The 57,671-nt window shown below is 61.6% G+C and carries 47 protein-coding genes and 8 tRNA genes (1 of these 55 only partly in view); 48 read left to right on the top strand and 7 right to left on the bottom strand.

The features are described from left to right. The 18 genes from FB481_RS04035 to FB481_RS04120 form a co-directional block, all read left to right on the top strand. Nucleotides 1–415, top strand: the 3' portion of a protein-coding gene (locus FB481_RS04035; RefSeq protein ID WP_147175154.1) for a dTDP-4-dehydrorhamnose 3,5-epimerase family protein. The gene continues 146 nt to the left of window position 1, outside the view; the window shows 415 of its 561 coding nt (coding positions 147–561); its start codon lies beyond the left edge, outside the window; the stop codon is at nt 413–415. Next, the gene (locus tag FB481_RS04040; RefSeq protein ID WP_147175155.1) at nt 412–1,635 is read left to right on the top strand and encodes a class I SAM-dependent methyltransferase; all 1,224 of its coding nucleotides are present in this window, start codon (nt 412–414) and stop codon (nt 1,633–1,635) included. Before FB481_RS04035 ends, FB481_RS04040 begins: the two co-directional genes overlap by 4 nt. Next, the gene (locus FB481_RS04045; protein ID WP_147175156.1) at nt 1,632–2,759 is read left to right on the top strand and encodes a DegT/DnrJ/EryC1/StrS aminotransferase family protein; all 1,128 of its coding nucleotides are present in this window, start codon (nt 1,632–1,634) and stop codon (nt 2,757–2,759) included. The genes FB481_RS04040 and FB481_RS04045 overlap by 4 nt, the downstream gene beginning before the upstream one ends. Further along, complete coding sequence (locus FB481_RS04050) at nt 2,759–3,613, top strand: phytanoyl-CoA dioxygenase family protein (RefSeq protein WP_147175157.1); 855 nt, start codon at nt 2,759–2,761, stop codon at nt 3,611–3,613. The genes FB481_RS04045 and FB481_RS04050 overlap by 1 nt, the downstream gene beginning before the upstream one ends. Beyond that, nucleotides 3,610–4,773 carry a class I SAM-dependent methyltransferase gene (locus FB481_RS04055; protein ID WP_147175158.1) on the top strand — a complete coding sequence of 388 codons (1,164 nt, stop codon included), beginning with the start codon at nt 3,610–3,612 and terminating at the stop codon, nt 4,771–4,773. The genes FB481_RS04050 and FB481_RS04055 overlap by 4 nt, the downstream gene beginning before the upstream one ends. A 7-nt stretch (nt 4,774–4,780) precedes the next feature. Continuing rightward, nucleotides 4,781–5,293, top strand: coding sequence for a GNAT family N-acetyltransferase (locus FB481_RS04060; protein ID WP_178109831.1), 513 nt, complete (start codon nt 4,781–4,783; stop codon nt 5,291–5,293). After that, the gene (locus FB481_RS04065) at nt 5,290–6,009 is read left to right on the top strand and encodes a WbqC family protein (protein ID WP_147175160.1); all 720 of its coding nucleotides are present in this window, start codon (nt 5,290–5,292) and stop codon (nt 6,007–6,009) included. The genes FB481_RS04060 and FB481_RS04065 overlap by 4 nt, the downstream gene beginning before the upstream one ends. Continuing rightward, nucleotides 6,002–6,739 carry a cephalosporin hydroxylase family protein gene (locus FB481_RS04070; RefSeq protein WP_147175161.1) on the top strand — a complete coding sequence of 246 codons (738 nt, stop codon included), beginning with the start codon at nt 6,002–6,004 and terminating at the stop codon, nt 6,737–6,739. The genes FB481_RS04065 and FB481_RS04070 overlap by 8 nt, the downstream gene beginning before the upstream one ends. Before the next feature lie 91 nt (nt 6,740–6,830). Then, entirely contained in the window at nt 6,831–11,999 is a 5,169-nt protein-coding gene (locus FB481_RS04075) for a glycosyltransferase (protein WP_147175162.1), read from the top strand. Between the two features lie 254 nt (nt 12,000–12,253). Further along, complete coding sequence (locus FB481_RS04080) at nt 12,254–13,414, top strand: flagellin (RefSeq protein WP_147175163.1); 1,161 nt, start codon at nt 12,254–12,256, stop codon at nt 13,412–13,414. A gap of 79 nt (nt 13,415–13,493) precedes the next feature. Then, on the top strand, nt 13,494–13,874 hold the full coding sequence (locus FB481_RS04085) for a flagellar protein FlaG (RefSeq protein ID WP_147175164.1): 381 nt from the start codon (nt 13,494–13,496) through the stop codon (nt 13,872–13,874). Nucleotides 13,875–13,953: 79 nt separating this feature from the next. After that, nucleotides 13,954–15,366 (top strand): flagellar filament capping protein FliD, encoded by a 1,413-nt coding sequence (gene fliD, locus FB481_RS04090; RefSeq protein ID WP_178109832.1) that lies wholly within the window; start codon nt 13,954–13,956, stop codon nt 15,364–15,366. Then, the gene (gene fliS, locus FB481_RS04095; RefSeq protein ID WP_147175165.1) at nt 15,363–15,755 is read left to right on the top strand and encodes a flagellar export chaperone FliS; all 393 of its coding nucleotides are present in this window, start codon (nt 15,363–15,365) and stop codon (nt 15,753–15,755) included. The genes fliD and fliS (FB481_RS04095) overlap by 4 nt, the downstream gene beginning before the upstream one ends. 129 nt (nt 15,756–15,884) lie before the next feature. Continuing rightward, complete coding sequence (gene fliS / locus FB481_RS04100) at nt 15,885–16,262, top strand: flagellar export chaperone FliS (RefSeq protein WP_147175284.1); 378 nt, start codon at nt 15,885–15,887, stop codon at nt 16,260–16,262. Nucleotides 16,263–16,290: 28 nt separating this feature from the next. Then, nucleotides 16,291–16,587, top strand: a complete 297-nt coding sequence (locus FB481_RS04105; protein ID WP_075931053.1) for a flagellar protein FliT — start codon at nt 16,291–16,293, stop codon at nt 16,585–16,587. 211 nt (nt 16,588–16,798) lie between these two features. Then, nucleotides 16,799–18,271 (top strand): sigma-54 dependent transcriptional regulator, encoded by a 1,473-nt coding sequence (locus FB481_RS04110; protein ID WP_147175166.1) that lies wholly within the window; start codon nt 16,799–16,801, stop codon nt 18,269–18,271. 213 nt (nt 18,272–18,484) lie between these two features. Beyond that, complete coding sequence (locus FB481_RS04115; protein WP_147175167.1) at nt 18,485–19,690, top strand: PAS domain-containing sensor histidine kinase; 1,206 nt, start codon at nt 18,485–18,487, stop codon at nt 19,688–19,690. Between the two features lie 3 nt (nt 19,691–19,693). Further along, nucleotides 19,694–21,097, top strand: a complete 1,404-nt coding sequence (locus FB481_RS04120) for a sigma-54 dependent transcriptional regulator (RefSeq protein WP_147175168.1) — start codon at nt 19,694–19,696, stop codon at nt 21,095–21,097. A gap of 346 nt (nt 21,098–21,443) precedes the next feature. Here FB481_RS04120 and FB481_RS04125 read toward each other — a convergent pair. Together FB481_RS04125 and FB481_RS04130 are read right to left on the bottom strand one after the other, a co-directional pair. Continuing rightward, a tRNA-Asn gene (locus tag FB481_RS04125) sits at nt 21,444–21,519 on the bottom strand. Between the two features lie 65 nt (nt 21,520–21,584). Next, complete coding sequence (locus tag FB481_RS04130; protein ID WP_147175169.1) at nt 21,585–22,781, bottom strand: amino acid aminotransferase; 1,197 nt, start codon at nt 22,779–22,781, stop codon at nt 21,585–21,587. A 166-nt stretch (nt 22,782–22,947) separates the two neighbouring features. On the opposite strand from FB481_RS04130, the gene uvrB reads away from it, so the two are divergent. From uvrB to FB481_RS04170, 8 genes are all read left to right on the top strand, one after another. Then, the gene (gene uvrB / locus FB481_RS04135) at nt 22,948–24,963 is read left to right on the top strand and encodes an excinuclease ABC subunit UvrB (RefSeq protein ID WP_147175170.1); all 2,016 of its coding nucleotides are present in this window, start codon (nt 22,948–22,950) and stop codon (nt 24,961–24,963) included. Then, the gene (locus tag FB481_RS04140; protein ID WP_147175171.1) at nt 24,960–25,475 is read left to right on the top strand and encodes a nucleoside 2-deoxyribosyltransferase; all 516 of its coding nucleotides are present in this window, start codon (nt 24,960–24,962) and stop codon (nt 25,473–25,475) included. Before uvrB ends, FB481_RS04140 begins: the two co-directional genes overlap by 4 nt. Before the next feature lie 173 nt (nt 25,476–25,648). After that, nucleotides 25,649–27,130 (top strand): glutamate--tRNA ligase, encoded by a 1,482-nt coding sequence (gene gltX / locus FB481_RS04145; protein WP_147175172.1) that lies wholly within the window; start codon nt 25,649–25,651, stop codon nt 27,128–27,130. 157 nt (nt 27,131–27,287) lie between these two features. Beyond that, nucleotides 27,288–27,363 (top strand) — tRNA-Ala (locus tag FB481_RS04150). A gap of 59 nt (nt 27,364–27,422) precedes the next feature. After that, nucleotides 27,423–27,498: transfer RNA gene (locus FB481_RS04155), tRNA-Glu, on the top strand. 49 nt (nt 27,499–27,547) lie between these two features. Then, nucleotides 27,548–27,623: transfer RNA gene (locus FB481_RS04160), tRNA-Ala, on the top strand. A gap of 48 nt (nt 27,624–27,671) precedes the next feature. Further along, nucleotides 27,672–27,747 (top strand) — tRNA-Glu (locus FB481_RS04165). 228 nt (nt 27,748–27,975) lie between these two features. Next, the gene (locus FB481_RS04170; protein WP_147175173.1) at nt 27,976–28,410 is read left to right on the top strand and encodes a thioesterase family protein; all 435 of its coding nucleotides are present in this window, start codon (nt 27,976–27,978) and stop codon (nt 28,408–28,410) included. Between the two features lie 3 nt (nt 28,411–28,413). Here the strand turns inward: FB481_RS04170 and FB481_RS04175 are convergent, their stop codons facing one another. Beyond that, the gene (locus FB481_RS04175; RefSeq protein ID WP_147175174.1) at nt 28,414–28,803 is read right to left on the bottom strand and encodes a hypothetical protein; all 390 of its coding nucleotides are present in this window, start codon (nt 28,801–28,803) and stop codon (nt 28,414–28,416) included. 153 nt (nt 28,804–28,956) lie between these two features. Here FB481_RS04175 and FB481_RS04180 point away from each other — a divergent pair, with 153 nt between their 5' ends. After that, the gene (locus FB481_RS04180) at nt 28,957–29,970 is read left to right on the top strand and encodes a tRNA-dihydrouridine synthase (RefSeq protein WP_147175175.1); all 1,014 of its coding nucleotides are present in this window, start codon (nt 28,957–28,959) and stop codon (nt 29,968–29,970) included. Here FB481_RS04180 and FB481_RS04185 read toward each other — a convergent pair. Next, nucleotides 29,954–30,700: an SDR family oxidoreductase gene (locus FB481_RS04185; RefSeq protein WP_147175176.1), complete on the bottom strand. Its 747-nt coding sequence runs from the start codon at nt 30,698–30,700 to the stop codon at nt 29,954–29,956. The two genes, FB481_RS04180 and FB481_RS04185, sit on opposite strands and share 17 nt — an antisense overlap. Nucleotides 30,701–30,820: 120 nt before the next feature. Between FB481_RS04185 and FB481_RS04190 the strand changes: the two genes are divergently transcribed. After that, nucleotides 30,821–31,273: an Hsp20 family protein gene (locus FB481_RS04190; RefSeq protein ID WP_147175177.1), complete on the top strand. Its 453-nt coding sequence runs from the start codon at nt 30,821–30,823 to the stop codon at nt 31,271–31,273. A gap of 51 nt (nt 31,274–31,324) precedes the next feature. On the opposite strand, the gene FB481_RS04195 is transcribed toward FB481_RS04190, so the two are convergent. Both FB481_RS04195 and FB481_RS04200 read right to left on the bottom strand, forming a co-directional pair. Beyond that, nucleotides 31,325–34,249 carry an EAL domain-containing protein gene (locus FB481_RS04195; protein ID WP_147175178.1) on the bottom strand — a complete coding sequence of 975 codons (2,925 nt, stop codon included), beginning with the start codon at nt 34,247–34,249 and terminating at the stop codon, nt 31,325–31,327. A gap of 90 nt (nt 34,250–34,339) precedes the next feature. Continuing rightward, entirely contained in the window at nt 34,340–35,245 is a 906-nt protein-coding gene (locus FB481_RS04200) for a LysR family transcriptional regulator (RefSeq protein WP_093502070.1), read from the bottom strand. Between the two features lie 231 nt (nt 35,246–35,476). Between FB481_RS04200 and leuC the strand changes: the two genes are divergently transcribed. From leuC to glpT, 19 genes are all read left to right on the top strand, one after another. After that, nucleotides 35,477–36,904, top strand: a complete 1,428-nt coding sequence (gene leuC, locus FB481_RS04205) for a 3-isopropylmalate dehydratase large subunit (protein ID WP_093502068.1) — start codon at nt 35,477–35,479, stop codon at nt 36,902–36,904. Between the two features lie 11 nt (nt 36,905–36,915). Continuing rightward, nucleotides 36,916–37,563 (top strand): 3-isopropylmalate dehydratase small subunit, encoded by a 648-nt coding sequence (leuD, locus tag FB481_RS04210; protein WP_147175179.1) that lies wholly within the window; start codon nt 36,916–36,918, stop codon nt 37,561–37,563. A gap of 341 nt (nt 37,564–37,904) precedes the next feature. Continuing rightward, complete coding sequence (leuB, locus tag FB481_RS04220) at nt 37,905–38,987, top strand: 3-isopropylmalate dehydrogenase (RefSeq protein ID WP_147175180.1); 1,083 nt, start codon at nt 37,905–37,907, stop codon at nt 38,985–38,987. 54 nt (nt 38,988–39,041) lie between these two features. Further along, nucleotides 39,042–40,154 (top strand): aspartate-semialdehyde dehydrogenase, encoded by a 1,113-nt coding sequence (gene asd, locus FB481_RS04225; protein WP_013792163.1) that lies wholly within the window; start codon nt 39,042–39,044, stop codon nt 40,152–40,154. A 135-nt stretch (nt 40,155–40,289) separates the two neighbouring features. Further along, nucleotides 40,290–41,297: an aspartate-semialdehyde dehydrogenase gene (locus FB481_RS04230; protein ID WP_093502064.1), complete on the top strand. Its 1,008-nt coding sequence runs from the start codon at nt 40,290–40,292 to the stop codon at nt 41,295–41,297. Nucleotides 41,298–41,443: 146 nt separating this feature from the next. Continuing rightward, nucleotides 41,444–44,254, top strand: a complete 2,811-nt coding sequence (locus FB481_RS04235; protein ID WP_147175181.1) for a FimV/HubP family polar landmark protein — start codon at nt 41,444–41,446, stop codon at nt 44,252–44,254. A gap of 172 nt (nt 44,255–44,426) precedes the next feature. Next, nucleotides 44,427–45,257: a tRNA pseudouridine(38-40) synthase TruA gene (gene truA, locus FB481_RS04240; protein WP_093502060.1), complete on the top strand. Its 831-nt coding sequence runs from the start codon at nt 44,427–44,429 to the stop codon at nt 45,255–45,257. An 81-nt stretch (nt 45,258–45,338) separates the two neighbouring features. Continuing rightward, complete coding sequence (locus tag FB481_RS04245) at nt 45,339–45,971, top strand: phosphoribosylanthranilate isomerase (RefSeq protein WP_147175182.1); 633 nt, start codon at nt 45,339–45,341, stop codon at nt 45,969–45,971. A gap of 171 nt (nt 45,972–46,142) precedes the next feature. Beyond that, nucleotides 46,143–47,027, top strand: a complete 885-nt coding sequence (accD, locus tag FB481_RS04250; RefSeq protein ID WP_093502056.1) for an acetyl-CoA carboxylase, carboxyltransferase subunit beta — start codon at nt 46,143–46,145, stop codon at nt 47,025–47,027. Then, nucleotides 47,024–48,331 (top strand): bifunctional tetrahydrofolate synthase/dihydrofolate synthase, encoded by a 1,308-nt coding sequence (gene folC / locus FB481_RS04255; protein WP_147175183.1) that lies wholly within the window; start codon nt 47,024–47,026, stop codon nt 48,329–48,331. The genes accD and folC overlap by 4 nt, the downstream gene beginning before the upstream one ends. Next, entirely contained in the window at nt 48,315–48,956 is a 642-nt protein-coding gene (locus FB481_RS04260) for an SPOR domain-containing protein (protein WP_147175184.1), read from the top strand. Before folC ends, FB481_RS04260 begins: the two co-directional genes overlap by 17 nt. Nucleotides 48,957–49,036: 80 nt before the next feature. Next, the gene (locus FB481_RS04265) at nt 49,037–49,603 is read left to right on the top strand and encodes a CvpA family protein (protein ID WP_147175185.1); all 567 of its coding nucleotides are present in this window, start codon (nt 49,037–49,039) and stop codon (nt 49,601–49,603) included. Nucleotides 49,604–49,631: 28 nt separating this feature from the next. Next, nucleotides 49,632–51,137, top strand: coding sequence for an amidophosphoribosyltransferase (gene purF / locus FB481_RS04270; protein WP_093502048.1), 1,506 nt, complete (start codon nt 49,632–49,634; stop codon nt 51,135–51,137). 67 nt (nt 51,138–51,204) lie between these two features. Beyond that, nucleotides 51,205–52,416, top strand: a complete 1,212-nt coding sequence (locus tag FB481_RS04275; protein WP_147175186.1) for an O-succinylhomoserine sulfhydrylase — start codon at nt 51,205–51,207, stop codon at nt 52,414–52,416. Beyond that, nucleotides 52,413–53,177, top strand: a complete 765-nt coding sequence (locus FB481_RS04280; RefSeq protein ID WP_147175187.1) for an SDR family oxidoreductase — start codon at nt 52,413–52,415, stop codon at nt 53,175–53,177. Before FB481_RS04275 ends, FB481_RS04280 begins: the two co-directional genes overlap by 4 nt. Before the next feature lie 99 nt (nt 53,178–53,276). Then, nucleotides 53,277–53,352: transfer RNA gene (locus FB481_RS04285), tRNA-Val, on the top strand. A gap of 37 nt (nt 53,353–53,389) precedes the next feature. After that, nucleotides 53,390–53,466, top strand: a tRNA-Asp gene (locus tag FB481_RS04290). A 97-nt stretch (nt 53,467–53,563) separates the two neighbouring features. Next, nucleotides 53,564–53,640, top strand: a tRNA-Asp gene (locus FB481_RS04295). A 327-nt stretch (nt 53,641–53,967) separates the two neighbouring features. Beyond that, nucleotides 53,968–55,314, top strand: coding sequence for a glycerol-3-phosphate transporter (gene glpT / locus FB481_RS04300; protein ID WP_093502042.1), 1,347 nt, complete (start codon nt 53,968–53,970; stop codon nt 55,312–55,314). A gap of 156 nt (nt 55,315–55,470) precedes the next feature. Here glpT and FB481_RS04305 read toward each other — a convergent pair whose 3' ends face one another. Continuing rightward, the gene (locus tag FB481_RS04305; protein WP_093502040.1) at nt 55,471–56,478 is read right to left on the bottom strand and encodes an AraC family transcriptional regulator; all 1,008 of its coding nucleotides are present in this window, start codon (nt 56,476–56,478) and stop codon (nt 55,471–55,473) included. Between the two features lie 393 nt (nt 56,479–56,871). On the opposite strand from FB481_RS04305, the gene FB481_RS04310 reads away from it, so the two are divergent. After that, nucleotides 56,872–57,657 carry an EAL domain-containing protein gene (locus tag FB481_RS04310; RefSeq protein ID WP_306109830.1) on the top strand — a complete coding sequence of 262 codons (786 nt, stop codon included), beginning with the start codon at nt 56,872–56,874 and terminating at the stop codon, nt 57,655–57,657. Nucleotides 57,658–57,671 lie beyond the last annotated feature (14 nt).

A 57,671-nucleotide genomic window follows, 5' to 3' on the forward strand; every position in this document is an offset into this window, starting at 1 on the left:
GATCAATCTTTCGCTGACTCGTGAGCGTGGCACCGTTCGCGGACTGCACTTCCAGTTCCCACCACATGCGGAAAGCAAGCTGATCAGTTGCCTGCGTGGCAGTGTCTGGGATGTCGTGGTGGATGTGCGCCGTGGCTCACCGACCTTCCTGCACTGGCATGCCGAGCGTCTTGAGGAAGGGTGCGCCAGTGCGCTGCTGATTCCACCGGGCTTCGCCCACGGATTTCAGGCGCTGACCGATGATGCTGAATTGCTCTATCTGCACAGTGCTGACTACACCCCCAATCACGAGGGGGGCATGTCGGCTCATGACGCCCGTCTGGCCATCCAGTGGCCGTTACCAGTTCGCAACCTGTCCGATCGCGACGCTGGACACGCGCCGCTCGATGAGCGCTTCGAAGGAGTCGAAGTATGAAATGCCGTGGTTGTGGCACGCCCTTAAACCTTTCTCTGGTCGACCTTGGTACGGCGCCGCCTTCCAATGCCTATCTCAGTGCTGAGCAGCTCGACCAGGCCGAGTCCTGGGTACCGCTGCGTGTACTGGTCTGTGAGACCTGCTGGCTGGTGCAGACCGAAGATTACCGGGCTGCGGATACCCTGTTTGATCCGACCTATGCCTATTTCAGCTCTTATTCGAGCAGTTGGCTCGAGCACACGCAGCGCTATGTCGAGGCAATGATCGAGCGGTTCGGGCTGGACGCCGATAGCCGAGTCATTGAGGTCGCTGCCAACGACGGTTACCTGTTGCAGTACGTCGCAGCCGCGGGTATTCCCTGTCTAGGGATTGAGCCGACTGCCAGTACCGCGGCTGCCGCACGAGCGCGAGGCTTGGACATCCGTGAGTGTTTCTTCGGCACAAGTGCAGCCGATCAGCTACGTGAGCAGGGATGGGCTGCTGACCTGATGGTGGCCAACAATGTCCTGGCTCATGTTCCCGACATCAACGATTTCCTGCAGGGATTTTCCCGCCTGCTCAAGGCGACTGGGGTGGTGACCTTCGAGTTCCCGCATCTGTTCAAGCTGATGGAAAACCATCAGTTCGACACGCTGTACCACGAGCATTATTCCTACCTTTCGCTGTCGGCTGTGCAGGTGCTCTGCCAGCGCAACGGTTTGGCCATCTTCGATGTGGAAGAGCTGTCCACACATGGTGGTTCGTTGCGTGTTTTCGCGCAGCTTGAGTCGGCCGTGCGTCCGGCCAGCGAGGAGGCCGCCCGGTTGTTGTCGCATGAGCGAGACGTGGGGGTGACCCGCTCGGATTACTATGCCAGCCTCGCTCCGGCGGCACATCGCATAAAACACGACCTGCTGGACTTCCTCGTACAGTGCCGCAAGAGCGGTAAGCGGGTAGCTGCCTATGGAGCAGCAGCGAAGGGCAACACGTTGCTCAATTACGCGGGCGTGCGTGAGGATCTGCTGTCCTGGGTGGCGGACATCAGCCCGCACAAGCAAGGTAAGTTCCTGCCGGGTAGCCGAATCCCCGTGGTGTCTCCTTCACGTATTTATGAAGAGCAGCCCGATTTTCTTCTGGTTCTGCCATGGAACCTGCTGGACGAAGTTACCCGGCAGCAGGCCGGCATTGCGGCCTGGGGCGGTCGGTTCGTCGTCGCGATACCGGAGCTGCGCATCCTATGAAGCGAATCCACTACACCAAACCCAGCGTCGGTGAGCTTGAACTCGATTACGTCACCGATGCGGTACGCAATGGCTGGGGCGGACGGTGTTACGACTACATCTATCGTCTGCAGCGCGATTTTGCCGGTTACCTGGGCGTTGCCCATGCGGTCGCCACGTCCAGTTGCACGGGGGCATTGCACTTGGGGCTGCGTGCATTGGATATCGGCCCAGGCGATGAGGTGATTCTGGCCGACACCAACTGGATCGCTTCTGCCGCGCCGATTTTCTATGTCGGTGCGACCCCCGTGGTCGTCGATGTGCTCGCCGATAGCTGGTGCCTGGATCCCAACGCCGTGCGTGCTGCTATCACGCCTCGAACGCGTGCCATCATTGCCGTGCATCTCTACGGCAACCTGGCGGCGCTGGAGGAGCTGCGCGTCACTGCCGATGCCCACGGGCTGGCGTTGATCGAAGATGCCGCCGAAGCATTGGGATCTGTTTACAAGGGACGCATGGCTGGCAGTCTCTCGACGTTTTCGGTGTTTTCCTTCCATGGCACCAAGGTCGTGACCACTGGCGAGGGTGGCATGCTCGCCAGTAACGATGCCGAGCTTATCCGCCGTGTGGAACAACTGAACAACCATGGGCGAGCTGCGGGCGATATGCGCCAGTTCTGGCCCTCGGAGCTGGGCCACAAGTACAAGATGTCCAACCTGCAGGCGGCATTGGGGTGCGCTCAGCTGGAGCGCATCGAGGAGCTGGTAGAGCGTAAGCGCGAGATTTTCGCGCGTTACCAAGAACTGATCCGCGAGCTGCCAGGTGCCCGCATGAATCCGCAACCCGAGGGTTGTCGCAACAGTTACTGGATGCCAACCCTGGTGCTGCCGCCAGACTGTCAGGTGAGCATGCCGGCGCTGCTCGAGTGCATGCGTCAGGCGGGTATCGATGCACGAATCTTCTTCCAACCACTCAGCGATACGCCGGTCTTCGCCGGGTTGGCCAATCGACCGACACCGATTGCCCACGACCTAGCCGGCCGTGCGTTAAACCTGCCCAGCTATCACGAGTTGAGCGTGGAGGATCAGCAGCATGTCATCGCCACGGTCGTAGCTGCCGTACGCGGTAAGACGGAGAGCGCCTGATGAGTCCGCCCTTGCTCAGCGAAAGTCAGCTTCGCGCCTTCGAGCGTGATGGTGTGCTGGTGATTCCGGGGTTTTACGATCTCGAGAAGGATATTGTCCCGATCCAGCGCAGTATCTACGACATCATCGGCCTGGTGCTGGACAAGTACCACGTGGCCGTCGAACGTGCCCCTTTTTCTGCTGAAACGTTCGACAGTGGCTACCAGGCCCTGATCGCGACCAATCGCGCCTATGGCGGCGAGGTCTATGACGCGGTCAAGCAGATCCCGGCGTTCGTTCGTCTGGTTGCGCATCCTGGACACGATCTGTTGCTCCGCGAACTGCGTGGCACCGAGTCGATCCCCGGGGTTGCCGCGGGTGGCTATGGCATTCGTATCGACAATCCGGGCGAGGATCGCTTTCGCGCGCACTGGCACCAGGAGTACCCGGCCCAGCTACGCAGCCTCGATGGACTGGTTTATTGGAGTCCGCTGCTCGCGGTGAGTGAGGAAATGGGGCCGGTGCGTTTCTGTCTGGGGTCGCATCACCTCGGCCCCATCCCTGTGACCAGTCAAAACGAAGGTGGGCGCAGCGCGGCTTACGCGCTGGTGCTGCACCAGGAGGCGGAACGCATCGGTCCCTTCGTCCAGATCGCCCCACTGACCAGGCCAGGAGATCTGGTCGTGGTGGATTTCCTTGTGCTGCATGCCTCTGGCTACAACCGCGCGCAACGCTCGCGCTGGTCGATGCAACTGCGTTATTTCAATTTCAGCGAACCCACCGGGCGGGCGCACGGCTGGAAGGGCTCCTATGCTGCGGGCGTGGATTTTCGCACGGTCCATCCCGAGCTTTTCATCGTGCAGGAGGCCGAATGACACTGACCCGTTGCCAGGTATGTGAGGGAAGCGATCTGCACCTGCTTTACGAAATGCAGTCCGGGTTGGCACTGACATCCCTCGGCGGAACCTATCCTTCATCGACGCGGGTTTGGGCGTGCCGCAATTGCTCGCACTTGCAGACCGATGAGATGGCTCAGGTCGAGCAGTACTACGCCGAGCAGTACAACATCCTTTCCAACAGCGAGGATGAGGATCAGGTCTATGAGGTGAAAGACGGCAAGCCGCTTTACCGCACCGAACATCAACTGCACGTACTCCTGAACATGCTGCCGCTGCCCCAGGCTGCGCGCGTGCTGGATTATGGCTGTGCCAAGAGTTCGACCATGCAGGCCTTGCTCAAGGCGCGTGGTGACTTGCAGATACACCTTTTTGACGTAAGCGAAAACTACCGCCGTTTCTGGGCGCGCTTTTTGCCCGAATCGCGTTGCGCTACCTTCGAACCGAATGCGCAGTGGCTCGACAGCTTCGATCTGGTGACGTCTTTCTTCGCATTGGAGCATATCGTCCGGCCACTCGAAGCCCTGCAGGCAATCTACCGCCTGGTGCGGCCGGGCGGGCATTTCTACTGCATCGTGCCGAACGTCGAGACCAACATCGCCGATTTCATCGTCGTGGATCACGTCAATCATTTCACTGAGCTATCGCTGACTCATGTCCTGCAGCGAGCAGGCTTCGAGGTGGATCTGATTGACAGTTCCAGCCACCGTGGGGCATTCGTCGTTTTGGCTCGGCGCCCGCTCACTGACGTGACTGAACGCAGGCCTGACGCGCAACGGGTGGCGCAACACGTGCAAGCGCTGCAGCGCATCGCCGAGTTCTGGCAAGGGGCTGCTGATCGCGTGCAGGCTTTCGTTGCAGAACAGCCTGAAGATCGCCCGTTGGCGGTCTATGGTGCCGGTTTCTATGGCTCGTTCATCACCGCCTGCCTCGGCAGTGCAGACAGGGTCGCGTGCTTCGTCGACCAGAATCCCTTCCTTCAGGGGCGAAGCTTTTTCGGCAAACTCGTGGTGGCTCCAATAGACCTTCCACTGGAGATCGATACCTTGCTGGTGGGGCTCAATCCCGCACATGCCGAGCGGATCATCGCCGAGGTTACGGCCTTCCAGTCACGCGCGCTGCGCTGTTTCTTCCTCTGAGGTGCCCATGCTTGAAGGACAAGGTATCGAGTTGCGCGCCTGGCGAGAGGCTGATCTGAATACGCTGTGCGAGCTGCGTAACGATCTGGCGTTGCAGGATCTGCTGCTGGCTCAGGCCCGACCCAGCTCGCTGGAGCGTGTACGGCGCTGGCTCATCGACAAGAGTGATCAGGAGCAGGCGCTTTTCTTCGTGATCGCCGAGCGGGATACCGGGCAGTGCCTGGGCTATGTTCAACTGGTGAACATGCGCGTACTGCATGGCACGGCCGAGCTGGGTATCTGTCTCGCGCCAGCAGCAAGAGGTAGAGGTGTCGGCCGCGCAGCGCTGCAGCTGCTGGAGGGTTATGCGCAGCGTGTGTTCGCACTGCGCAAGATCATCCTGCAGGTGTTGGCGGAGCAGGGTGCAGCCGAGTTCTATCGCCGCGTGGGCTACCGGGAGGTCGGACGCCTGCAGGCGCATGTCTTCCAGAACGGTAATTACCGGGACGTGCTCCTGATGGAAAGGTTGCTCGAACCATGAGGGTGGTGATTTCCCAGGCCATGTTCTTCCCCTGGCCAGGGTTCCTTGAGCAGGTGTGTCTGGCGGACGTGTTTGTTCACTACAACGACGTGCAATTTTCTAAGGGTAGTTTCACTAACCGTGTGCAGGTCAAGACCGCTACTGGTGTACGTTGGCTGACGGCTCCGCTGTCCGGGCTGGAGTTGGGGCAGCGCATCGAGGACGTGCGCCTAGATACGCGTAACGACTGGCGTGCCCGGCACCAGGAACTTATGCGTCGGGCCTACGCCGATGCCCCGTGTCGTGACGATATGCTTGCGCTGCTGGCCGATGTCTACGATACCCCCTGCGATACCATTGCCAGTCTAAGCGACCGATCGCTGCGGGCACTGTGCGATTATTTCAGCATCGGGCAGAAGACCCGCTTCATACACGTCGGTGAGCTGGGTGTCGGTGGTTCCGGTAGCCAGCGTGTCCTGAATATTGTCCAGGCCTTAGGCGGCGATACCTACGTCACAGGCCTGGGTGCCCGCAATTACCTGGATCATCGTGCGTTTGAGCGTGCGGGGATCGAGGTTCGCTACATGAATTACAGCAAGACTCCCTATGCGCAGTTGCATGGTGCCTTCACCCCCTTTGTGTCCAGCCTTGATCTGCTCGCCAACTGTGGGCGAGAGGGCCGCGGGCTGATTCAATCCAGTACAGTATCTTGGCGGGAGTTCCTGAAAGATGAATGAGCTAGAGCGTTTTGCGGCCGAGGTAGAGGCCAATATCGAAGGCTTGCACAACGATCATGATGTGCAGGCGCTTTCGCGTATCTGGCTGCGTGAGATCACCCGGCACAAGTACGCCTATAACTTCCGCTGGATGGGGCGACCGATCATCCAGTTTCCGCAGGACATGATGGCGATGCAGGAATTGATCTGGCAGATCAAACCGGATCTGATCATCGAGACCGGTATTGCCCATGGTGGCTCGGCGCTCTATTACGCCTCCCTGCTGGAGCTGGTCGGCGGCGACGGTTATGTCCTGGGAATCGACATCGACATCCGCGAGCACAACCGTGCGGAGATCGAAAGTCACCCGATGAGCAAGCGCCTGAAGATGCTCCAGGGGTCGTCCATTGACCCGGAAACGGTTCGCCAGGTTATCGAACATGCGCATGGTAAAGAGCGGGTGTTGGTCATTCTTGATTCCAACCATACTCATGCTCACGTGCTCGATGAGCTGCGCGCCTACTCCCCACTTGTGACCCCGGGAAGTTATTTGGTGGTATATGACACGCTGATCGAGGACATGCCCGAGGACCTGCAGACGTCAGATCGCCCCTGGGGAGTTGGTAATAACCCGAAAACGGCTGTCAGAGAGTTTCTCCAGGGCAATGATCGATTCGAGGTCGATCAACGCTTGGTCAACAAACTGCTCATCACAGTGGCGCCAGATGGATATCTGCGCTGTTTAGGTTGAGACGGTTGGCAAGATAACGCCATCAAGCATTCCGCCAGCAGGCCGACAGTGCTTTGCTGCGTACATCACCATTGTGGTCGCGGGGAAGCCCATGCCAAAGCTGGAACATAAAATCGTCGTCACGATACCGGTCTACAACGAGGGACCTTACATCCTCCAGACCCTTGAGTCCGTGGCTGCGCAAACCTATTCGGACTTTCAGGTTCTGATCGCCGATAACGCGTCCACGGATGAGACGGAGCGGGTTTGTCGTGATTTCTGTGCACGCGATGCGCGCTTTCACTACGCCCGTCATGAGAGCAACCTTGGGGCTACCGCGAACTTCAAGTACTGCTTTGACAACACCGAGTCTGAGCTCTTCATGTGGCTGGGTGGCCACGACATGCTGCATCCCGAGTTTCTGCAGGAAGCCTGTTCTCGGATGGAGGCCGATTCCGGCCTGAGTCTGGTCTACAGCCAGACCCAGTGGATTAACGAGCACAATCAGGTGCTTGGGCACACCAATGGCGGCAACTATGTGTTTCAGGAGCCGCTGACGCCTCCCGTGCGGTTCATCAAGATGCTCAATGCATTGGATCGTTGCGAGGCCATCAACCAGATCATCCGACGCAAGTTTGTCGACTTGCCGTTTCGCCCTATCGTCAGTGCGGACCTGGTTTTCCTCTGCCACCTTGCGGCGCATGGCCCTTTCGCTCGTATAGAACGGCCGTTGTACATTCGACGGGAGATCAGTAAGCGCACGTCGACCATGATGGAGCGCATCACCGGCAAGCGTATCGCACCTCAATACGAGGAATTGGCGGCTTTCTTTACCGAAAGTATCTGTTCTCATCGCGATATCGCTCCGGCAGCCAAGCCGCAGCTGATCAGCGATACCTTGACCTGGCTGAATAATCGTTTCTCCATCTTCACACCCGCGAAGGTCGAGCCGATCACAGCCGTTCAGACGGATACGCCCGCGCCGTTCTTCAGCGTGATCATGCCGGTCTACAACCGTGAGCGTTACGTGCGCGAAGCGATCGATTCGGTGCTGACGCAGGATGACGGCGATTTCGAGCTGATCGTGGTCGATGACGGTTCTACCGACCGTTCCGTCGAGGTCATCCGTACTATTCATGATCCGAGGATCCGCCTGCTGCATAACAAACACGGTGGTGGTGCATCGGCACGCAACCGTGGTCTTGCCGAGGCACGCGGGCAGTTCGTGGTGTGGATCGACAGTGACGACCGGCAAGCCAAGAGAGCCTTGAGCGAAATACGCCGCGGCATTATGGCGAACCCTGATTGCGACGTGTTCTATGGCGATCTGGAAATTTTCGATGACCTGCGCGGTCAGAGGCAGGCGCTGCGGACCAATTACCCCGATTACCAGGGGCAATCGTTGCTGCCGTTGTTGATCCAAGGTAATTGCCTGCCGAATCCTGGCACAGCTGTACGACGGTCTTTGTATGAGACCTATGGTGGTTACGACCTCGCTTTCACGCGCTGCCATGACTATCAGATATGGACTCGCCTAGCCGACACTGCAGGCTTCAAGAAGGTCGATGCGATTGTTTGTCACTGGCGACAGCACGATGAAAGCCTGTCCAGTGCCAAGACCAAGGCGTTCGAGGGCAAGGTCATCCTAGATGCCTTTGCCCGTTATCCGGTGAACCGGTTGTTCCCGGATCTAGATGCCGGATCGAGCGGCCAGGCACAAGCCTGCTGGCGAGTGTCGCAGACCTTACAGGCGCTGGGCGAACATGCGGCGGCGCTGCATGTTGCCTACCAAGCGAGTGCATTGGGGGAGGGTATTGCTCACAACCTTTCCGAGCTGGAGCGGTTGGCGGGACGCGCATACGAGCCGCTGTTCTCTATCATCCTCACCACCTACAACCGCCCCGATCTGCTCAAGGACGCCTTGTCCAGTGTTGGCAGCCAGACCCTGCGCGATTTTGAAGTAATTCTGATCAACGACAACGGTGAGCCGGTCGAGCATCTGCTGGCGGATTACGCCTTTCCCATCACCTATGTCCGTCAGGGCCGTAACCAGGGCCTGTCAGCGGCACGTAATGCCGGTCTCACTCTGGCGCGTGGGCGCTATGTGGTTTATCTCGACGACGACGACATCTATTTGCCCAATCACCTGGCGGTGCTGGCCAAGACCCTCGAACAGCATCCGGACAGTGTCGTCTATACCGGCGTGGAATACGTCAACGAAAAGGTGGAAAGCGGACAGCGCATCGAGCTGGGCCGTAGTCAACCATTCAAACATGAGGCATTTGACCGCGATCTTCTGTTCGTGCAGAACTACATCCCGGTCAATACCTGGGCGCATCCGCGCACCATGCTGGCCGCCGTGGGGAACTTCGATACCGGGCTTAGCGCATTCGAGGACTGGGACATGCTGTTGCGCCTGGCAGCACGTTATCAGTTCGTGCATGTTCCTCTAGTCAGTGCAGAGGTACATCTACGCGACGCGCCGAACACGGGCAGCGATCATATGCTTGGTCGTGAGCAGAAGAACTTTGGCCCCCTGTACCAAGAGATGTATCGGCGCCATGGCATTGGCGATAACAGTGCCGTCTGCGCCGAACGATCGGTAGTTTTGCAGCGTTTCGGCATCACGGTTGAGGAGGGGCGTTCTGCGCCGAGCATGGGAGCTTGGCTGGATAGACGCAGCCTCACCCCACCACAGAGAGAGCACGTTGCTGAGCGCCTTCAGGGTGCCACGGCCCCGCAGCTGGCGGTCGTGATACTCGATCTTCAGGGTGACCAGGCGGGGCTGACACTGACCCTTGGTTCCCTGGCACGCGCGCACCAGAACTATGAAAAGCTCTCTGCCTTCGTGCTCACAGCGCTGACGGATGTCGCGCAGAGCGCAATGTCTTGCCAGGCGATAACATTGGCGAACGATGATTATATCGCTCCGCTAAATGCGCTTCTGCGTGACGCCACCTTTGATTGGTGCTTGCTTGTGCAGGCAGGGGACGAGCTAACCCCGTCGGGTCTGATGATGGCGGGGCTGGAGCTGCTGACCGCGCCGGATTGCCGTGCGATCTACTGCGATGAGATGTTCCGCCAGGACGGGCAGTTGGCCGCGGCTTTGCGCCCGGCCTTCAATCTCGACTATCTGCTGAGTTTCCCGGCGGGAATGACCAGACACTGGCTGTTCCGCCGAGACGTGGTAGTGGCTACCGGCGGTTTCGACCCTGCCTTCGAGCAAGCGGCAGAGTTCGAGCTTATTCTCAGGTTGATCAATGAAGGCGGTCTCGATGGCCTCGGTCACGTGGCTGAACCCTTGGTGATCACGGAGGCTCCTGCACTTGCCGACAACGCTGCCGAGCAACGGGCGATTACTCAGCATCTGCAGCAGCGCGGGTATCAGAATGCCTTGGTCAGCTCCAGCAAGCCCGGTCGCTACCAGATCGACTATGGGCATGGACAAACTCCGCTGGTTTCCTTTCTGATTGTTCCCGGGGAGCGCCTTGAGTATCTGCAGCGTTGTGTGGAAAGCATTCTCGAAAATACCCGATACGCAAATTACGAGTTGCTGCTGATTCAGAGCTCTCTGCAGGCTGATGAGGTCGGTGCCTGGCTCAGTGCGCTGGCCTCGCTTGGCGAGGCGCGTATTCGGGTACTGCCTGCTGGGCAGGAGGTGCTGGCGCCTCAGGCGCTGCTCAATCAGGCCGCTGAGCAGGCGCATGGGGATTACCTGCTGTTGCTGTCGGCCGATACGGCTGCGATCAGCGAGGACTGGTTGGACGAGCTGGTCAATCACGCACAACGTCCGGAGGTGGCCTGCGTCGGCGCCAAGCTGCTGTCAGCAGACGGGAAAATCGCTCGGGCCAGCCTGATCCTTGGGCTTGAGGGTCCGGTGGGGCGGCCCTATGTCGGTGAGCCCCTGGATGCGCCTGGTTATATGCAGCGCCTGCAGGTGGTGCAGAACAGCAGCGCCGTTGGGCATGAGTGCCTGCTGGTTGCCAAGGCCGTGTTTCTGCAGTTGGGTGGGCTGAGCGAGGAGGGCATGCCGTGGCGCTATGCAGGTGTCGACCTCTGCCTGAAGGCGCGCCAGGCAGGTTATCTGACCGTGTGGACACCGTTCTCCCAAGTGATGTTTGACCCGGTAGATATCACCCGGGGCACTACCGCCGAGCATGACGCTCTGTATGCAAAATGGCTGCCGGTGCTGGCACGCGATCCCGCCTACAACCCGAACTTCTCACTCTCGCAGCCGGGGGGCTTCAAGCTGGCCGACACGGCGTTGTCATGGCGCCCCCTGTCGTCATGGAAGCCGGTACCCACTGTGCTGGCCCATCCGTCTGACAACTACGGCTCTGGGCACTATCGAGTGATTCAGCCATTTAGCGCCTTGCAACAGGCCGGGTTGATCGATGGCGGGCTATCCCCGGGGCTCATGCATGTGACGGATCTGGAGCGCTACGACCCGGATGTGATCATTTTGCAGAAGCAGATCGGCGATGATCGCTTCGATGCGATGCGTCGTATGCAGGCTTTTTCGCGTGCGTTCAAGGTCTACGAACTCGATGACTACCTGCCTAATCTGCCGGTAAAAAGCGTCCACCGTGCGCAGATGCCCAAGGACATCCTGAAGTCTATGCGTCGCGGCTTGGGGTACGTGGACCGTTTTGTCGTGTCGACGCAGGCCCTGGCCGATGCTTGCAGCGGCTTGCACGATGATATCCGGGTGATCGAGAACTGTTTGCCGCCTGCCTGGTGGAAAGGGCTCGCCGCCAAACGAAACCGTTCGCAGAAACCCAGGGTTGGCTGGGCAGGGGGCATTGGGCACACCGGCGATCTGGAAATGATTGCTGATGTCGTGCTGGCCCTGGCCGATGAAGTCGACTGGGTGTTCATGGGCATGTGCCCCGACAAGCTGCGGCCTGCTGTCAAGGAGGTTCACGAGGGTGTCGATATCAGTGTCTATCCGCGGGCATTGGCAGCGTTGAACCTAGACCTGGCGGTGGCGCCACTGGAGGAAAACCTGTTCAACGAGTGCAAGAGCAATCTGCGCCTGCTGGAGTACGGAGCCTGTGGGTTTGCCGTGGTGTGCAGTGACGTGCGCAGTTACCAGGGAGATCTGCCGGTGACGCGGGTGAAGAACCGTTATCGGGACTGGATAGATGCAATAAGAATGCATGTAGCCGATCTGGACGCGACGGCTCGCGCCGGTGAAGCATTGCACCAGCAGGTGATGCGCGACTGGATGCTCGAGGGTGACAACCTGGTGGCCTGGCAGCGCGCCTGGCTGCCCGACTGAGACGAGGCTTTGGCGCGGTTTTACTGACGGGCTCAAGGATTCGCGGCAGGTGCCGATAAGCTGTTCAGGAAGAGGTTGAAGAATCATGGCTCCTGGGTTGTCAAGGGAGTCGCAAAAAAATTCAACTTCGCTCCTAAAGCTTCGCAGAGTCAGGTCGATAAAGAGTATGAAAGCGAACTCAATGTTGCCTGAGCATTGCAGGCCAGAGTCGCAAGCCCAGGCAAACAGTTAGTGTCCGATGGAGGACAAACATCATGGCTTTGACCGTAAACACCAACATTGCGTCGTTGAACACTCAGCGTAACCTGAACACCTCGTCCAACGCGCTCAATACCTCCCTGCAGCGTCTGTCGACCGGTTCGCGCATCAACAGTGCCAAGGACGATGCGGCTGGCCTGCAAATCGCCAACCGTCTGACCAGCCAGGTCAACGGCCTGAACGTTGCGGTGAAGAACTCCAACGACGGCATCTCCATGGCGCAGACCGCTGAAGGTGCCCTGCAGCAGTCGACCACCATCCTGCAGCGTATGCGTGACCTGTCTCTGCAGTCGGCCAACGGCTCGAACAGCGAAGGCGAGCGTAAGGCACTGAACTCGGAAGTGACCGAGCTCAAGAAGGAACTTAACCGTATCTCCAACACCACCACCTTCGGTGGCAAGAAACTGCTCGATGGTAACTTCGGTACCACCACCTTCCAGGTCGGTAGCGCCGCCAACGAAACCATCAGCGTGAAGATCGACGAAATGAGCACTTCGTCTCTGAAAGGCAAGTACTACGAAGGCTCTGTGGCTGCAGCTACCGGCACCGCCAGCGCTTCGGGCTCGGTCACCGTTTCCGGCACTGTTAACGGTACTGCTTTCTCGGTCAACGTATCGGTTGCCAGTGGCGCCACGGCGAAAGAGTTCAGTCAGTCCGTTGCCACCGCCATCAACGATGCCAACATCGGTGTAGGTGCGTTCGTCGACGATACAGGTAAAACTACCCTGATTTCTGGTCAGAATACTGCCGGCACTGCGAACGCGTTGTCTGCGCTGAGCGTCAGCGGTACTGTGGCAGGCATCACCAACGGTGCATACACCGCTGCAGCGGCTGTAACCGAAACGGAGATGACCAACATCGACGTCAGCACCGTGCAAGGTGCCCAGGAGTCGGTCATCGTTATCGACCAGGCGATCTCGTCGATCGACAAGCAACGTGCCGACCTCGGTGCTGTGCAGAACCGCTTCGAGAACACCATTGGTAACCTGCAGAACATCGCAGAGAACGTTTCGGCAGCACGTGGTCGGATTCAGGATACGGACTTCGCAGCGGAAACTGCGAACCTGACCAAGAACCAGATCCTGCAACAGGCCGGTACTGCGATTCTGTCCCAGGCCAACCAGCTGCCACAGGCAGTACTCAGCCTCCTGCGGTAAGCCAATTGGCTAGGCTGTTCTAAACTCCGGGGGGAAGTGCATAGCGCTTCTCCCCGTTTTGCCTTGCGAGGTAAAAGAAATGGATATCGCAGTAAACAGTTTGTCGCCGGTTCTGACCAAGCCTAATGGTTCGCCTGTGTCAGGTGTCTACGCGGCAGCGGGTGCCTCTTCTGAGGCCGTAAATGACAAGCTTGCTCAACGCCAGGGCAAGGTGTCGACGGAAGATTCTGAGCAGACTCACGAGCAGGTGGACAGCGCGATCACGTCCATCCAGAGTTTCGTCCAGAACATCCAGCGCGACCTGAACTTCAGTGTCGATGATTCAAGTGGCAGGGTTGTGGTCAAAGTGACTGATCGCGCCTCCGGCGATGTGATTCGTCAGTTGCCTTCCGAAGAGGCCTTGCGCTTGGCGGAAAGTCTAGAGGAGGCGCGAAGTCTGCTATTCAAGGCCGAAGCCTGAGATGGCGCGATTTTTGAATTAGGGAGCAGGACTGCATAAGTTTGCAAATAAACGTCAATATCGTGACGGAGTATAAAATATGGCTATTGGTGGAGTTCAGACGGGCATCAACTCAGGGTTGCCGATCGGTGATCTGGTCAAGGCAATGGTCGATGCTGAAAGGGCGCCCAAGGAAGCGCAATTGGCGCGCTTGTCTAGCTCGACTACCGTCAAACTAACTGGTCTGGGCAAACTGAATACTGCGCTTGGCGAGTTTCAGACCGCGCTGAAGGATCTCAATAGCCCGGCTCTGTTCGAGAAGCGCACGGCCACGTCCTCCAACACCAGTGCGCTAACAGCCACCGCCGGAAAAACAGCATCTGCTGGCAGCTACCAGGTTGAGGTGAAGAGCCTCGCTTCGTCCAGCAAGGTCGCAACTAAGGCGCTCGACGGTACTTTCACGAGTGGCGGCAGTGACGAGGTATTGAGCGTCAAAATTGGTGAGAGTGGCACCGCTGTCGATGTGAGGATCACTGCAGGTTCTGACCTGGCCAGCATTCGTGACCAGCTCAATACCGCGCTCAAGGATAAGGGCGTAAGCGTCAGCACCATCAATGATCCTGCCACTGGCAAGTCTAGACTGGTATTCAGCGGCAACGAGACGGGGAACGGCAAGGACGTCATCGTTTCCGGCAGTGGTGACCTTGCTGCTCTGAGCGTCGATGGTCGTACCGCGCTCGCAGCGACGGATGCTTCCGCTTCCGGTTATATCGTTCAGGCCGCTAACGCCAAGTTCTCCATTGATGGTCTGGCGCTCAGCAGTCCAACCAATTCGGTCAAGGGAGCCATCGCCGATGTCGATTTTGATTTGCTTGCCACAACCGAGGATGGCAAACCTCTGACCCTCAAGGTTGGTGAGGATAACGCTGGTGTCAAAGCGGGTATCAAGAAATTCGTCGATGCTTATAACAAGCTGATCAATACCACCAACGATCTGACCCGGGTTACCAAAGTCGGCGAGGACGGCACTCCGCTGGTGGGAGGGTTGGTGGGTGATTCGACGGTGCGCAATCTGGTCGGCGGTGTTCGTAATGAATTGGTGAACCCCGTTGGAGGCGATGGTGTAAGGGTGCTGGCCGATCTCGGCATCACTACGCAGAAAGACGGCACCCTGAAAATTGAAGACACCAAACTCGACGCAGCGCTAAAAGACAACTTCGATGCAGTCGGTTCGTTTTTCCTGGGCGATACCGGTTTGATGAAGCGTCTGGACGGGCAGGTGGCAGCATACAGCCAGACGGGCGGGATTCTTTCTCAGCGTATGTCTGCGCTGCAGTCTACCGATGCCGACATAAAAAAACAGACCGAGGCTCTGAAGCTGCGTGTCGAAAGTATGCAAAAACGCCTGCTTGCCCAGTTTAATGCAATGGACTCTCTGGTCGGTCAGTTGAATGGGACCAGCAGTCAGCTGCAAAATACTCTTTCCAAATTACCCGGCGTAGTAAAAACATAGCCAATGGACAGCCCCTCGATATCTACAAAAGCGTCAAGACCAGTCAGGTGGTTACACCTTATCAAGCGGTTAATCTCCTTCTGGACGGCGCCATCGAGCGAATCTCCCTGGCAATCTTGGGGCAGCAACAGGGCAATCCCGGTTTACGTGGTGAAGCGGTAAGCGGCACGATTTCCATCATCGCAGTGTTGCAGTCGAGCCTAGATAAGGAGCTCGGCGGTGAGCTGGCGCAGAACCTCGACAACCTCTACGACTACATCAACCGGCGTTTGGTTGGCGTAGCGCTCGACAAGACGCCTCGTCAATTGGAGGAGGTGCAGCAGCTTCTGACGCAGATCCGTGATGCCTGGAAAGCTATTGGCCCTGAGGTTGAGTCTGGTAGCGAATGAACGGCGTTTCTCTCGTCTGTATGGCTGTTACGCTTCTCCATAGCGCAGTCAATTATTAATCTTCGTTAAAGCTCAGGCCGCTTGTGCCGATATATGAAGTATTCCCGCTTTACACTGGAGTACATCAGCATGAACGCCATGGCCGCTATGCGTCAGTATCAAAACGTCAACACTCAGGCGCAGGCTGTAGATGCCAGCCCGCACCGTCTGATTCAGATGCTGATGGAGGGTGGTCTGACTCGTCTGGCCCAGGCACGTGGTGCCATGGAGCGTGGGCAGTTCGCGATGAAGGGTGAGCTGATCGGCAAGGCCATTGGCATCATTGGTGGTCTGCGGGCTGGTTTGAACCTCGAAGAAGGTGGCGAGCTGGCTGTGAATCTGGATAACCTTTACGACTACATGAGCCGCCGCTTGCTGGAGGCTAACCTGAAGAACAGCGTCGAGCCGCTCGATGAAGTCGCCGATTTGCTTCGCAACGTCAAATCCGGCTGGGATGCAATTGCCTAGTGATTGGCGGGCTGGAAAGGAGTTTTCAATGAATACATCTGTTCAGCGTCTGCAGAATACGGGCACGGCTATGCGTCAGGCATTGTCCACCCAGGATTGGGCGGCTATCGGTGAGCTGGATCTGCAGTGCCGCCAGGCTGTGGAAGATGCCATGGTCGATGCCGCCGAGGATGATGGTGCGCTGCGGGCGCGAATGGAAGAGCTGCTGGACCTCTATAAGGATCTGGTAACTGCGTGTCAGGCCGAGCGCCAGCGCTTGGCCAACGAGCTCGTTCAGTTCAATCAGTCGCAGCAGGGTGCGAAAGTTTATCAGCTGTTTGGCTGAGTCATTCGATAGCCGATATTGTTCTCTGTAGCGTCGCCCTCTATCTCTACGCCTTTTAAGCCAAGTTGCCGAACGCCCTTTGGGGCCTCATTGCAAGTTCCTTTAAATAATCACGCCATAAAATTGACTAAGCGCCAATAATTTACTTTACTGCTGGCTATATGCCGGCGCTCTGGCTGCTGGTGGCTTTTTATCTTTGGGCCGAACAACTATGTGGCGTGAAACCAAGCTTCTGCTAATCGACGACAACCTCGAACGTCGTCGTGACCTGTCGGTGATTCTCAATTTTCTCGGTGAAGACCACCTTGCTTGCGGCAGCAGCGAATGGCGTGACGTTGTGGAGCAAATCGACTCCAGCAGAAGCATTCTTGGCGTCCTGCTCGGTGAGGTGCAGCTTAAGGGGGGGGCGCTTGATCTGCTCAAGCAATTCGCCGCCTGGGACGAGTTCTTGCCGGTGCTGATGCTTCATGAGCATGCCACTACTGACTGGCCAGAGGAGTTTCGCCGCCGGGTATTGGCGACTCTGGAAATGCCGCCCAGCTATAACAAACTCCTCGATTCCCTCCATCGTGCCCAGGTCTATCGCGAGATGTATGACCAGGCGCGGGAGCGCGGTCGGCAGCGCGAACCTAATTTGTTTCGTAGCCTGGTAGGCACCAGTCGTGCCATTCAGCATGTTAGGCAGATGATGCAGCAGGTGGCCGACACCGAGGCCAGCGTGCTGATTCTCGGGGAGTCGGGCACCGGCAAGGAAGTCGTCGCGCGCAATCTGCATTACCACTCCAAGCGCCGCGAAGCGCCGTTCGTACCGGTCAACTGCGGCGCCATTCCCGCCGAGCTGCTGGAAAGCGAACTGTTCGGGCATGAGAAGGGCGCGTTCACGGGCGCCATCACCAGCCGCGCTGGGCGTTTCGAGCTGGCCAATGGCGGAACGCTGTTTCTGGACGAGATCGGCGACATGCCGCTGCCGATGCAGGTCAAGTTGCTTCGAGTTCTGCAGGAGCGCACCTTCGAGCGCGTGGGCAGCAACAAGACCCAGAACGCCGACGTGCGCATCATCGCGGCCACCCACAAGAACCTCGAGAGCATGATTGAGAGCGGCAGCTTCCGTGAGGATTTGTACTACCGCCTCAACGTGTTCCCTATCGAAATGGCGCCGCTGCGTGAGCGCATTGAAGACATTCCGCTGCTGATGAACGAGCTGATCTCGCGCATGGAGCACGAGAAGCGTGGCTCCATCCGCTTCAACTCCGCCGCCATCATGTCGCTCTGCCGTCATGACTGGGCGGGCAACGTGCGTGAGCTGGCCAACCTGGTCGAGCGCATGGCGATCATGCATCCCTACGGCGTGATCGGTGTGGGTGAGCTGCCAAAGAAATTCCGCCACGTCGATGATGAGGACGAGCAACTGGCGGCCAGCCTGCGTGATGAGCTGGACGAGCGTGCGGTGCTGACTTCTTCTGCGCCATCCGTGCTGTCGGCGGCGATGCTGCCTGCCGAAGGTCTGGACCTCAAGGATTACCTTGGCAACCTCGAGCAGGGGCTTATCCAGCAGGCGCTCGATGATGCCGGCGGTGTCGTGGCCCGCGCTGCTGAGCGGCTGCGCATCCGCCGCACCACGCTGGTCGAGAAGATGCGCAAGTACGGCATGAGCCGTCGCGAAGACGAGATGGGCGACGACTGAATCGTCTGGCCTAAATCTCTTAAGGTGGGCCATAGCCCACCTGTCCCCCCCCCCCCCCCGAGCCTTAACGCTCTTGCAGTCAGTCAATTGACGACTTGCTACTCATTAAAATCCTATGTGATTGAAAATAAATGGTTTTATTTTAAGGCATGAGTATTGCTATCTCTCTGGCAAATGACCGCCTTCTGACGGCCCGCCATGTAAGAGAGTGCAATGAAACCAAGCCCGCAGCGTCATGTTTCCCTGGATACCTCATCGCCGATAGGCGCGGAGCGTGGGGATTTGGAGCAGTCGCTGGCCTTGTTCGAGCAGATGTCGAGCCGGCTGGGTAGCTCCTACAGTCTCCTGGAAAATCGCGTCAATGAACTGACTGGACAGCTGGCCCAAGTCAGCGAGCAGCGCGTGCAGGAGCTGAACGAAAAGGAGCGGTTGGCCCACCGCCTGCAAAGCCTGTTGGATCTGCTGCCCGGTGGCGTCGTCGTCATCGATGGCCATGGCGTGGTGCGTGAAGCCAATCCTGTGGCGCGGGACATGCTTGGGGAAGCGCTTCTGGGATGTCTTTGGCGTGACGTGATCGCGCAGCGCTTCGCACCGCGGCGCGACGACGGTCATGAAATTTCTTTGGCCGATGGCCGGCGACTGTCGATATCCACGCGCTCGCTGCAAGGCGAACCCGGCCAGCTGGTGTTGCTGACCGACCTGACGGAAACCCGTCGCCTGCAGGATCAGCTGTCGCGACACGAGCGCCTGAGTGCCATGGGGCGCATGGTCGCGTCACTGGCTCACCAGGTGCGTACGCCGCTATCGGCGGCGTTGCTGTATGCCAGTCACCTGACTGAACAGGTACTGCCGGCCGAGCAGCAACAGCGCTTCGCCGGGCGCCTCAAAGAGCGGCTGCACGAACTCGAGCATCAGGTACGCGACATGCTGGTGTTCGCCCGCGGCGAGCTACCACTGCCGAATCGACTCGGTCCTGCTCAGCTGTTCGAGGCGCTCAGGCAGTCCGGTGAGTCGGTGCTGCAAGGTATCGACGTTCGCTGGCAATGCGATGTTCGGGGCGGCGAGCTGCTCTGTAATCGCGACACGTTGGTTGGTGCGCTGCTGAACCTGGTCGAGAACGCGATCCAGGCGACAGGGCAGGGTGTGCGCCTCAAGGTGCATGCCTACAGGCGCGAATCCACCTTGCGTCTGTGCATCAGCGATGACGGCCCCGGTATCGATGCCCTCACACTGGCGCGCCTGGGCGAGCCGTTCTTCACCACCAAGACTACCGGCACCGGCCTCGGGCTGGCCGTGGTCAAGGCGGTCGCTCGCGCTCACCAGGGCGAGTTGCACCTGCGTTCACGGCCGGGTCGCGGTACCTGTGCCTTGTTGATTCTGCCGCTGATTACCCCAGCGCACCCCACGATTCAGGAGTGACCCATGGCTGCCAAAGTCCTGCTGGTTGAAGACGATCGCGCATTGCGCGAAGCCCTGGCCGACACCCTCGAGCTCGGTGGCCATGATTACCGGGCCGTCGACTGCGCCGAAGCGGCGCTGATCGCCATCGCCCAGGAACCGTTCGGGCTGGTGATCAGTGACGTGAACATGCCGGGCATGGATGGTCATCAACTACTAGGCGCAATCCGCGAACGCCAGCCGCAGTTGCCGGTGCTGCTGATGACGGCTTTCGGTGCCGTCGAGCGTGCCGTCGACGCCATACGCCGTGGTGCAGTCGACTATCTGGTCAAGCCCTTCGAACCCAAGACCCTGTTGTCGCTGGTGGCGCGCCATGCGCTCGGGCGGGCCAGCGAACTGGATCAGGACGGTCCGGTAGCTTGCGAGCCGGCCAGCCTGCAGCTGCTTGAGTTGGCGGCGCGGGTGGCCCGTAGCGACTCCACCGTGCTGATCACCGGCGAGTCGGGGACCGGCAAGGAGGTTCTGGCGCGTTATCTTCATCAGCAGTCTCCGCGTGCCAAGGAGCCTTTCATCGCCATCAACTGCGCGGCAATTCCGGACAACATGCTGGAAGCCACCCTGTTCGGTCACGAAAAGGGCGCATTCACGGGCGCCGTTGCCAGCGCGCCGGGCAAGTTCGAGCTGGCCGAGGGCGGAACCATCCTGCTCGATGAAATCTCCGAGATGCCGCTGGCCTTGCAGGCCAAGCTGTTGCGTGTGTTGCAGGAGCGTGAGGTCGAGCGAGTCGGCGCCCGTAAGCCGATCAGCCTGGATATCCGCGTGCTGGCGACCAGCAACCGTGACTTGGCGGCAGAGGTAGCGGCAGGCCGCTTCCGGGAGGATCTGTTCTATCGCCTTTCGGTGTTCCCGCTGGCCTGGCGACCGTTACGTGAGCGCCCGGCGGATATCCTACCCCTGGCCGAGCGTCTGCTGGCCAAGTACGTGAAGAAGATGAACCTGGCGCCGTTACGGCTCTCGGTCCAGGCGGTCGCCTGCTTGACGGGGCATGCTTGGCCGGGCAACGTTCGTGAGCTGGACAATGCCATTCAGCGCGCGGTCATCCTTCAACAAAACGGCGTCATCGAGCCCCATGATCTGTGCCTGAACGCGCCTATCGGGTTCGCACAGGCAGTTCCTGCGCCGCAATTGGCGGTGGTACAGAGCGCACCGCTGCCGGTCATGCCGGACGCAAGCGTGACGGATGGCGCCTTGGGCGAGGATCTACGGCGCAGGGAATATCAGGTGATCATCGATATCCTACGTGCCGAGCGTGGGCGTCGCAAAGAGGCCGCCGAGCGACTGGGCATCAGCCCGCGTACTTTGCGCTACAAGCTGGCGCAGATGCGTGATGCCGGGATGGATGTCGAGGCTTATCTGTACGCCAGCTAAACCTGGGGTAGCCCGGGTTGAGCGAAGCGATACCCGGTAAGTTTTATAGGCCTTGTGATCGCGCGGTGGGTTACGCACCGCTCCGAGTAAGTAGCGTTCGCCAGGCTTCTGGCCAGCGGCGCTAACCCACCCTACGAACCGCACACTTTCCGACAGCCAATAAAAAACCCGGCCTAATGACCGGGTTTCTTGAATTTGGCTCCGCGACCTGGACTCGACAGCGCAGCTGAACGCGCTTCAGCGCGGCCCCGTAGGAGGGAGCGAAGCGAATAACCTGGGACGCAGTCCCTGGTGAGAGTCCGGCAGGCAATAAAAAACCCGGCATAAAGGCCGGGTTTCTCGAATTTGGCTCCGCGACCTGGACTCGAACCAGGGACCCAATGATTAACAGTCATTTGCTCTACCGACTGAGCTATCGCGGAACAACGACGCGTATCCTACTGATTACGAAGGGGAAGTCAAGCATCTGCCGACTTCCCCTCGCAACTTACAGAATGGCGGCGATGGCCTTGGTTACGACCGGCAGGTTGCGCGTGTTCAGGGCGGCCACGCAGATGCGGCCGGTGCCCACGGCGTAGATGCCGAATTCGCTGCGCAGGCGCTCGACCTGTTCGGTGGTCAGGCCCGAGTAGGAGAACATCCCGCGCTGTTCGGCGACGAAGCCGAAGTCGCGCTTGGCGTTCAGTGCTGCCAGCTGCTCGACCATGGCCAGGCGCATGGTGCGGATACGATCGCGCATCTCGCCCAGCTCGGTTTCCCACATCACGCGCAGTTCTGGGTTGTTGAGCACGGCTGCAACCACGCTGGCGCCATGGGTCGGCGGGTTGGAGTAGTTGGTGCGGATCACGCGCTTGACCTGGGACAGCACGCGGCTGCCTTCTTCCTGGTCTCCGACCACGATGGTCAGGGCGCCGACGCGCTCGCCGTACAGCGAGAACGACTTGGAGAACGAGCTGGAGACGAAGAAGGTCAGGCCAGATTGGGCGAACAAACGTACCGCCGCGGCGTCTTCTTCAATACCGTCGCCAAAACCCTGGTAGGCGATGTCGAGGAAGGGCACATGCTCGCGTTCGCGCACGATTTCCAGCACCGCCTGCCAGTCTTCTGGAGTCAGGTCGACGCCGGTCGGGTTGTGGCAGCAGGCGTGCAACACGACGATGGAGCGCGCCGGCAGGTTCTTCAGGTCTTCGAGCAGGCCGCCACGGTTCACGCCGTTGCTGAAGGCGTCGTAGTAGCGGTAGTTGCGCACCGGGAAACCGGCGGCTTCGAACAGTGCGCGATGGTTCTCCCAGCTCGGGTCGCTGATCGCCACGGTGGCGTCGGGCAGCAGGCGCTTGAGGAAATCCGCGCCGGTCTTCAGCGCGCCAGTGCCGCCGATGGCCTGGGTGGTGATCACGCGGCCTTGCTGGATCAGCGGCGAGTCGTTGCCCAGCAGCAGCTTCTGCACGGCCTGATCGTAAGCGGCGATGCCTTCGATCGGCAGGTAGCCACGTGGCGCGCGAGCGGCGGTCAAGGCCGCTTCGGCTTCGACCACGGCGCGCAGCAGCGGGATGCGACCTTCTTCGTTGGTGTAGACACCCACGCCAAGGTTGACCTTGTCAGGGCGTTTATCGGCGTTGAATGCTTCGTTGAGGCCCAGGATGGGATCGCGCGGAGCCATTTCGACGGCGGAGAACAGACTCATGGGGGCGGCAGCTCTGTGGTGGGGTGAGTATCGAGCAACCCGGCAACTGGATTAGGGGTTGCGCAAGCGGGCCGTTAGTATAGCGGCCCATATTCGGTGTCGCGACAGCGTACATCAGGTATGACGCACGTGTTGTCGTGGCGTCACAGCCTTTGCAGAGGTAATTATGTCCGAGTTTCAACTGGTCACCCGTTTCGAGCCCGCTGGCGACCAGCCCGAGGCGATTCGGCAGATGGTCGAAGGCCTCGAAGCCGGGCTTTCGCACCAGACGCTGCTCGGTGTGACGGGCTCCGGCAAGACCTTCAGTGTGGCCAACGTCATCGCCCAGGTGCAGCGCCCGACGCTGGTGCTGGCGCCGAACAAGACCCTGGCGGCGCAGTTGTATGGCGAGTTCAAGTCGTTCTTCCCGAACAACGCGGTGGAGTACTTCGTTTCCTATTACGACTATTACCAGCCCGAAGCCTACGTGCCGTCGTCGGACACCTTCATCGAGAAGGACGCCTCGATCAACGATCACATCGAGCAGATGCGCCTGTCGGCGACCAAGGCGCTGATCGAGCGCAAGGACGTCATCGTGGTCTGCACGGTGTCGTCGATCTACGGCCTGGGCAGCCCCGAGGAGTACCTGAAAATGGTGCTGCACCTCGACCGTGGCGACAAGATGGACCAGCGCGCGCTGCTGCGCCGCCTGGCCGAGCTGCAGTACACCCGCAACGACATGGATTTCGCCCGGGCGACCTTCCGGGTGCGTGGGGATGTGATCGACATCTTCCCGGCTGAATCGGATCTGGAAGCGATCCGCATCGAGCTGTTCGATGATGAAGTCGAGAACATCAGCGCCTTCGATCCGCTGACCGGTGAGGTGCTGCAACGCCTGCCGCGCTTCACCTTCTACCCCAAGAGCCACTACGTGACGCCCCGCGACACGCTGCTCGAGGCGATGGAGAAGATCAAGGTCGAGCTCAAGGACCGCCTGGACTACCTGCGCGGCGCCAACAAACTGGTCGAAGCCCAGCGACTGGAGCAGCGCACCCGCTTCGACCTGGAGATGATTCTCGAGCTGGGCTACTGCAACGGCATCGAAAACTACTCGCGCTATCTGTCCGGGCGCGACCCCGGTGCGCCGCCACCCACGCTGTACGATTACCTGCCGGCCGAGGCGCTGCTGGTGATCGACGAATCCCACGTCAGCGTGCCCCAGGTCGGCGCCATGTACAAAGGCGACCGTTCGCGCAAGGAAACCCTGGTCGAGTACGGCTTCCGCCTGCCCTCGGCGCTGGACAACCGACCGATGCGCTTCGAGGAATGGGAAGCCGCGTGCCCGCAGACCATCTTCGTTTCCGCCACACCGGGGCCTTACGAAGCCGACCACGCCGGGCGGGTGATCGAGCAGGTGGTGCGACCCACCGGCCTGGTCGACCCGGAAGTGGAAGTGCGCCCGGCGCGTACCCAGGTCGATGATCTGCTCTCGGAGATCAACAAGCGCGTCGCCCTGGAGCAGCGGGTGCTGGTCACCACGCTGACCAAGCGCATGGCCGAGGACCTTACCGACTACCTGGCCGACCACGGCGTCAAGGTGCGTTACCTGCACTCGGATATCGACACTGTTGAACGGGTGGAAATCATCCGTGACCTGCGCATCGGCACCTTCGACGTGCTGATCGGCATCAACCTGCTGCGCGAGGGCCTGGATATGCCCGAAGTCGCCCTGGTGGCGATTCTCGACGCCGACAAGGAAGGCTTCCTGCGTAGCGAGCGCTCTTTGATCCAGACCATCGGGCGCGCAGCCCGTAACCTCAATGGTCGGGCGATTCTCTACGCCGACAACATGACCGGCTCCATGGAGCGCGCCATCGGCGAGACCGAGCGGCGCCGGCAGAAGCAGCTGGCCTTCAACGAGGCTCACGGCATCGTGCCCAAGGGCGTGGTCAAGGACATCAAGGACATTCTCGAAGGCGCCGTGGTACCGGGTGCACGTAGCAAGAAGCGCAAGGGCATGGCCAAGGCAGCCGAAGAGAACGCCCGTTACGAAGCGGAGCTGCGCTCGCCGGCGGAGATCACCAAGCGCATTCGTCAGCTTGAGGACAAGATGTTCGAGCTGGCCCGCGATCTGGAATTCGAGGCGGCGGCGCAGACCCGCGACGAAATCCAGAAGTTGCGTGACCGGCTGCTCGCGGTATGAGTACGGCGGCTCAGCCCAAGGTCTACCTGGCCGGTTTCGACGTGTTCAGGGCCGATGCCATCGAGCGCGGTGAGTACCTCAAGCGCCTGTGCCTCGAGCACGGGCTCGAAGGGCTTTATCCGTTCGATAACGAGGTGGCCGAGGGCCTGGCACCGGCCGATTTGGCGGCTCAGATCTGCCGGCTCAACCTGGCGATGATCCGTGATGCCGATGCCGTGCTGGCCAACCTCAACCCGTTTCGCGGGTTCGAGCCGGATTCCGGCACGGCCTTCGAGGTCGGTGCGGCGGTGGCGCTGGGCAAGCCGGTGTGGGCCTACTTCGAGCCCCAGGGCAGCATGCGCCAGTGGCTGCCCGGTGACGAAAACGGTCGTGACGCCGACGGCTACTTCATCGAGGATTTCGGCCTGCCGCGCAACCTGATGCTGGCTTGCTCCTGGGCTGGCTGCAGCGCCAGTGTGGAGGAGGGCGTTACGGCGCTATCTCACTACCTCAGTGGCGCTTCGCGCGCCTGACGCGTTCTTCGCAGCCCTGCACCGCGGTCCGCTGGAGCCAGCCGGGGCTGGCCTGTTAATATTCGTTCCCTTCGCTTTCTCGCGTCATCCATGGCGCCTGCGCCTGTCGCTCATGCGGTCTGGGTGCGGGGCTAGCCCATGCCATTTTCAGTCTTACTTGCTCGGGACTTTCCATGACCACCGTTCGCACTCGTATCGCTCCGTCGCCCACTGGCGATCCTCACGTCGGCACCGCCTACATCGCCCTGTTCAACCTGTGCTTCGCCAGGCAACACGGCGGTGAGTTCATCCTGCGCATCGAGGATACCGACCAGGTCCGTTCGACTCGCGAGTCCGAGCAGCAGATCTACGATGCCCTGCGCTGGCTGGGCATCGAGTGGAACGAAGGCCCGGACGTCGGCGGCCCTTATGGCCCGTACCGGCAGAGCGAACGTGGCGAGATCTACCGCAAGTACGCGCTGGAGCTGGTCGAGAAGGGCCACGCCTTCTACTGCTTCTGCACCCCGGAAGAACTCGACCAGATGCGTGCCGAGCAGATGGCTCGTGGCGAGACGCCGCGCTACGACGGCCGCGGCCTGCTGCTCTCCGACGAGGACGTGCAGCGCCGCCTGGCAGCGGGCGAGCCCCACGTGATCCGCATGAAGGTGCCGAGCGAGGGCGTCTGCGTGGTGCCGGACATGCTGCGCGGTGATGTGGAGATTCCATGGGATCGCATGGACATGCAGGTGCTGATGAAGACCGATGGCCTGCCGACCTACTTCCTGGCCAACGTGGTCGACGACCACCTGATGAAGATCACCCACGTGCTGCGTGGTGAAGAATGGCTGCCCTCGGCGCCCAAGCTGATCCTGCTGTACGAGTACTTCGGTTGGGAAAAGCCGCAGCTGTGCTACATGCCGCTGCTGCGTAACCCGGACAAGAGCAAGCTGTCCAAGCGCAAGAACCCGACCTCGATCACCTTCTACGAGCGCATGGGCTTCCTGCCCCAGGCGATGCTCAACTACCTAGGCCGCATGGGCTGGTCGATGCCGGACGAGCGCGAGAAATTCACCCTCGAGGAGATGATCGCCAATTTCGACGTACAGCGCGTTTCCCTCGGCGGGCCGATCTTCGATCTGGAGAAGTTGTCCTGGCTCAACGGCCAGTGGATGCGTGACCTGAGCGTCGAGGAGTTCGCCGCTGGCGTGCAGAAGTGGGCCTTCAACAGCGACTACCTGATGAAGATCGCCCCCCACGTGCAGGGCAGGGTGGAAACCTTCAGCCAGATCGCGCCACTGGCCAGCTTTTTCTTCGCAGGCGGCGTGCAGCCGGACAAGGCGCTGTTCGCCCACAAGAAGCTGTCGGACGATCAGGTGCGCCAGCTCATGCAGCTGATCCTCTGGAAGCTCGAAGCGCTGCGCCAGTGGGAGAAGGAACGCATCACAGGCTGCATCCAGGCGGTAGTCGAACACCTAGAGCTGAAACTGCGTGACGCCATGCCGCTGATGTTCGCTGCCGTCACCGGTCAGGCCAGTTCGGTATCGGTGCTCGATGCCATGGAAATTCTCGGCCCGGACCTCACCCGTTTCCGCCTGCGCCAGGCCATCGAGCTGCTCGGTGGTGTGTCGAAGAAGGAGAACAAGGAGTGGGAAAAACTGCTGGCCAGCATCGGCTGATCACCAGTGGTTTGTCGGCCGCTGGTCGCCGTGGGCGGCCGGCAGTCCGCGGTTTGCGGTAAGTGTTTGTTATGTCAGCGAAAAAAAATGCACCAGTGGCTAAAATTTTGTTGACAGGGTGCAGGGGCGCACTTAACATGCGCCCCGTCCTCGAGATGGGGCTATAGCTCAGCTGGGAGAGCGCTTGCATGGCATGCAAGAGGTCGACGGTTCGATCCCGTCTAGCTCCACCAATCTCGGATGCCACAACCGGTTCTAAGGAGCGGGTTGAGTTGTAAAGAAGGGCATTTGCGTCCCCTTCGTCTAGTGGCCTAGGACACCGCCCTTTCACGGCGGTAACAGGGGTTCGAGTCCCCTAGGGGACGCCACTATTTCCAGCTGCAGTGCTCAGGCATTGCAGCCAGACCGCAAGGTTCTGGGGCTATAGCTCAGCTGGGAGAGCGCTTGCATGGCATGCAAGAGGTCGACGGTTCGATCCCGTCTAGCTCCACCAATCCACGACAAGGCCAGCCGAGTGCTGGCCTTGTTCTTCGAAGGTTTCGTCCCCTTCGTCTAGTGGCCTAGGACACCGCCCTTTCACGGCGGTAACAGGGGTTCGAGTCCCCTAGGGGACGCCATTTTTGCCCGCTCTGCGGGATTTTTAAGGGTCACTTCTTACGAAGTGGCCCTTTTGTTTTTGCACGTTCGAAAAGCGCCGGCCGCTCGGAAAGTTTGCCGATGCAGTCCTTGCGTTGCGCAAGGCTTAGCCCCTAAGGTCAGGCTCGTTCCGTTGCCAAGGGAGGCTGCCGCATGAAACTGACTCACACCTCTTCGCCGCTTGAAGCGCTTATGCCGGAGCGTCTGTCGTGACCTGGGACCGCCCCGATCCGTTCACCATCGAACTGGTGGTCGGCAGTGAAGACATCGACGGCCTCGGCCACGCCAACAACGCGGTCTACGTGACCTGGCTGGAGCGCTGCGCCTGGCGTCATTCGCAGTCGCTGGGGCTGGATCTGGTCGAGTATCGGCGCCTGGATCGTGCCATGGCGGTGGTGCGCCACGAGATCGATTACCTGAGCAGCGCCTACGAAGGTCAGGAGCTGGTCATGGGCACCTGGATCGTTGAATCCGACCAGCGCCTGAAGATGGATCGCTGCTTCCAGCTGGTGCGCCCGCAGGATGGCGCCACCTTGCTACGTGCGCGCACCACCTTCGTGTGCATCGAACTCTCCAGCGGCCGGCCCAAGCGCATGCCGGTCGAGTTCGTCGAGGGCTACGGCAGGGCGCTGCTGCCGTCCTGATCCTCAGGGCTGTGGTGCCAGAAACAGCTTCTGCTCCTCATAGACCGCCTGGTAACGCCTGACCTCGCCGGGCTGCAGGAGGGTCGACTGGCTGCTGGCCAGGTCGATCTGGGCGCAGAAGCCTTCGCGCGAAGGCGTCACCACCAGGGTTCGTTCGCCGCTGGGCACATCCAGCGTGACGCTTTCGCCCGCCGGTAACGTGACGACCACCTGCCCGTCGACGCGCAGCTGCAAGTCGCAGGCATTGGGGGCGCTACGGTCGCGACTGATGATCAGCTTGGCCCCAGCAGCAGGGTCGACGGGCACGCCTTCGGAAATCGGCGTAACGGCCAGGGCGCTGGTGGTAGCCAGCAGCAGGGCGAGCGGGGCGCCGCGCAACAAGAGTGTGCTCATGGTGATTCCAGTTCGGAAGTCGGTACTGCAATGGACTGCCGCTGGTGGCGGGTGTTCAGCTGCCGCGCCGCTGGGCTGATGCGCGCCTCGCGGCTACACTACGCGCCGTTTTCCGGCCGACGCCGGGTTTACCCGTTATTCGAGAGTATCGCCATGCAGATCGCCCTGGCGCCCATGGAGGGGCTGGTCGATGAAATCCTCCGCGACGTGCTGACCCAGGTTGGCGGCATCGACTGGTGCGTGACCGAGTTCATCCGCGTCACTGATCGCGTGCTGCCTAGGTCGACCTACCGCAAACTGGCGCCGGAGCTGTTCAATGGCGCCCGCACGGCTGCCGGTACGCCGCTGCGCGTGCAATTGCTTGGCTCCGATCCCAAGTGCCTGGGTGACAACGCCGCCTACGCCTGTGTGCTCGGCGCGCCGGTGATCGACCTCAATTTCGGCTGCCCGGCCAAGACGGTGAACAAGTCCCGTGGTGGGGCGGTGCTGCTCAAGGAGCCGGAGCTGCTGCACGCCATCGTGCGCGAGGTGCGCCGCAGCGTGCCGGCGGCCATTCCCGTCACCGCCAAGATGCGCCTGGGCTTCGATCACAAGGATTCGGCTCTCGATTGCGCCCGGGCGCTGGTCGAAGGGGGCGCCTCGCAGATCGTCGTGCACGCGCGCACCAAGGTCGAGGGCTACAAGCCCCCAGCCCACTGGGAATGGGTGGCGCGGGTGCAGGAGGTGGTCAGCGTACCGGTGTATGCCAACGGTGATATCTGGTCCGTCGAGGACTGGCAGCGCTGCCGCGAGGTGAGCGGCGCCGAGCACTTCATGCTGGGCCGTGGCGTGGTGGCGCGGCCCGATCTGGCCCGGCAGATCGCCGCGGCGAAGGCCGGCCAGGATGCCGGCGTGATGAGCTGGGCTGAGTTACAGCCGCTGTTGGCCGAGTTCTGGCTGCAGGCCCGCCGCAAGATCTCGCCGCGCTACGCCCCCGGGCGGCTCAAACAGTGGCTGGCGATGCTCACGCGCAGCTACCCCGAGGCGGTCGAGCTGTTCGCCCTGGTGCGGCGGGAAACCAATTGCGAGGTCATCGACGCACTGCTGGGCGTGAGCATCGCGCCGGCAGAGGTGAGCACCCTGCAAACGCTCGAGGCTGACGAGGAGGCGCTCAGCGCCCTCCGCTGACGTCGAGCAGCGAGCCGGTGATATAGCTGGCCTGTTCGCTGGCCAACCACAGAATCGCTTCTGCCACTTCCTCAGCCTGCCCGCCGCGGCCCAGCGGAATGCTGGCGGCGACGCGCGCCACCCGCTGCGGCTCGCCGCCACTGGCGTGGATCTCGGTGTCGATCACGCCGGGTCGCACGGCATTCACGCGAATGCCATCGGCGGCGAGTTCCCTGGCCAGCCCTACCGTCATGCTGTCGACCGCGCCCTTGGCTGCGGCATAGTCGATGTACTCTTCGGGCGCGCCGAGGCGGGCGGCAATCGATGACACGTTGACGATCACGCCGCCACGCCCGCCCTGGCGGGTGGACATCCGCGCAATCGCCTCACGGCTGCACAGGAAGCTGCCGTACACGTTGGTGGCGAACACCCGTTGCCAGCGCTCAAGGCTCATGCGCTCCAGGCGCGTCTGCTGCTCGAGCATCCCGGCGTTGTTGACCAGCACGTCCAGGCGCCCCAGGCGGGCGTCGACCTCGGTGAACAGCCGGCGAACCTGGGCTTCGTCCGCCACATCGGCCTGTACCGCCAGCGCCTCGCCGCCCGTGGTCGTGATCGCTTCGACGAGCGCGTCGGCGGCCTCGCGGTTGCGCTGGTAGTTGATGACCACGCGGTAACCCTGGCCAGCCGCCAGCCTTGCGGTGGCCGCACCGATGCCGCGGCTGGCACCGGTGATCAGCATCACCTTGCTCATCGAAAAATCTCCTTTTTCGGTCCCTTGAAATTTTTTCGGCCATCCACATTTTTATCACCGTGGGATGCCGAAGTCGGGTCCCGCACCTTATCACTCGCTGACCAATTCAGGAGATCAACCATGAGCACTGCATTTTCCATGACCCCGCTGTTCCGTCAGTCCATTGGCTTCGACCGTTTCAACGACCTGTTCGAATCGGCGATGCGCAACGAGACCAGCAGCAGCTACCCGCCCTACAACGTCGAGAAGCATGCCGACGACCAGTACCGGATCGTCATCGCTGCCGCCGGGTTCCAGGATGAAGATCTGGATCTACAGGTCGAGCGTGGCGTGTTGACCGTGACCGGCGGCAAGCGCGCAGGCAATGGCAGTGGTGAAAATGTCACCTACCTGTATCAGGGCATCGCTCAGCGTTCGTTCAAGCTGTCGTTCCGCCTGGCCGATCACATCGAGGTCAAGAGCGCCAATCTGGTGAACGGCCTGCTCAATATCGAGTTGGAGCGCCATGTGCCGGAAGAGGCCAAGGCCAAGCGCATCCCGATCGGGGCCGCACGTCCGGCGCTGGAGAACTGATCGCCGTTGCCGGCACACCGGAAAAGGCGCCCTCGTGGCGCCTTTTCCGTTTCAGTGCGGCAGGTGTTGGGCGCCGTGGCTGAGCAGGGCGCGGAAGGCCGTCAGCGGCTGCGGACGGCTGAACAGGTAGCCCTGGTAGCAGTTGCAGCCCTGGCTTTGCAGAAAGTCCAGCTGGCTCTGCTGTTCCACGCCTTCGGCGATGACCTCCAGGCCCAGGCTGAGGCCCAACGCCACCACAGCGCGGATGATTTCCGCGTCGCTGGGGTTGCTGGTGGCGTCGCGTACGAACGACTGGTCGATCTTCAGCACGTTCACCGGCAAGCGCTTGAGGTAGGTGAGCGACGAGTAGCCGGTGCCGAAATCGTCCATGGCGAAACTGACGCCCAGTTTGCGCAGACGATTCATCTTGGCGATGGTGTCGTCGATGTCCTCGATGACGATGCCTTCGGTGATTTCCAGCTTGAGCATGCCCTGGGGCAGTTTGTTCTGGCGCAGGCAATGCTCGACGCGCTCGACGAAGTCGCTCTGGCGGAACTGCCGGGTGCTGATGTTCACGCACAGGCTGAAACGCTCGTCGATAAGGCCATCCTGCAGCAGTCGAGCACAGGCATGGCACGCTTCGACCATCACCCAGGCGCCGACTTCCAGAATCAGCCCACTTTCCTCCAGTACATGGATGAACAACGCCGGCGACTGTTGGCCGAGTGTTGGGTGGGCCCAGCGCAGCAGCGCTTCGGCGCCGATGATCTGGTCGGTACGGGCATCCACCTGGGCCTGAAAATACAGCTCGAATTCACCGCGGCTCAGGGCCGTGCGCAGTTCGTTTTCCAGGCGCAGGCGCTCGCTGGCAGCGTGCTGCATGGAGCTGTGGAACAGCTGGATGACGTTGCGCCCCGAGTCCTTGGCGCGGTACAGGGCGATGTCGGCGCGCTTGAGCAGATCGGCCGGGGTCTGGCCGTGATCGGGAATCAGGGCGATGCCGATGCTTGGCGTGACCTGCAGGCGATGGCCCTCGAGCAGCATGGGCTCGCTGAGCAGGATGCGCAGCTTTTCCGCCGCCTGCCCGGCGTGGGCGATGACCTGTTCGCGGGTGCCCTCCAGGCCGGTCAGCAGTACCACGAATTCATCGCCACCCAGGCGCGCCACGGTGTCTTCTTCGCGCACGCTGACTTCCAGGCGGGCGGTGATCAGCTTGAGTACGGCATCGCCGAACGGATGGCCGAGTGAATCATTGATGTGCTTGAAATGGTCGAGGTCGAGAAACAGCAGGGCGCCGCGCAGATTGTGGCGCTGCAACAGGGCAATCTGCTGGGTCAGGCGGTCCATTAGCAGGGCGCGGTTGGGCAGGCTGGTCAGCGGGTCGTGGTAAGCCAGATGCTGGATCTGTTCCTGGGCGGCCTTTAGCTCGCTGATGTCACGGGCGGTGACCAGCAGGCATTCGGTGCCATCCAGCTCGATGGGCTCGAAGGACACTTCCACTTCCAACGGGTTGCCGTGGCGATCACGGGCATTCATTTCCATGCGTCGGATATGGCCTTCGTCGTTCAGGGCATCGAGCAGGCGCTGGCGCTCCGCCGGATTCGACCAGATGCCGATCTCGGTCGTGGTATGTCCAATCACTTCCTCGGCGCTGTAGCCGGTCAGGCGGGTGAAGCCGTCGTTGATCTCGATGTAGCGGCCGGTTTCGCGGGTGGTGATGGTGATGGCATCGGGACTTGAGTGAAAGGCCTTGTAGAACTTCTCCTGGCTGGCCTTGAGCGCCGATTCGGCGCGCTGCTGCTCGGTGATGTCGCGAAACTTGCTGAGTACGCAAGGTTGGCCGGCCAGTTCGAGGCGTCGGCACGAGACGATGCAGTTCATCAGCCTGCCATTTGGGTCGAGCAGGTCGATGCGTTCGTCCTCAAGATCGGTGCCGGTGAGGATTTTGCCGCGCAGCGGCGAGTCCGCCGGCAGCCCCTGCCAGGGGGCGATCTTGAAAATATTGCGCCCGGCGGCTTCTGCCGGCCGCCAGCCGAATGCCTGGGTGAACGCCGGGTTGACCTCCAGAATCCTACCCTCCGGCAGTGTGGTAACGCAGATCGGGTCGGGGCTGGCCTGGAAGACCGTGGCGAATTTGCGCTCAGAGGCTTGCAGGCGTTGTTCTCGCAGGGTGCGTTCGCTGGTGTCGATCATCACGCCGGTCATGCGCAGCGGCTGGCCATGTGCGTCGCGGTACAGCCTTGCCTTGCTTTCCAGATAATGGGTCTGGCCGTTGCCGTGTACCGTACGGTAGGTGACCTGGGAGTCCTGGCCGTTATCGGGCAGCAGGTCGCGATAGGCTTGGCGCAGGCCGTCAAGATCCTGCTCTGGAACATGGGCGAAGAAATCCGGAAAGGGACCTTGGAAGGTTGCATCCGGCAGGCCGTGCAGCATGGCTGCGCGGGGCGAGGCGAACATGGTATTGCTGGGGATGTGCCAGTCCCAGGTGCCCAGTTCGGCCGACTCGAGCGCCAGGCGCAGACGTTCCTGGCTATCGGCTAGTGCCTGCTCCTGTGCCCGTTGGCGGGTGATATCGCGCACCACGCCGAACATTCGGTTCTGCCGGCCCTCGCCGACCTGCAGGCTGCCGGTGATCTCGATCCAGTGCAGGCTGCCATCCGGCCAGCGGATACGGTGGCGGATGGGTGCGGCGGTAGGTGAGCCGTCGATCACTGCCTGAAACAGACGCAGCACCTCGTCGCGCTCTTCTTCGGGAATCAGTTCGATGTAGTTGACCGGATCACTGAGGGGGCGGGTCGGATCCAGGCCGAAGACCTTCTGGGCGCCACGTGACCAGCTAACCTCGCCGGTATCGAGGTTCCAGAACCAGGCGCCGAGGCCAGCACCATTGAGAGCGGCCAGCAAATGTTGGCTGTCACGCCAGGTTTTTTCGAACTCGGCTGGATCGAGCACCGGTACGTGGGGCAGTGGTGGGCGTTTGTCGTTTGAGTTGCCCATGACCCTTTCCTCTACGGAGCCTGGCAATGGTGGCGGCCGGGCTATCGGCAAGTTCGCCGCAGGCATACCGGCAGATGGCCGGTATGGGTGTCACGTTAGCTGCTGCCCAGGCGCTAAGGCAAGACTGTCGCGATGGCTGTCGAGCAGTTGCATGAAGGCCCGGGCGGCATTCGACAGGGTGCGTTCGGTGTGCACGATATAGCCAAGCTGGCGCGACAGCTGGATGTCCGGCAAAGGCAGACGGAAAACCTGATCATCAAGCATGGTGCGTGGCAGCACGCTCCAGGCCAGACCAATGGACACCATCATCTTGATGGTTTCCAGGTAGTTGGTGCTCATGGCGATGTTTGGTATCAGGTCCTCGGCTTCAAACAAGCGCTGCACGATATGGTGGGTAAAGGTGTTACCGCCGGGAAATACCGCCGGGTGTAGGGCCACATCGGCTAGCGTCACGCCCGTGCCCTGGGCCAGCGGGTGTTCGGGGGCGGTGACGAAATCAAGCGGGTCGTCCCACACCGGCACCGCACGCACCGGGTCGCGGGTGTCCGGAGCCAGGGTGATCACCGCCAGTTCGGCGCGGCCATGGAACACCTCGTCATAGGCCACTTCCGAATCGAGAAACTGGATGTCCAGTGCGACCTGCGGATGTGCGCGGGTAAAGGCGCGCAACAGCGGCGGCAGGCGGTGCAGGCCTATATGGTGACTGGTGGCCAGCGTCAGTCGCCCGGTGATCTCGCCGTTGAGGTTGGTCAACGCCCGGCGCGTGTCCTCCAGCACGTTGAGAATCTGGTAGGCGCGCGGCAGCAGGGCACGGCCCGCTTCGGTCAAGCTCACCTCGCGGCCCAGGCGGTCGAACAGGCGCACACGCAGTTGCTGCTCGAGGCTGGCGATGCGTTTGCTCACCGCCGGCTGGGTCAGGTGCAGGCGTATGGCGGCCTCGGAGAAGCTGCCGAGTTCGGCGATGGCAATAAAGGCATTGAGCGTGGCGAGATCCATGGGCGTTTCCGGCTGCGATCGGGACGGTAGAAGGCGATCCTATAGTAATTCCACTCAGGAATCATCTGGATGAAAAATATGAATTTGAGTTATTCTCCAGCCACGCATAGCATTCTCCCCATAAGCCAAAGGGCTATTGCCCAGGCATAGAAAGGACACCTCTACTAAAGGCAAGCGATGAAGGCGCTGCAGTTTTTAGACGTGCCCGAAAGACCGATGAGGACCAGGCTGATGGCAGGCAAGACGCTCTACGACAAGTTGTGGGAAATGCACGAAGTGAAGCGACGCGACGACGGTTCGTCGCTGATCTACATCGACCGCCACATTCTTCACGAAGTGACGTCGCCCCAGGCCTTCGAAGGCCTGCGCCTGGCGAGCCGCAAGCCGTGGCGCATCGATGCCAACATCGCAACGCCCGACCACAACGTGCCGACCACCCGCGCCGAGCGCCTCGGTGGCCTCGACGCCATCGCCGATGAAGTCTCGCGTATTCAGGTCAAGACCCTGGACGAGAACTGCGACGACTTCGGCATCCTCGAATTCAAGATGAACGACGTGCGCCAGGGCATCGTCCACGTGGTCGGTCCGGAGCAGGGCGCCACCTTACCGGGCATGACCGTGGTCTGCGGCGATTCGCACACGTCCACCCATGGCGCTTTCGGCGCGCTGGCCCACGGCATCGGCACCTCGGAAGTCGAGCACGTGCTCGCCACCCAGTGCTTGGTCGCCAAGAAGATGAAGAACATGCAGGTGCGCGTCGAAGGCAAATTGCCGTTCGGCGTGACCGCGAAGGACATCGTTCTGGCCGTGATCGGCAAGATCGGTACTGCCGGTGGCAACGGCCACGCCCTGGAGTTTGCCGGCAGCGCGATCCGCGACCTGTCGCTGGAAGGGCGCATGACCATCTGCAACATGTCCATCGAGGCTGGTGCCCGCGTTGGTCTGGTGGCGGTGGACGAGAAGACCATCGCCTACGTCAAGGATCGCCCGTTCGCGCCCAAGGGCGAGCACTGGGAGCAGGCCGTGGCGGTGTGGCGTGATCTGGTGTCCGATGCCGATGCGCAATTTGACACCGTGGTCGAGCTGCGTGCCGAAGACATCAAGCCACAGGTCAGCTGGGGTACCTCGCCCGAGATGGTCTTGGCCGTCGACCAGAACGTGCCGGACCCTGCCTGTGAAAGCGACCCGGTGAAGAAGGATTCGATCACCCGCGCCCTGAAGTACATGGGCCTGGCTGCCAACCAGCCGATCACCGACATTCAGCTCGATCGCGTGTTCATCGGCTCGTGCACCAACTCGCGTATCGAAGACCTGCGTGCGGCCGCCGAGGTGGCCAAGGGCCGCAAGGTCGCCGCCACCGTCAAGCAGGCGCTGGTGGTGCCGGGCTCCGGCCTGGTCAAGGCCCAGGCGGAGAGCGAAGGGCTGGACAAGATCTTCATCGAAGCCGGTTTCGAATGGCGTGAGCCGGGCTGCTCCATGTGCCTGGCGATGAACCCGGACAAACTCGGCAGTGGCGAGCATTGCGCCTCGACCTCCAACCGTAACTTCGAAGGCCGTCAGGGCGCCGGTGGTCGTACCCACCTGGTCAGCCCGGCCATGGCCGCCGCTGCCGCGGTGACCGGCCGCTTCATCGATGTGCGCGAATTGATCCAGGCCTGAGGAGAAAGATGATGAAAGCCTTTACCCAACACACCGGCTTGGTTTGCCCGCTCGACCGCGCCAACGTCGACACCGACCAGATCATTCCCAAGCAGTTCTTGAAGTCGATCAAACGCACCGGCTTCGGTCCCAACCTGTTCGACGAGTGGCGCTATCTGGATGTCGGTCAGCCGAATCAGGACAACTCCAACCGCCCGATCAACAAGGATTTCGTCCTCAACTTCCCGCGCTATCAGGGCGCCAGCGTGCTGCTGGCCCGCGAGAACTTCGGCTGCGGTTCGAGCCGTGAGCACGCGCCCTGGGCACTGGACGAGTACGGTTTCCGTACGGTGATCGCGCCGAGCTTCGCCGACATCTTCTTCAACAACAGCTTCAAGAACGGCCTGCTGCCGATCATTCTCAAGGTTGAAGAAGTCGATGCGCTGTTCGAACAGGCCGAGGCCACCGAGGGCTATCAGCTGACCGTCGACCTCGAAGCGCAGACCGTGACCCGTCCCGATGGCGTGCAGTACAGCTTCGAAGTCGATGCCTTCCGCAAGCACTGCCTGCTCAATGGCCTGGATGACATCGGCCTGACCCTGCAGGACGCCGAAGCGATCCGCGCCTTCGAAGTCGGTTATCAGCAGCGTCAGCCCTGGTTGTTCGGCGCCGTCAAGTAAGCCGACCCAAGCCAACAGGGCATCTCCAAAAACGTAGGCGAGGCCGTCAGCGCAAGGCAAAAACAGGCGAAAAAGCGCAGTTTACGAGTTGTAAATGAGCATTTTGAGCCTGTTTTTAACGCAGCGATGACAACGCAGGTAGTTTTTAGAGGTGCCCTAATGGTGGCGCGGAAAAAACAGGTTACGTGTTATCAGCGGATGGGCCCGTCGTGCCTTGACCCCGCCGAAGCAGGCGCCGAATATGGCGCCCCTCTCGGCAGGGTGATGGCCGCGGGCCTGTTCGGGTTTCCACAGGTCGCACACGGCAAGGCCGGCGATCCGAACGACATGAAGGAAAAGGTATGAGCAAGCAGATTCTGGTTCTCCCCGGTGACGGCATCGGCCCTGAAATCATGGCCGAAGCGGTCAAGGTGCTGCGCCTGGCCAACGACAAGTTCGCCCTCGACGTCGAGCTGTCGTTCGATGAGCTGGGCGGCGCTGCCGTCGACAAGTACGGCGTGCCGCTGGCCGACGAGACCCTGGAGCGCGCCCGCGCCGCTGATGCCGTGCTGCTTGGCGCCGTTGGCGGCCCGAAATGGGACAAGATCGACCCGGCCATCCGCCCCGAGCGTGGCCTGCTGAAGATCCGCTCGCAACTGGGCCTGTTCGCCAATCTGCGCCCGGCCATCCTTTACCCACAACTGGCCGACGCCTCGTCGCTCAAGCCGGAAGTGGTAGCGGGCCTAGATATCCTTATTGTTCGTGAGCTGACCGGCGGCATCTATTTCGGCCAGCCGCGCGAGAGCAAGGTGCTCGATAATGGCGAGCGCATGGCTTATGACACGCTGCCCTACAGCGAGAGCGAGATCCGTCGCATCGCCAAGGTCGGCTTCGACATGGCCCGCGTACGTGGCAGCAAACTGTGCTCGGTGGACAAGGCCAACGTGCTGGCTTCCAGCCAGCTGTGGCGAGTGGTGGTCGAGGAGGTCGCCAAGGACTACCCGGACGTCGAGCTGAGCCACATGTACGTCGATAACGCCGCCATGCAACTGGTGCGTGCGCCTAAGCAGTTCGACGTGATGGTCACCGACAACATGTTCGGCGACATCCTCTCCGACGAAGCCTCGATGCTTACCGGCTCCATCGGCATGCTGCCGTCGGCGTCGCTGGATGCCAACAACAAGGGCATGTACGAGCCGTGCCATGGCTCGGCGCCGGATATCGCCGGGCAGGGCATCGCCAACCCGCTGGCGACCATCCTGTCGGTGTCGATGATGCTGCGTTACAGCTTCAACCAGACCCAGGCCGCCGACGCCATCGAGTTGGCGGTCAGTCATGTGCTCGACCAGGGCTTGCGCACCGGCGACATCCACTCGGCGGGTACGACCAAGGTCGGCACGGCGGCAATGGGTGATGCGGTAGTCGAAGCGCTGCGTAGTCTGTAATCTTCCAGGCCCCCGGAAGCAGTCCGGCGGCTTGTTCACATAGGTGTAGTGGTTATGAAACGTGTAGGTCTTATCGGTTGGCGGGGCATGGTTGGTTCCGTGCTCATGCAGCGCATGCTGGAAGAACAGGATTTCGAACTGATCGAGCCGGTGTTCTTTACCACTTCCAACGTCGGCGGCCAGGGGCCGGCCATTGGCAAGGAAACCGAGGCGCTCAAGGATGCCTACAGCATCGACGAGCTCAAGGGCCTGGACGTGATCCTGACCTGCCAGGGCGGCGACTACACCAATGAAGTGTTCCCCAAGCTGCGCGAAGCCGGCTGGAAGGGCTACTGGATCGATGCGGCGTCCTCGCTGCGCATGGCCGACGATGCGGTGATCGTGCTTGATCCGGTCAACCGCCGCGTTATCGACCACGCGCTGGACGCTGGCACCAAGAATTACATCGGCGGTAACTGCACGGTCAGCCTGATGCTGATGGCCCTTGGCGGTCTGTACGAAGCCGGCTTGGTCGACTGGATGAGCGCCATGACCTACCAGGCGGCCTCCGGTGCTGGTGCGCAGAACATGCGCGAGCTGATCAAGCAGATGGGCACCATCAATGCCACCGTGGCCGATGAACTGGCCGACCCGGCCAGCGCCATCCTCGACATCGACCGCAAGGTCGCCGAGGCCATGCGCGGTGATGCCTTCCCGGTCGACAACTTCGGCGTGCCGCTGGCCGGCAGCCTGATCCCCTACATCGACAAGGAACTGCCGAACGGCCAGAGTCGTGAAGAGTGGAAGGCCCAGGCGGAGACCAACAAGATTCTCGGTCGCTTCAAGAATCCGATTCCGGTCGACGGCATCTGCGTGCGCATCGGCGCCATGCGTTGCCACAGCCAGGCACTGACCATCAAGCTCAACAAGGACGTGCCGCTGTCGGACATCGAAGGCCTGATCAGCCAGCACAACCCCTGGGTCAAGTTGGTGCCGAACCACCGCGAAGCCAGCATCCGCGAGCTCGGCCCGACGGCCGTCACCGGCACCCTGAGCGTACCGGTCGGTCGTCTGCGTAAGCTCAACATGGGTTCGCAGTACCTGGGTGCCTTCACCGTGGGCGACCAGCTGCTGTGGGGCGCTGCCGAGCCGCTGCGCCGTATGCTGCGCATTCTGCTGGAACGCTGATCGACAACCGGCGCGCTGCCAGGCGCGCCAAGAGGGGCGGGTAGAGGGTGATCGCTTGCGATTGCCGTCGCCCGCCCCTCTGCTTTTCGGTAGAGTGCCGGGTCTGTTTCAGCTACCCAGCGTCAGGCTTCCTTTATGTCTTCTACCTTTGCTATCGCCATCGTCGGTGCCACCGGCAGCGTCGGCGAATCCCTGCTGCAACTTCTCGAAGAACGCGACTTTCCCGTTACCGACCTGCACCTGCTGGCCAGCAACGAGTCGGCCGGGCGCAGCCTGGCCTTCAAGGGCCGCAACCTGCGCGTGCGCGCTGTGGAAGGGTTCGATTTCCGTACCGTTCAGCTGGTGTTCTTCGCCGCCGACCCAGCAGTGACTCGCGTCCATGCCGAGGCGGTGCGTAAGGCCGGCTGCTCGCTGATCGACGTCTCCGGCGCGCTGCCCGCCGATATGGCGCCACGGGTGGTGCCGGAAGTGAACGGCGAGGCGATCAGTGGCCAGGCGCCGTTCGCACTTACCAGCCCGGCCTCGGTAGCCGTGGCCGTCGGCCTGGTGCTTGGCGCGCTGCGTGATGTGCTGCAGGTGCAGAAGGTGGTGATCAATGCCGGGCTGGCGGTGTCCAGTCGCGGTCGCGAAGGGGTTGCCGAGCTGGCGCGGCAAACCGCCGAACTGCTCAATGGCCGGGCGCTCGAGCCGCGGTTGTTCGACCGGCAAATGGCTTTCAACGTGCTCGCCCAGGTCGATGAGGCCGATGCCGACGGGCACGGCTCGCTGGAGCGACGCATCCACGAAGACGTCAGGGCGCTGCTCGGCGAAGGCCTGCAAAGCGTGGCCGTCAACTGCCATCAGGTGCCGGTATTTTTCGGCGATAGTTTGAGTGTCACCGTGCAGGCGTCTACACCTGTAGAACTCGACAAGGTATTGGCGGCTCTGGAAGCGGCGGTCGGCATCGAGCTGGTTGAGGCGGGTGACTACCCGACGGTGATCGGCGACGCTGTCGGCCAGGACGAGGTGTACGTGGGCCGCGTGCGCCGCGGGATTGACGATCCCTGTCAGCTCACTTTGTGGATTGCGTCTGATAATGTGCGAAAAGGTGCGGCTTTGAACGCCGTGCAGCTGGGCGAGTTATTGATAAAACACTATCTGTAAAAGATACTTATCCGGAAATCTGCATATTTATTCGAGCTTGGCAATCACTGAGCGCGCTGATCGTTGGCTGGGGGGCCTGAAAGGGGGCAGCCACCGATCATCTATCCTCTCGTTGTGCGAGAGCCGTCAACACAAAGGAAAAGGCTATGGTTCGGGTTCGTAAACTGGTACTGGCTATCGCTGCGGCGACGGCGCTGTCTTCCGGTATGGCGCATGCGCTGGGGGTCGGCGAGCTGACACTCCAGTCGTCTCTGAACCAGCCTCTGGTGGCGGAAATCGAACTGCTCGATGTGCGCGATCTGTCCGCCGCGGAAATGCGTCCGTCGCTGGCTTCGCCCGAGGAGTTCAACAAGGCTGGCGTCGATCGCCAGTATTTCCTCACCGACCTCAAGTTCACGCCCATCGTCAAACCCAACGGCAAGAGCGTGATTCGCGTCACCTCGACCAAGCCGGTGCGCGAGCCCTACCTGAACTTCCTCGTCGAAGTACTGTGGCCCAATGGCCGTCTGCTGCGCGAGTACACCCTGCTGCTCGATCCGCCCCTGTATTCCCCGCAAGCCGCTGCTGCCCCGCAACTGCCAGTAGCTGCGCCTGCTCCTGCACCACGTCCGGTGCCGAGCGCCGCACCGCGTGCCTCCGCACCTTCTGCCGCTGCGCCTACGCCGCGTGCCGCCGCTGGTGGTGATTACCGTACCAATGCCAACGACACACTGTGGGAAGTGGCCCAGCGTACCGGCGGCAGTGGCAGCGTCCATCAGAAGATGCTGGCCATTCAGGACCTCAACCCGGATGCCTTCATCGGCGGCAACATCAACCGCATGAAGAGCGGTCAGGTTCTGCGTCTGCCCGATGACCAGCAGATCGCTCGTCGCAGCCAATCCGAAGCGCTGGCCCAGGTAGCCGAGCAGAACAGTTCCTGGCGTCAGGGCCGCAGTGCGCCGGCTGCCGCCGGTGCCCGGCAGATCGATGCTACCCGCCGCAGCACCGCTGGTGCTGCGCCGTCGGAAGTTTCCAACGAAGACAAGCTCAAGCTGGTCGCCGCCGAAGCCGGCAAGGCCACCGCAGGCAGTGAGAGCGGCAAGGCCAACAATGCCGCGCTGGCCAATCAGCTGGCCGTGACTCAGGAAAGCCTGGATTCGACGCGTCGCGAGAACGACGAGCTGAAAGATCGCATGAGCGATCTGCAAAGCCAGCTCGACAAGCTGCAACGCCTGATTCAGCTCAAGGACAACCAGCTCGCCAAGCTGCAGGCCGATGTGTCGGCACCGGCTGGCCAGGCTCCTGGCAATGCCGCCGCTGGCGCTCCGGCAACTCCAGCCACTGCACCTGCTGAGACGCCATCGGCTGCTGCTCCAGCAGCTCAGGCGCCTGCTGGTAATGAAACCGTGCCCGAATCCGCGCCGGTGGATCCGGCAGCCGCTCAGCCGATTAGCGAACCAACAGCTGATGCGCCGGCAACCGAGACTGCGGCTGTGCCGGCTCCAGAAGCCGCGCCCGCCGAGCCGGCTGCGCCGGCCGCCGAAGTGCCTGCCCAGGCACCGGTTGCCGCCACGCCCGAGCCGGTCGAGGAGGACAGCGCCCTCGACAACCTGCTGGCCAACCCGATGATGCTCGGCCTGATCGGCGGCAGCCTGCTACTGGCCCTGCTGCTGGTGCTGCTGATCATTTCGCGTCGCAATGCCCGCAAGGCCGAAGAGGAAGAGTCCAGCCTGTCGACTTATGAAGAAGACACCCACGCCTTCGACAGCGACCTGGAACTGCCCGCCGACAGCCTGAACGACTTGCCGGACGACCAGATTGCCCTGAGCCAGCCAGCGAGCGAAGAGCGCGTCACCGCCCAGACTGGCGACGCCCTGGGTGAAGCGGACATCTACATCGCCTACGGTCGTTTCAATCAGGCTGCCGAGCTGCTGCACAACGCCATCAACGACGAGCCGCATCGCACCGACCTGCGCCTGAAGCTGATGGAGGTCTACGCCGAGCTGGGCGACCGTGAAGGCTTCGCCCGCCAGGAGAACGAGCTGCGCGAAATCGGCGGCGCCAACGCCCAGGTCGAGCAGTTGAAGAGCCGCTATCCGACCATGGTCGTGCTTGGTGGCAGCGCTGCCCTGGCCAGCGCCGCTGCGGCAGACGATCTGGATTCCTTCAGCCTGGACGACCTGGCGCTGGACGAGCCGGAGCAGCCGGTCGCGCCGCTGCCGCCTGCGGCAGACGACGCCTTCGATCTCGACCTGGATGCCCTGGAAGCCGAGTTCTCTGCCGAGCCTCCGGCAAAAACTCAAAATGACGCGCCGCGTTTCGACGAAATCGACACCATGAGCCTGGATTCCGATCTCGATCTGCCGCCCGCAGCGCCGGTCGCAAGCAAGGACGAGCCGCTGGACTTCGACCTGGATCTGGGCAATGAGCCGGTCAATCGTCAGGAGCCTGGTGGCGAGCTGGCCGACTTCAGTCTCGATCTCGACACGCCCGCTACCCCGGCTGCCACGAAGGAAGATGACTTCCTGCTGAGCCTGGATGACGACGCCGACAAGCCGGCAAATGATTTCTCGGATCTGTCCGCTGCCCTGGACAGCGATAAGGGGGATGACTTTGGCCTGCCTGCCGACTTCGATCTGTCGCTCAATGACGAGCCGGCCGAGCCGAGCACTGGCGCCAGCTTCGCCGCTCAACTCGACGACGTGACCGCCGAACTGGACCAGCTGGCCGAAAGCCTCGAGCAGCAAGGTCAGCAGGCGCCGCAGGACATGCAGGCCGATCATGTGCCGCTCGATGACGATGAGGACTTCGACTTCCTCGCCGGCACCGACGAGACCGCCACCAAGCTGGATCTGGCGCGGGCCTACATCGATATGGGCGATAGCGAGGGTGCCCGTGACATCCTCGATGAAGTGATCGCCGAAGGTAACGAAACTCAGCAGCAGGAAGCGCGCGAGCTGATCGGCAAACTGGTTTGACGAGCAGTTGAGTGGAGAAAACGGCAGTCCTTGGGCTGCCGTTTTTACATCTGCGGCTCACAACTAAATGGGCTGCCGGCATGGCAGCCTCTTGGCGTGGCGGTATAATTGCCGGCATTGCAGCTCTGATTTGGTCTATCAATTGATTAACGAACAAAAGACGGCAGCCGAAATGGCTGCCGTCGGCATTTACAAGATCGCCCTGGGTGTCGAATACCGCGGTACCCGCTATCGCGGTTTTCAGCGGCAGCGCGACGGGGTTCCGTCGATCCAGGCCTCGCTCGAACAAGCCCTGTCCAAGGTTGCTGGTGGCGCTCCGGTCACGCTCAGCTGTGCCGGGCGTACCGATGCGCTGGTGCATGCCAGTGGCCAAGTGGTGCATTTCGACACCCGCGTCGAGCGCTCCATGCATGCTTGGGTGATGGGCGCCAACATGAATCTGCCGGGTGACATCAGCGTCACCTGGGCCAAAGCCATGCCGAGTCATTTCGATGCGCGCTTTTGCGCCATGGCGCGGCGTTACCGCTACGTGATCTACAACGACCAGATCCGCCCGGCGCATATGGCCGAGGAGGTGACTTGGAATCATCGGCCGTTGGATGTTGAGCGCATGCGCGAGGCGGCCCAGGTATTCCTGGGTACCCACGATTTCAGCGCCTTCCGCGCCCGCCAGTGCCAGGCCAAGTCGCCGATCAAGACGGTCCATCATCTCGAGTTGCTGCAGCATGGTCGTTTCATCATCCTCGATATCCGCGCCAATGCCTTTCTGCACCACATGGTGCGTAATATCGCCGGCGTGCTGATGACCATCGGCGCCGGTGAGCGGCCGGTGGAGTGGGCCGGTCAGGTGCTGGAGGCTGGTGTGCGGCGCACTGGGGGGGTGACTGCTCACCCGTATGGGCTGTATCTGGTGCAGGTGGACTATCCGGAAGAATTCGACTTGCCGGCCCGCTACCTGGGCCCGCACTTTCTCTCCGGGCTCGAGGACGTGGCGGCGCGCTGAGCGGGGCAGGGAGCAGCAATTAATGGCGCGCCCTGGCCGGTCATTTGTTACCATCCGGCCTTTCGCGGAGGTATTCGTCTTTTGTCAGTGGTTCGCAGCAAGATCTGTGGGATTACTCGCCTCGAGGATGCGCTGGCTGCCGTAGCGGCCGGCGCCGATGCCATCGGGCTTGTGTTTTATGCGCCCAGCCCGCGCGCGGTGACGATTGCCCAGGCCCAGGCCATCGTCGCCGGGCTGCCGCCGTTCGTGACCACTGTCGGCCTGTTCGTCGACATGCCGCCGCGCGAAATCGAAGGGGTGCTAGCTGCCGTCCCCCTGGATCTTCTGCAATTTCACGGCGACGAAAGTCCAGCCGACTGCGAAGCGCTGCGTCGGCCGTATATCAAGGCGTTGCGTGTACGCGCGGGGGATGATGTCGCCGCGCAGGTTGACGCCTACCCGGGCGCACGCGCCGTATTGCTCGATACCTTCGTCGATGGTGTGCCTGGCGGCACGGGGCAGGCGTTCGACTGGTCGCTGGTGCCGGCGCAACTGAGCAAACCGGTGATACTGGCTGGCGGTCTTACGCCCGGCAACGTCGCGGCAGCCATCGCTCAGGTGCGTCCTTACGCGGTGGATGTCAGCGGCGGCGTGGAGGTCAGCAAGGGCATCAAGGATGCCCACAAGGTCAAAGACTTCGTGCGCGCGGTGCGCGGCGTTGGAGAGTCGATGTGACGGCGCCGCAGGGTGAGCCGTCCATACTTCTATCGCCGCGAACAGCGCGTACTTTTTTCGTGGTCGAAGCAGGTGGCGGGCATCAGCCGGCCCCAGCAGCGACCGCTTTGTGAATTCGCTTGTCATGTGCAGCAAGCATGTTGAAGCCTACAGCGTTGGAGAATTGAGAGCATGAGCAACTGGCTGGTAGACAAACTGATCCCCTCGATCATGCGTTCCGAGGTCAAGAAGAGTTCGGTACCTGAAGGCCTGTGGCACAAGTGCCCATCCTGCGAAGCGGTGCTGTACAAGCCGGAGCTGGAAAAGACCCTGGACGTCTGCCCCAAATGCAACCACCACATGCGCATCGATGCCCGCGCCCGCCTGAACATCTTCCTGGATGCCGATGGCCGTGAGGAGATCGGTGCCGATCTTGAGCCTTCTGACCGCCTGAAATTCCGCGACAGCAAGAAGTACAAGGATCGCCTGGTCGCTGCCCAGAAGCAGACCGGTGAGAAGGATGCCCTGATTTCCATGAGCGGCAGCCTGGAAGGGATGCCGGTCGTGGCCTGTGCTTTCGAGTTCTCGTTCATGGGCGGCTCGATGGGCGCCATCGTCGGTGAGCGTTTCGTGCAGGCTGCCAACGTGGCCCTGGAGAACCGCTGCCCGCTGATCTGCTTCGCCGCCTCCGGTGGTGCGCGCATGCAGGAAGCGCTGATCTCGCTGATGCAGATGGCCAAGACTTCCGCCGTGCTGGCGCGCCTGCGTGAAGAGGGGGTTCCGTTCATCTCCGTGCTGACCGATCCGGTCTACGGCGGTGTATCCGCCAGCTTGGCGATGCTGGGTGACGTGATTGTCGCCGAGCCCAAGGCGCTGATCGGCTTCGCCGGCCCGCGCGTGATCGAGCAGACCGTTCGCGAGAAACTGCCCGAAGGCTTCCAGCGCAGCGAGTTCCTTCTCGACCACGGTGCCATCGACATGATCATTCACCGTGCCGAGCTGCGTCCGCGCCTGGCCCGTCTGCTGGCGCAGTTCACTCACCAGCCAACACCTGCTGCACTGCCGGTCAGCGCATGACCCAGCGCTCCCTGGCCGAGTGGCTGGCGTACCTGGAGCGTCTGCATCCGAGCGCCATCGACATGGGCCTGGAGCGCTCCCGTGAAGTGGCGGCGCGTCTTGGCCTGTCTCGGCCGGCGCCGCGTGTCATCACCGTTACCGGCACCAATGGCAAGGGCTCGACCTGCGCCTTCATCGCCTCTTTGCTGCGTGCCCAGGGCCTGAAGGTCGGGGTGTACAGTTCGCCGCACCTGCTGCGTTACAACGAGCGGGTGCAGATCGATGGCGAGCAGGCCAGCGATGCCGGCCTCTGCGAAGCCTTCACCGCCGTCGAGGCGGCCCGCGGCGAAACCTCACTGACCTATTTCGAGATGGGCACCCTGGCGGCGTTCTGGCTGTTCGAGCGCGCCGGCCTGGATGTCGCGGTGCTCGAAGTCGGCCTGGGCGGGCGCCTGGATGCGGTGAATCTGGTCGATGCCGACCTCCCACTGATCACCAGCATTGGTGTCGATCATGCCGACTGGCTGGGCGATACCCGTGAATCAGTGGCCTTCGAGAAGGCTGGCATCATGCGCGCGGGCAAGCCGGCGCTGTGTGGTGATTTCGACCCGCCGCTGCCGCTGCTCGAACGGGTCGCCGAACTGGATTGCCCGTTCTTCCTGCGTTGCCGGGATTTCGACCTGAGCGTCAGTGAGTCAGGCTGGAATTGGTATGGGCTGACCGCCACCGGCGAGGTGCTGCGTCTCGAGGGCCTGCCGCTGCTCGATCTGCCCATGGAAAATGCCGCACTGGCGTTGCAGGCCTACGCCTTGCTGGACCTGCCATGGGATGCCCAGCGCATCGCCGGTGCCCTGCAGGCCACGCGGGTGACCGGTCGCCTGGATCGTCGTCACTTGAACTGGCGCGGCAAGTCCCTCACTCTGTTGCTCGACGTGGGACACAATCCCCATGCCGCGCAGTTTCTTGCCGGTCGTTTGCAGGCGCGCGGTATAGCGGGGCAGCGCCTGGCGGTGTTCGGTCTGTTGGCCGACAAGGAGCTGCCCGGTGTGGTGGCACCGCTGCTGGCGGACATCGCCCATTGGGCGGTGGCGACGCTGCCCAGCGAACGCTCGCGTCCCGCTGCCGAGCTGCACGCGCACCTGGCTGCTTGTGGTGCTCAGGTCGAGGCGTACGGTGATGTCGCCAGTGCCTTGGAGGCGCAGTGCGCGCGGGCTGCAGACGGTGATGAAATTCTGCTCTTTGGGTCTTTTTTCTGCGTGGCCGAAGCCCTGATGTGGCTGGAGCGCTACGCCCAGGAGGTTGTGCAGGATGGCAATGCTCGATAGTGGAACCAAGCAACGTATCGTCGGCGCGCTGGTGCTCGTGGCCCTGGCCGTGATCTTCCTGCCGATGCTGCTTTCCCGTCCCGACGAGCTGCGGCACGTGGTGGTCGATGCGCCGAGCATTCCCGCCAAGCCGGTCACCCCTGAAATCGAGATGCAGCCGGTGATCGTGCCCGACCCGCAGGAACTACCGCAGGAACCGGTACCGGTCGACAGCTCGCCCACCGATCAGGCGCAGCCGCCGGTCGAGCAGCCCATCAGCGAACTGCCGGCCAGCGAGCCTGCAGTGCCAACGCCGCCTCCGGTCGCGCAGCCTGCGCCAAGCAAGCCGGCCGAAGTGGCGCCGCCACCGCAGAAAGCTCCGGCCGAGCGTCTGGACGTCAACAGTCTGCCGGTCAGCTGGTCGGTGCAGCTGGCCAGTCTGTCGAGTCGCCCGGGCGCGGAAAATCTGCAGAAGACCCTGCGTGCCCAAGGCTACAATGCCTATATCCGCACTGCCGATGGCATGAACCGGGTATTCGTCGGGCCGCTGGTCGAGCGAGTCGAGGCCGACCGCCTGCGTGACCAACTCAACCGCCAGCACAAGCTCAATGGCTTCGTGGTGCGCTTCCAGCCGGAAAGCAACTGACGCTTAGCATGTTATCCGCGCTTAACCGATGGGCAGGGCTCTGCTAAAATGCAGCGCCTCTTCCATCGGTAGCCTGCATCGTGGCATTTACCTGGGTCGATTGGGCGATCATCGCCATCATCGCCGTTTCGAGTCTGATCAGTCTGAGCAGAGGCTTCGTCAAGGAAGCCCTGTCGCTCGTCACCTGGATCATCGCTGGCGTGGTCGCCTGGATGTTCGGCGGCGCGCTGGCACAGCATCTCGACGCCTATATCGAAACCCCGTCCGCCCGTGTCATCGCTGCCTGCGTGATCTTGTTCGTATTGACGCTGCTGGTCGGCGCGCTGATCAACTACCTGATTGGCGAGTTGATCCGCGTGACCGGTCTGTCGGGTACGGATCGTTTCCTGGGCATGGTGTTCGGTGCCGCCCGCGGCGCCTTGCTGGTCGTGGTGGCGGTCGGGCTGCTCAGCCTGGGGCCAGTGCAACAGGATGCCTGGTGGCAGCAGTCGGCCTTGCTGCCGCATTTTCTGCTGGTTGCAGACTGGTCGAAGAACCTCATATTGGGTGTGTCCAGCGAGTGGCTGGCCAGCGGTATACGCGAGCCAGTCGAGCTGCCGTTCAAAGAGGTGCTGCAGGGGGCTTCTCCTGTCGGCACCGGTAAATAGTCGTTTCACTGAGTAGGGGTTGCGTCACATGTGTGGCATTGTCGGTATCGTCGGTAAATCGAACGTCAATCAGGCGCTGTATGACGGCCTCACCGTCCTCCAGCACCGCGGCCAGGATGCTGCCGGTATCGTCACCAGCCATGAAGGCCGCCTGTTCCTGCGCAAGGACAACGGCCTGGTGCGTGACGTGTTCCAGCAGCGCCACATGCAGCGCCTGGTCGGCCACATGGGCATCGGCCACGTGCGCTACCCGACCGCAGGCAGCTCCAGCTCGGCCGAAGCCCAGCCGTTCTACGTCAACTCGCCGTACGGCATCACCCTGGCGCACAACGGCAACTTGACCAACGTCGAGCAGCTGGCCAAGGAGATCTACGAATCGGATCTGCGTCACGTCAACACCAACTCCGACTCCGAAGTGCTGCTCAACGTGTTCGCCCATGAGCTGGCCGTGCGCGGCAAGCTCAACCCCAGCGAAGAAGACGTGTTCGCGGCGGTGAAGGACGTGCACAAGCGTTGCCGCGGCGGCTACGCCGTGGTGGCGATGATCACCGGTTACGGCATCGTTGGTTTCCGCGACCCGAACGGCATCCGTCCGATCGTGTTCGGCCAGCGCCACACCGACGAAGGCGTCGAGTACATGATCGCCTCCGAAAGCGTCGCTCTGGACGTGCTCGGCTTCACCCTGATCCGCGACCTGGCGCCGGGCGAAGCGGTATACATCACCGAAGAAGGCCAGATGTTCACCCGCCAGTGCGCGCCGAACCCGCAGCTCAAGCCGTGCATCTTCGAGCACGTGTACCTGGCACGCCCCGACTCCATCATGGATGGCGTATCGGTCTACAAGGCGCGCCTGCGCATGGGCGAGAAGCTCGCCGACAAGATCCGTCGCGAGCGCCCGGAGCACGATATCGACGTGGTCATCCCGATTCCCGATACCAGCCGCACCTCGGCGCTGGAGCTGGCCAACCATCTGGGCGTCAAGTTCCGCGAAGGTTTCGTGAAGAACCGCTACATCGGCCGGACCTTCATCATGCCGGGCCAGGCGGCGCGCAAGAAGTCGGTGCGCCAGAAGCTCAACGCCATCGAGCTGGAATTCCGCGGCAAGAACGTGATGCTGGTCGATGACTCCATCGTGCGCGGCACCACCTGCAAGCAGATCATCCAGATGGCCCGCGAAGCCGGCGCCAAGAACGTGTATTTCTGCTCCGCGGCACCGGCCGTTCGCTACCCGAACGTCTACGGTATCGACATGCCGAGCCCCCATGAACTGATCGCCCATGGCCGCACCACCGAGCAGGTGGCCGAGCTGATCGGCGCCGACTGGCTGGTCTACCAGGATCTCGACGACCTGAAGGAAGCGGTCGGTGGCGGCAAAATCAAGATCGAGCAGTTCGACAGCGCGGTATTCGACGGTGAGTACGTCACCGGCGATGTCGACGAGGCTTACCTGAATCGCATCGACCTGGCGCGCAACGATGGCAACAAGGCCAAGTCGCAAGCGGTCAGCGAGATCATCGATCTGTACAACAACTGATCGATGTTAAATGATTCAACAACCGGGCCCTTTGGGCCCGGCCTGTTTTCTGGATGAGGAAAAGGATATGACACAGGATTGGGAAGCCGGTCGGCTCGACAGCGATCTCGACGGCGTAGGCTTCGACACGCTGGCGGTCCGTGCCGGCCAACACCGCACGCCGGAAGGCGAGCACAGCGAAGCGCTGTTTCCGACTTCCAGCTACGTGTTTCGTACCGCTGGCGATGCCGCGGCACGTTTCGCCGGTGAGGTGCCGGGCAACGTCTATTCGCGTTACACCAACCCGACGGTGCGTGCCTTCGAAGAGCGCATCGCAGCCATGGAGGGCGCCGAGCAGGCGGTCGCCACGGCATCGGGCATGTCGGCGATCCTGTCCATCGTCATGAGCCTGTGCAGCGCAGGCGATCACGTGCTGGTCTCGCGCAGCGTGTTCGGCTCGACCATCAGCCTGTTCGAGAAGTACCTCAAGCGCTTCGGCGTGCAGGTGGACTATGTGCCGCTGGCCGACCTCGAGGGCTGGGCCGCCGCCTTCAAGCCGAACACCAAGCTGCTGTTCGTCGAGTCGCCCTCCAACCCCCTGGCCGAGCTGGTCGACATCGCGGCCCTGGCGGCCATCGCCCACGAGAAGGGCGCACTGCTGGCGGTGGACAACTGCTTCTGCACGCCAGCGCTGCAGCAGCCGCTGAAGCTTGGCGCGGACATCGTCATGCACTCGGCCACCAAATACATCGATGGCCAGGGCCGGGCGATGGGCGGCGTGGTAGCCGGCAGCGCCAAACTGATGGCCGAGGTGGTGGGCTTCCTGCGTACCGCTGGGCCGACCCTCAGCCCCTTCAATGCCTGGATTTTCCTCAAAGGCCTGGAGACCCTGCGCATTCGCATGCAGGCGCACTGCAGCACGGCGCTGGAGCTGGCGCGCTGGTTGGAGCAGCAGGAAAGCATCGAGAAGGTTCACTACGCCGGGCTCACCAGTCATCCGCAACACGAGCTGGCTGCGCGCCAGCAAAGCGCTTTCGGTGCGGTGGTCAGCTTCGAGGTCAAGGGTGGCAAGGAGGGCGCCTGGCGCTTCATCGATGCTACGCGGGTGATTTCCATCACCACCAACCTGGGCGATACCAAGACCACCATCGCTCATCCGGCGACCACCTCCCACGGGCGCCTTTCGCCCCAGGAGCGCGAGAATGCCGGGATTCGTGACAGCCTGATTCGGGTAGCCGTCGGCCTGGAAGACATCGCCGATCTCAAGGCCGATCTGAGCCGAGGCTTGCAGGCCCTGTGAATGCTGCCGGCGAGGTCGCCCATGGCCGCGTTGCGCTGGTCACCGGTGCTGCGCGCGGCATCGGTGAAGGTGTCGCACACTGGTTGCTGGAGCATGGCTGGCGGGTAGCGCTCTGCGATTTGGCAGGCAGCCAGGGCGCCGAGGTCGCTGCCGCCCTGGGCGAGCATGCCGCATTCGTGGCCATGGACGTGTCGGATGAAACCCAGGTCGCCCAAGGCGTAGCAGCGGTCATCGAACGCTTTGGCAGGCTGGATGCCCTGGTGTGCAATGCCGGGGTCGCCAGCCCCCATAGCGGACCGTTGCAAGAGCTGTCGCTGGAGCAGTGGAATCAGGTGCTGGCGATCAACCTCAGCGGGCCGATGCTGTTGGCCAAACACTGTGCGGCGCACCTGCGTGCAACGGGCGGTACCATCGTCAACATGGCGTCGACCCGCGCCAGCCAGTCCGAGCCCGAGAGCGAAGCCTATGCGGCGAGCAAGGGTGGGCTGATAGCCCTCACGCACGCCTTGGCGATCAGCCTCGGCCCGAGCATTCGAGTGAATGCGGTGAGCCCGGGCTGGATCGATTCCCGCGATGCGGCGCAGCGTGCCAGTGAGCCGCTGAGCGTTGAGGATCACGCGCAGCATCCTGTCGGGCGGGTAGGGCAGGTCGAGGACGTGGCAGCGCTGGTGGCCTGGTTGTTGTCGCCCGAAGCGGGCTTCGTGACGGGTCAGGAGTTCGTCACCGACGGCGGCATGACACGCAAGATGATCTACCGCTGAGGCGTGATCGGGTGCATCGCGTCTTTTTTGAAAAAAATTCAACGCCGGCCTTGACTTAGGTTGGGTGCCCGCGTAAATTTCGCGTCCTCGCAAGGCCAAGGGTGATTAGCTCAGCCGGGAGAGCATCTGCCTTACAAGCAGAGGGTCGGCGGTTCGATCCCGTCATCACCCACCACTTGCCTTGAGAGAAACGGACGAAAGTCCACCGACGCGCAGCGGTAGTTCAGTCGGTTAGAATACCGGCCTGTCACGCCGGGGGTCGCGGGTTCGAGTCCCGTCCGCTGCGCCATATTTTCCATCTGAGATCCTGATCTGAGATGTGATGCGAAGGCCAAGCCTACGCATCTGACGAAGCACGAGTTCTACGGACGCAAGTCCACCGACACGCAGCGGTAGTTCAGTCGGTTAGAATACCGGCCTGTCACGCCGGGGGTCGCGGGTTCGAGTCCCGTCCGCTGCGCCATATCCACCTGCCTCGAGCAGGTTTCCTGAAAAGCGGCCCTAGGGCCGCTTTTCTTGTTTCTGCCTCCCGTAATTGAGCATCCATCCTCAGCGTTTATCTGGCCGGCAAAGGTGTGCGGCTCAGCATGACGTTGGCGCTTGCTGGCGGCCTGGATAGTCAGAACCGGGTCAGCGACTGCTGCCTCTGGTCCGAATGCTTACATTACTTTCGGATTCCAACAGATTGTTATCTTTACCGTTTCACTAGTGAGTGATATTTTCGCAAATGAAAATGTCACACAACTGTCACATTTGCACGTGCAGCTAAAACAAGAACTGGAGCCTTTAGATGTTCGCCTTCTTTCGTCCCGCCCCTCATCGGGAACCATTGCCTGATGATCAGATAGACAGTACCTACCGCCGCCTTCGCTGGCAGATTTTCGCCGGTATCTTCATCGGCTACGCAGGCTATTACCTGCTGCGCAAGAACTTCTCGCTGGCCATGCCCTACCTCATCGAAGAGGAGGGTTACACCCGTGGGCAACTGGGCCTGGCGATGTCGGCCATCGCCATCTCCTATGGTTTGTCGAAATTTCTCATGGGGCTGATTTCCGATCGCTCCAACCCCCGTTACTTCCTGCCCTTCGGCCTGATGGTATCGGCCGGGGTGATGTTCGTTTTCGGTTTCGCACCGTGGGCAACCTCCAGTGTGACCATCATGTTCATCCTCCTGTTCATCAACGGCTGGGCTCAGGGCATGGGCTGGCCGCCCAGTGGCCGAACCATGGTGCACTGGTGGTCGCAGAAGGAGCGTGGTGGCGTAGTGTCGGTGTGGAACGTTGCCCACAACGTGGGGGGTGGCCTGATCGGCCCGCTGTTCCTGCTTGGCATGGGCCTGTTCAATGAATGGCATGCTGCCTTCTATGTACCCGCTGCGGTCGCCATGCTGGTCGCAGTGTTCGCCTTCGCGACCATGCGTGACACGCCGCAGTCGGTCGGCCTGCCGCCGATCGAGAAATACAAGAACGACTACCCCGAGGGCTACGACGAAAGCCACGAGAAGGAATTCAGCACCAAGGAAATCTTCGTCAAGTACGTGCTGCGCAACAAGATGCTGTGGTTCATCGCGTTGGCCAACGTCTTCGTTTACCTGCTGCGCTATGGCGTACTGGACTGGGCGCCGACCTACCTGAAAGAGGTCAAGCACTTCACTGTCGACAAGAGCTCCTGGGCCTACTTCTTCTACGAATGGGCAGGCATCCCCGGCACGCTGCTGTGCGGCTGGATGTCGGACAAGGTGTTCCGTGGCAATCGCGGCCTGACCGGCGTCGTGTTTATGGCATTGGTGACTGTGGCGACCGTGGTCTACTGGCTCAACCCGCCGGGCAACCCGCTGGTGGACATGGCTGCACTGGTCGCCATCGGCTTCCTGATCTACGGGCCGGTGATGCTGATTGGTCTACATGCGCTCGAATTGGCGCCGAAGAAAGCCGCTGGTACGGCTGCGGGCTTTACCGGTCTGTTCGGCTACCTGGGTGGCTCGGTCGCCGCGAGTGCTGCGATGGGCTATACGGTCGACCACTTCGGCTGGGATGGTGGCTTCGTGCTGCTGATCGGCGCGTGTCTGCTGGCCATCGTGTTCCTGATCCCGACCTTGTGGCACAAGCAGGCGCCTAGCGAAGAGCGCGCCGGCTAACCGACTGCCGAACGCGTGGCGCCTGCCACGTGTTCGGCACGTTGTGGTGGGCACTAGCTTTCTTGCAGCCTGCCGAACGCCAGGGCGCAATGCCCGGCTCTGGCTGCATTCCTATCAATTCCTGCGTGCTGCAATAACTGGCCGAGTACCGGTTGCTCAGTTGGTCAGCACGTCTTCGTGATTGCGGTACTGGCTTGGCGGCATGCCAAACCAGCGCATGCTCGCTTTGTGAAAGCTGCTCTGGTCGCGAAAACCCAGAGTGGCGGAAATGTATTTGAGGCTGCGTGTGGAGTTGCGCAACAGGTTGTGCGCCAGCTTCAGGCGTGTCTCTTCCTGCAGTTGGACGAAGCTCACCGCTTCACGCTCCAGGGCCTTTTGTAGGCCGCGTTTGCTGAGCAGCAAGGTGCTGGCGACTTCACTCAGGTCCAGGTTGATGCCCTGCGTGAGCTGTCTGGTCAGCAGGCGCTCGACGCGGGCGGCCACTGAGCCCTTGACCAGATCATCGAGGCGCGACTGCGCGTATTCCTGATGCATGACATGCAGCGCCGCGTCCGCCGTCGGCAGTGCGATGGCCGCATCACGTGCTCTGAAGATCATGCTGTTGTGGGGCGCCGAAAAGCGCAGGTTGTCGCCGAACATCTGGCGAAGGCGGGTGGTATCTGCCGGTTGTGCGTAGGTGAATTCGGCGCCCAGCGGCTTGGGGCGCTGATGGGGGGTCAGCCAGTGGATGACACCGAGGGTCAGCGCGGCGCCGGCATCGATGAAGGCGCGCGGTGCGGGTATGGGCGAAGTACCGACTTCCAGGCCGATCAGCTTCAAGGTGTCCTGGCGTTGTTCGAGCAGGTAGTGCGAGCCATTGGTGACCAGGGGATGATAATCGACCATCAGCTTAAGCGCTGTGCCCAGGGTCGGGCTGGACATCATTGGGTAGCACTGTGCACCCAGAGCACTGGGGTGGGCGTGAGCATAGGCACCCAGGCCGATGTCAGGATTGCCAGTCTGTTCGCTGGCCTGGCTGAACAGGCTGTATACCTGGGCCAGGGTGATCGGCGTGCCGTTGTGCAGGGCCAGTAACAACTGCTGGTCGAGCTTGCGCGGGTCCACACCTTGTTCGAGAAAGGTCTTGGCCATCACCTGGAAGCAGTTGCTCGTCACTGTGTACATCGCATGTCCTGGATAGCCCGCTGAATGAAGTTGTACAGCCCTTGCGTGTGCGGACAACAAAGGGGCGCCCGGGAACACTGGCTGTCGCCTGTGCACGCTGAGAGAATTGCGCTCCTTATCCGTGCCGCTCCTGCTGGGCCGTGAGTGAGGCTAAGCCATAAGTAAAGCCGCACGTCCCACTCCGTGATCGGTAGCTGTTGCTGCGAGCGACTGTACACCGCGTTGATACCCCGATGTGGTGCTATTGAGCGATCACGCAAATTCCTGTCAGCCGATTAGCGATCTTATCGAATAGTGGCTATCCGCTGCTATGCGCAAACGTTTGCGCGATGAGCGATACATCGCAACTATGGAAATCGACTCATGCCTTCGATGTTCGCTGAGCGCCCGATGATGGGCCTCGACGCCATGTCTGCCAGCAAATTGGCCGCCGACGAAGCACGCGTGCGGTATTTCTACGAGCAGCTGCAGTGCGGCCGCTTTCATCTGGCCTTTCAGCCGGTGAGATCTGCCACCGACATCCAGCGCTCCTTATACAGCGAGGGCTTGCTGCGCAGCGAAGGCGAGCCGCTGGGCTTTAATCCGTTCGCCTTGCTGGAGCGCCGCCATGCGATGCGGCGTCTCGACCATTTCGTGCTCGACGCGGTTGTTGGCCTGCTGCAGGCAAATCCGATGTTGACGTTGGGCTGCAATGTCTCGGCCCAGAGCGCGCGAATCGATTACCACTGGGAGTTGATGCTGCAGCGACTGGTTGACGCCGATCTGGCCGCGCGGCTGGTCATCGAGATCACCGAGAGTTCGGCACCTTGCGGCCATGATCAGGCCGTCGAGTTTGTTCATCAGTTGCGCAGCACCGGCTGCCATGTGGCCATCGACGACTTCGGAGCAGGCTTCGCCACGCTGGCGTTTATCCAAGATGCGCAGCCGGACATCATCAAGATCGATCAGGGCTATGTGCAGCGCGCGCGGCGCTCCGCGCTGCATGCCAGAACCCTCCGGCACCTGGTTGGCCTGTGCAACACCCTGGCTACCCATGTGGTGGTCGAGGGCATCGAAACCACCGATGACCTGGCAATCAGCCGTGATTGCGAAGCGCAGTGGGTACAGGGATTTCTCTTCGCCCGCCCGCAAAAACTCATCGAAGGCCTGGACATGCCGTGCGTGTTGAAAGGTGCATGAATCCCGGGTTGCGC

The sequence above is a fragment of the Pseudomonas sp. AG1028 genome, assembly GCF_007993955.1.
GTDB classification, from domain to species: Bacteria; Pseudomonadota; Gammaproteobacteria; order Pseudomonadales; family Pseudomonadaceae; genus Aquipseudomonas; species Aquipseudomonas straminea.

Bases quoted from the DNA above. Each gene is read 5' to 3' on its own strand.
- FB481_RS04275 (WP_147175186.1), top strand. From the start codon at position 51,205: ATGACACAGGATTGGGAAGCCGGTCGGCTCGACAGCGATCTCGACGGC.
- FB481_RS04185 (WP_147175176.1), bottom strand. From the start codon at position 30,700: ATGAGCAAGGTGATGCTGATCACCGGTGCCAGCCGCGGCATCGGTGCG.
- asd (WP_013792163.1), top strand. From the start codon at position 39,042: ATGAAACGTGTAGGTCTTATCGGTTGGCGGGGCATGGTTGGTTCCGTG.
- FB481_RS04180 (WP_147175175.1), top strand. From the start codon at position 28,957: ATGCAGATCGCCCTGGCGCCCATGGAGGGGCTGGTCGATGAAATCCTC.
- FB481_RS04080 (WP_147175163.1), top strand. From the start codon at position 12,254: ATGGCTTTGACCGTAAACACCAACATTGCGTCGTTGAACACTCAGCGT.
- FB481_RS04305 (WP_093502040.1), bottom strand. From the start codon at position 56,478: ATGTACACAGTGACGAGCAACTGCTTCCAGGTGATGGCCAAGACCTTT.
- FB481_RS04060 (WP_178109831.1), top strand. From the start codon at position 4,781: ATGCTTGAAGGACAAGGTATCGAGTTGCGCGCCTGGCGAGAGGCTGAT.
- FB481_RS04050 (WP_147175157.1), top strand. From the start codon at position 2,759: ATGAGTCCGCCCTTGCTCAGCGAAAGTCAGCTTCGCGCCTTCGAGCGT.
- FB481_RS04040 (WP_147175155.1), top strand. From the start codon at position 412: ATGAAATGCCGTGGTTGTGGCACGCCCTTAAACCTTTCTCTGGTCGAC.
- accD (WP_093502056.1), top strand. From the start codon at position 46,143: ATGAGCAACTGGCTGGTAGACAAACTGATCCCCTCGATCATGCGTTCC.
- truA (WP_093502060.1), top strand. From the start codon at position 44,427: ATGGCTGCCGTCGGCATTTACAAGATCGCCCTGGGTGTCGAATACCGC.
- fliS (WP_147175284.1), top strand. From the start codon at position 15,885: ATGAACGCCATGGCCGCTATGCGTCAGTATCAAAACGTCAACACTCAG.
- leuC (WP_093502068.1), top strand. From the start codon at position 35,477: ATGGCAGGCAAGACGCTCTACGACAAGTTGTGGGAAATGCACGAAGTG.
- FB481_RS04140 (WP_147175171.1), top strand. From the start codon at position 24,960: ATGAGTACGGCGGCTCAGCCCAAGGTCTACCTGGCCGGTTTCGACGTG.
- FB481_RS04195 (WP_147175178.1), bottom strand. From the start codon at position 34,249: ATGGGCAACTCAAACGACAAACGCCCACCACTGCCCCACGTACCGGTG.
- purF (WP_093502048.1), top strand. From the start codon at position 49,632: ATGTGTGGCATTGTCGGTATCGTCGGTAAATCGAACGTCAATCAGGCG.
- gltX (WP_147175172.1), top strand. From the start codon at position 25,649: ATGACCACCGTTCGCACTCGTATCGCTCCGTCGCCCACTGGCGATCCT.
- FB481_RS04110 (WP_147175166.1), top strand. From the start codon at position 16,799: ATGTGGCGTGAAACCAAGCTTCTGCTAATCGACGACAACCTCGAACGT.
- FB481_RS04310 (WP_306109830.1), top strand. From the start codon at position 56,872: ATGGGCCTCGACGCCATGTCTGCCAGCAAATTGGCCGCCGACGAAGCA.
- FB481_RS04175 (WP_147175174.1), bottom strand. From the start codon at position 28,803: ATGAGCACACTCTTGTTGCGCGGCGCCCCGCTCGCCCTGCTGCTGGCT.
- FB481_RS04115 (WP_147175167.1), top strand. From the start codon at position 18,485: ATGAAACCAAGCCCGCAGCGTCATGTTTCCCTGGATACCTCATCGCCG.
- FB481_RS04260 (WP_147175184.1), top strand. From the start codon at position 48,315: ATGGCAATGCTCGATAGTGGAACCAAGCAACGTATCGTCGGCGCGCTG.
- fliD (WP_178109832.1), top strand. From the start codon at position 13,954: ATGGCTATTGGTGGAGTTCAGACGGGCATCAACTCAGGGTTGCCGATC.
- FB481_RS04065 (WP_147175160.1), top strand. From the start codon at position 5,290: ATGAGGGTGGTGATTTCCCAGGCCATGTTCTTCCCCTGGCCAGGGTTC.
- FB481_RS04230 (WP_093502064.1), top strand. From the start codon at position 40,290: ATGTCTTCTACCTTTGCTATCGCCATCGTCGGTGCCACCGGCAGCGTC.
- FB481_RS04190 (WP_147175177.1), top strand. From the start codon at position 30,821: ATGAGCACTGCATTTTCCATGACCCCGCTGTTCCGTCAGTCCATTGGC.
- FB481_RS04045 (WP_147175156.1), top strand. From the start codon at position 1,632: ATGAAGCGAATCCACTACACCAAACCCAGCGTCGGTGAGCTTGAACTC.
- leuB (WP_147175180.1), top strand. From the start codon at position 37,905: ATGAGCAAGCAGATTCTGGTTCTCCCCGGTGACGGCATCGGCCCTGAA.
- FB481_RS04200 (WP_093502070.1), bottom strand. From the start codon at position 35,245: ATGGATCTCGCCACGCTCAATGCCTTTATTGCCATCGCCGAACTCGGC.
- FB481_RS04105 (WP_075931053.1), top strand. From the start codon at position 16,291: ATGAATACATCTGTTCAGCGTCTGCAGAATACGGGCACGGCTATGCGT.
- folC (WP_147175183.1), top strand. From the start codon at position 47,024: ATGACCCAGCGCTCCCTGGCCGAGTGGCTGGCGTACCTGGAGCGTCTG.
- uvrB (WP_147175170.1), top strand. From the start codon at position 22,948: ATGTCCGAGTTTCAACTGGTCACCCGTTTCGAGCCCGCTGGCGACCAG.
- FB481_RS04235 (WP_147175181.1), top strand. From the start codon at position 41,444: ATGGTTCGGGTTCGTAAACTGGTACTGGCTATCGCTGCGGCGACGGCG.
- FB481_RS04130 (WP_147175169.1), bottom strand. From the start codon at position 22,781: ATGAGTCTGTTCTCCGCCGTCGAAATGGCTCCGCGCGATCCCATCCTG.
- glpT (WP_093502042.1), top strand. From the start codon at position 53,968: ATGTTCGCCTTCTTTCGTCCCGCCCCTCATCGGGAACCATTGCCTGAT.
- FB481_RS04055 (WP_147175158.1), top strand. From the start codon at position 3,610: ATGACACTGACCCGTTGCCAGGTATGTGAGGGAAGCGATCTGCACCTG.
- leuD (WP_147175179.1), top strand. From the start codon at position 36,916: ATGAAAGCCTTTACCCAACACACCGGCTTGGTTTGCCCGCTCGACCGC.
- FB481_RS04070 (WP_147175161.1), top strand. From the start codon at position 6,002: ATGAATGAGCTAGAGCGTTTTGCGGCCGAGGTAGAGGCCAATATCGAA.
- FB481_RS04075 (WP_147175162.1), top strand. From the start codon at position 6,831: ATGCCAAAGCTGGAACATAAAATCGTCGTCACGATACCGGTCTACAAC.
- FB481_RS04085 (WP_147175164.1), top strand. From the start codon at position 13,494: ATGGATATCGCAGTAAACAGTTTGTCGCCGGTTCTGACCAAGCCTAAT.
- FB481_RS04120 (WP_147175168.1), top strand. From the start codon at position 19,694: ATGGCTGCCAAAGTCCTGCTGGTTGAAGACGATCGCGCATTGCGCGAA.